The following is a 54,514-nucleotide window of genomic DNA, read 5'->3' as shown; positions in this document are numbered from 1 at the left end:
GAATAGACGAGCCGTTTTTTTTATGGAAGTCATCAAGGCAGCAAGGTGTCGACGGCTAACGATTTGGGTCGGCTGCTGGACCGTTCTCTCGCAGATAATAAGTGTCGAACTCGCCGCTTTCGACGAGTTGGAAACCGTGGTGGATATAAAAGCGATTCGACGCGCTTTCTTTGAGAGCGTCCACCCGTACAGGCAGCGCAGCGGCATCCGCCTCGTTGAGTATTTCTTATATCATCCTGGGACGATCCGTATAGATAACCTGGCTATTTCGGATTGACAGCTGCATTGACGCTGATCACCCGGAGCAAGCACTCAAGATGGAAGCCCACATTCGTCTCGCAACACCTGAGGATGCCGAAGCGATAAGCAACGTTGTAATCAGCGCCTTGCGTCAATCCAACGCCAACGATTACCCACCCGAGGTCATCGCCCAGGTGGAGCGCAGCTTCTCTGCTCAGGCGGTTCAGCAATTGATGGAGCAGCGTCGGGTTTATGTGGCGTCTGTCGATCAATGTGTCGTCGCCACGGCCAGCCTCGATGGGGGTGTTGTCAGAAGTGTTTTTGTCGAGCCGCGGTGCCAGGGAGAAGGCATCGGCAAGCAACTAATGTCTGTCATTTGTTCAGATGCTCTCGACAGGGACCTGGACGTTTTGCACGTGCCTTCCTCAATTACGGCAGAGGGCTTTTACACAGCGCTGGGATTTCAAAAAGTACGTGACGAACTCCACGGCGCCGAGCGCACGATTATCATGCGCAAAGTGTTGTTGAAGTAGTGCCTGCTCAATCCCTGCCTCGCTGGGGCACACCGCTTTTGGTTCAGGGCAGGCATTGCAGCGGGCCTGTGAACCCTCTATAAAACCCACGCTGACATCGCGACCCTTTCGGTGGTCGTTGACCTCTGGATAGTTGACCCGCATGGAGCATCATCGTGAGCGAATCTTCTCGCCCCCTCAAATCCCTGACTCGCACCGTTTCGAATACCCCATCGTTCAGCCTGCCGAGTATCGGACTGCTGCAACATGCCTGGGGCATCAGCCTCCTGGCCTTGCTCAGCGGATGCGGAGCATTGACGGATGTCCGCTCGTTCTCCACGCCCTACTCGACACCTGACGGTGGTGAGACAGCACGATTGCGGGTGATCAGCGACGGTATGATCCGGGGCGTGCCCAAGTCCGACTGCGTCGACTTTCGTCTGCCGGGCGCCGGTGTGATGGTGGCGTACCGGGATGGCTACGCCAATCGCAACGGTGAAAGCCTGGGCATGCCGGCTGTCAGCGAGCGCTCATCCGCGACTGTCATGACCGAGCTGCTGGTGCCTGCAGGGCAGCCCATCGCTTTTCATTACATTGGTGATCAGTGCTACAACATGTTCAGCTTTGTCCCTAAGGCAGGGGCGGATTACCAACTGGACGCCATGGGGTTCTACCGGTGTGGGGTCACACTCAAGCAAATGGCCGGCGCAACAGTGCGGTATTCCTCGGTCCCGCTGAAGGAAAGCAAATTGTGCAGAGTGACGGATAACTTTTAGAGTGGACATTTCCAGGGTGCGATAACGTTTGAAAAGGACTTCACTATGGAAACCATCCCCACGCTCCAGACCCGCCGTCTCATCCTCACGCCTCTGCAACTGACCGATGCGCCAGCTATTCAACAGCTGTTTCCCCATTGGGAAGTGGTGTGTTATCTCGACAGTCGCGTGCCATGGCCTTACCCGGCTGACGGCGCACTGACTTACGTTCGCGACCACGCACTCCCTGCCATTGCAGCAGGGCGCGAATGGCATTGGATGATTCGTATCGCTGAAGACGCGGCACAGTGCATTGGCAGCATCAGCCTGTACGATCAGCCGGGCAACAACCGAGGCTTTTGGCTGGCACCTCAGTGGCAGGGAAAGGGCTACATGCGCGAAGCCTGTGAAGTTATCAACGCCTATTGGTTTGAAACCCTGGGGCGTCCTGCCATGCAAGTGCCCAAGGCGATGGGCAATCATGCTTCGCGCAAGGTTTCGGAGCATGAAGGGATGCGTATGATTGCAACGCAGCAGGGGGAATTTGTCTGTGGTTCGTTGCTTAAGGAAGTTTGGGAAATGACGCGGGAAGCGTGGCTCGAGAAAAAAGCTGCTTCTAGGACGAATTGAGTAGGGCAAATGAACTAGGCCGTCTTTAACGACCATCAACTACAGTCGCCAGACCTGAGTATGTCTACAGGGTCAAGGAGTGTGAAATGGATATTCCACAGGGTTTCAAACCGTTATTTAGGAGCAGTCCTTTTCTTGATCTACTAGGCCCTTTCTACTATCGGGAAAACTCTGAAGGTTTTACCGTTGGGATTTGGGTCGAGGAGAAACACACCAATGCGCGTGGACTCGCTCACGGCGGGTTATTCATGGCGCTGGCTGATATTGCTTTGGGCTACAGCGCGGCCTTTTCGAAAGATCCTCCTCTCAAGCTCGTAACAACCACAATGACCACTGATTTTGCCGGCTCCGCTAAGGTCGGCGATTGGTTGGAGGCTGCCGTTGATATTCAAAAAACCGGTAGTCGACTGGTTTTCGCTAATACCTATATAAGCGCTGGAGGGGAGCGCGTGGTGCGAGCCAGCGCCTCTTTTCTTGTGGTGGGTTGAAAGCATCTGGAGACGCACTACCAACGTCGAGTCTTACATCCGAGCTCCCACTGCGATGATCCGCGGGGCGCTTGGTTTCTCCGTCAGCAGTGATCAAGGAAGAACCCATGGAACCGCTACTTAATCGAATAATGCTGTATGTACGGGACGTCCAGGCGACCTGCGTTTTTTATGAGCGTCATTTCGGCTTTGTCAGTGAAAAACATGCTGATGATCGCGTCACGCAATTGAGGTCTGTAAACGGGGGCGCGATTCTGATGGTTCATCCGGCAGGGAAGGCCGTTAAAACGGGACAAGTCACGGTCAAGCTTGTTTTTGATACCCGGGATGTTGAGGGCTTCAAGGAGAAGTGCATGGCCCAAGGCTTGAAGTTTGGCGCCATCCACCAGGCCGACGGTTATTCATTCGCCAATGCCAAAGACCCTGATGGCAACGCCATTTCTATCTCCAGTAGAGCGTTTGCATGCCACTGAGCTTTCATAAGATGCACGCCAATGGCGATGACTTCATCCTCGTGGATTCGCGAAACTCAAAAAATCCTCTAACCAGTGCCATGGCCCGGCGGATGGGTGATCGCCATCGAGGCATCGGTTTCAATCAATTGCAGTGATGCTGTTAGCGACTACATCGTAATAGCGGGCGTCGCGAAACTGAGGCTGCGAAGAGTCGCTGCCGAGAGGGATAGCGGCGCCGTGCCTTTTGTCAGCAAATCTCCACCTGATAACGGAAAGTATCGGCAGCACCCCGCGACAGTCGGTATTCCAGTGGTTGCCGGTCGTAGCCCAGCGCCACCCGTTCGACCATCACCACTGGGCTGCCGACGGTGACTCCCAGCGTGGCGGCCAGTGGTTCATCGGCCGAGGCGACGGTCAGGGTTTCTCGCGCAGACGCAACCCGCATGCCGCAGCGTTCTTCATAGAAAGGGTAGAGCAGGGTGCCGAAGTCGCTCAGATCGGTGTCGAGCAGGGCGCCGAAGCGAGCGGTTGGCAGCCAGATTTGCTCGTGGAACAACGGCCTGCCATCCATGAGGCGCAGGCGCTCCAGGCGGATGGTGGAGTCGTGCTCGGTCAGATTCAGCGCCTGGCGCACGTGGGCGTCCGGGATTTCCTGGGTGCGGCTCAGGATGCGGCTTTGCGGCACTTGCGATTGACCGCTGGCATTGACCTGTCGAAAGAACCGAAACAGTGAACCGTCGAAGTTGGGCCGACGCACGAACGTGCCACGGCCCTGGACGCGCAGCAGCAACCCTTCCCCGACCAGCGTTTCCACCGCTTTGCGCACCGTGCCCACGGCAACGCCGTAGTGGCGGGTCAGTTCTGCCTCGGTGGGAATGGCTTCACCGGGCAGCCATTCACCTGCGGCGATTTTCGCCAGCATCTCTTCGCGCAGTCGTTGATAGAGCGGCAGTCGCTCGTCATGTCCAAGGTGTGTAAGGGCCATACCGTCAATCCGAATCCAAGCAATGCGCCACTTTACCTCACTGGGCGCGTTGACAGGGATGGTTGTTTATAGATATGGTCATCCAGTCATCTATATGAATTTCAGGTCTGTAATAGCCTTACATGCCTGGCGGGCTCCCACAAAAATCAACAAAGGCAGCTTCATGATGTCCCTGTCGTTCGAAGGCATAGATACTCACGCCCACATATTCCGGCATGACTTGCCCATGGCGAGTGATCGTCGCTACAGCCCTGATTACGACGCCTTGGTCGAGCACTATCTGGGGCACCTGGATCGCAGCAACCTTGCCCATGGCGTGCTCATCCAGCCGAGCTTTCTGGGCACCGACAACCATTTTATGGTCGAGGCCCTGCAACGTTACCCGCAACGTTTGCGCGGCATCGCGGTGGTCGAACCGGACATCGAGGATGCGCAACTCCAAGCATTGGCCAAGGCTGGCGTGGTAGGCGTTCGCTTGAATCTGATCGGCAAGGCGCCGCAGGACTACACCGATGTGCGCTGGCAGACTTTTTACCAGCGACTGGCCCGGCTTGGCTGGCAGGTTGAAATCCAGTGTGGCTTCGACGCCTTGGTCCTGGTTGTACCTTTCGTTCTGGCGACCGGCGTCACGGTGGTCGTGGACCACTTCGGTCTTCCCTCCCAGGGTATCGACCCGAATAACCCAGCCCATCACGGCTTCCTGGCCTTGCTCGGCGAGGACAGGCTGTGGGTCAAGTTGTCTGCCGCCTATCGCAGTCAGTCAGACCTGCCCCGCGCGGTTGGCGTGTTGGCGCAATTGCGCCAGGCGTGTGGCGGTATCGATCGTTTTGTCTGGGGCAGCGATTGGCCCCATACCCAGTTCGAATCGCGCACCGGCTACGACGCGCAGTTGGCCTTTGTGCACGCCTTGTTTCCCGACCCGGTTAAGCGCCGGCAGGTGTTGGTGGATAACCCCACGATCCTGTTCGGCTTTGCTGCGTCGACGCGTTGAACTTCCCATAACAAAATAATACGGAACACACATCATGATGAGCCTGTACGTCGTCGCCGCGATCGTTCTTGCTGTCGCGCTGGGATACACCACCAAAATCAACATCGGCCTGTTCGCCATCGCTTTTGCCTATTTGCTGGGCTGTTTCGGCATGGGCTTGAGTCCTTCCGAAATCATCGGCATGTGGCCGTTGAAGATTTTCTTCATCATCTTCTCGGTCTGCCTGTTCTACAGCTTCGCCATCGTCAACGGTACGCTGGAGAAGCTCGCCGAACACCTGCTTTATCTTTGTCGTAACGTGCCGCACCTGCTGCCTTATGCGGTGTTCCTGACCGCTTGCCTGATTGCCGGGCTCGGCGCGGGTTACTACACGGTGCTGGCTTTCATGGCGCCGTTGACGCTGCTGCTGTGCCAGCGCACGGGCATGAGCTTGATACTCGGCGGCATGGCGGTGAACTACGGGGCCCTGGGCGGTGCCAACTTTGTTTCCAGCCAGAGCGGCATCATCTTCCGTGGCCTGATGACCGGCCTGGGTGTTCCCGAAAGTGAAGCCTTCATCAATGGCCTGGCCATCTTCGCCAGCACCATGGTCATTCCACTGGTGGTCATCACCGCGTTCGTATTTTTCGCCGGTCACGGCCGTGCGCTGAAGAATGCGGCGGTCGCGATCGAGGCGCCGAGCCCGCTCAACCGTGAGCAGAGAATCACTTTGTGGCTGACCTTATTGATGATGCTGATCGTGTTGGCCGGGCCCATCGCGCACATCCTGTTCCCCGACAACGCGACGGTGACGTTCGTCAATTCCAAAGTGGACATCGGCCTGATCGCCAGCGTGTTCTCGGTGATCGCGCTGATGCTCAAGCTGGGCGACGAGCGCAAAGCCATCGCCTCGCTGCCTTGGGGCACGCTGATTATGATCTGCGGTGTGGGCATGCTGATTTCGGTGGCGATCAAGGCCGGTGCCATCGACGCGTTGGCATCGTGGATCGGCGGCAATATCCCACCCGTGCTGGTAGCCCTGGTGTTCGGTGTCGTCGCTGCGCTGATGTCGATCTTCGCCAGCACCTTGGGCGTGGTCACGCCGGCGTTGTTCCCCATGGTGCCGCCGCTGGCCGCGGCCATGTCAATCGACCCCATGGTGCTGTTCATCAGCATCGTGGTTGGCGCCCAAGCCACCTCTATCTCGCCGTTCTCCTCCGGCGGCAGCCTGATCCTGAGCTCCTGCGCCGATGAGCAAAGCCGAACCCGGCTGTTTCCCCAATTGCTGCTGCGTGCCGCGCCCATCGGCTTCGTTGTGGCGATGCTGTTCAACCTTGCGCTGACTTTTGTCTGAAGAGTTTTCGCTTTGGCAGGTCTGGGAGGTGCCATTTACTCAAGGCCTGCCTTAACCACTGTGGCGAGGGAGCTTGCTCCCGCTGGGCTGCGCAGCAGCCCCCACTTCTACCGCCATTGCTGGTTTGGCTGGCGCTCAAGATTCAGGGGTAATGAGTGCCTCAGGAGCGGGTTCAGCAGCCAGCTTTAACCGGTCAGCCTTGCTGATGTATTTGGATTTCTTTGGCGGGGCCAGTTTGGCACTCGCCTTTTTTGCGTGAGCTTTCAATAACTGATTTATTTTTTTACGGCGATTCATACTTTTTACTCGGTTTGTAAAGTCTTGGATGCTGGCAGAGGGTTTCCGCGCGAAGTCGAGGTCGTGAGATAGGGCTTCACTGCGTCTTCGGCTCTATCCACCCACTCAGGATCCATGTAGTGAAAGTGGTCGGGAATACCCAGAGAATAAATCCGCAGTTGGTGCGGATGGTAAGCGTGAATCGACGCAGTGGATAGACCATTGGATTCCCCGCTACCATGGAAAGAACGGAGGACAAAGGAAAGGAAATGGGAATTCTCGATCGCTTGTTCGGTGGCCGCTTCACTCTGCCACCCCCGCAGGAGACAACTGTTAGCGACGCCGCGATCATGAGGGAATTGCATCCCTATCGTCCCGGGCTCAAAGCGTTTGCTCAGGCAATACTAGCCGGCACGCCAGAAGATGAACGTGCCAGGTTGATCAGGCGGGTGCTGCGCAAGTACGGCTCAGGGGAGGACCCGACCACCGCGCTTGTGGAGGGGGTGCTGGACGTCGACAGGGGCCAGAAGCTTGAGCATCTGGCTTTGCTGGGGGTCGACTGGAAAGGCTTCGATGGCTTCGAGTACCTGGCACCCTGTTTGGTCAGAGCTTGCGGGGTGCAGGAGACTTACGCCTATCAGCATGAAGGCGAGCTATCAATGCCGCAGGTGCTGGCCAGATTCGATCAATGGCTGGCTGCGTTCGGCAAGCGCTACCTGCACCTGAACACCGGCGGCGATGAGTATGTGGGGTTCATCGTCGATTCTGATCGGGTTGAAACTACGATCGAGCTCGCGCAGCAAGCAGGTGTTGAAGTGAGCCTCGATAGTTTCTGATCCATGAGGGGTATCCGTTTTTGGCCGGAGTAGCCGGGAATGGGCTCACCGGGGGAGCAGTCAATCCGCTGCTTTGAAGGGGAGATAGCGCTGGCGCAGACCGATGCCTACCCCCATCCCTCAAGCCGCATGGTCGCACGTACCAGGCGTTGCTCCTCCTGTTCGATCTCCTTGAGGTTGTCGCGGATGCTGTGGATGTGTTCACGCGCAGCGCGCTGAGCCTGTTCCGGCAGGCGCTCGATGACGGCGTGATAGAGCCGGGTGTGCTGGCGGTCGATCTGGCGTTTTTGCATAGGGCGATGGTAGAGGTTGTTGACCGAGGCGAACACCGTACTGAGCATCAAATCGGTCAACGACTGCAGGGTGTGCAGCAACACCGGATTGTGCGAGGCCTCGCAGATCGCCAGGTGGAAGGCGTGGTCAAGGCGGGCATGTTCGCGCGGCTCGGCAGGTACGGGTTGGCTGTGGGCGGCGAGCATTTCTTCGTAGCGTCGGGTGAGCAGGACAAAGTCCGCGTCTGTGCCGCGCAAGGCGGCCAGGCGCGCTGATTCGGCTTCCAGCAGTGCGCGCACTTCCAGAAGATCAAACAAGGTGCGCGGCTGCGAATTGAACAGGTGCATCAGCGGGCTGGCATCGCGGCTCCCGTTCAGGGTCGCCACCCGTGAGTCACGGCCTTGGGCGGTCTCGATAATGCCGCGCCCACGTAGCACTTTCAGCCCTTCACGCAGGGCCGAGCGGGATATTCCCAGTTTTTCGCATAGGCGGCGCTCCGAGGGCAGCGCCTGGCCCACCTTGAGCACGCCATCGACGATCAATCGTTCGATCCGCTCGGCGACCACATCACTGACCTGACGGCGAACGGCGGATGTTTCTTCGAGCATGTCAGGGGCCTCGGCTAACTGGTAGTACCAGTTCTAAATGGTTATTCACGCTGCGCCTAATATAGCCACCAAGCCCTTTATATGTAAGGCCATTGGCAAAGACGGGTTAGAGGTTGGCTTGAAAAAACTGGTCATACCAGTTCATTCACTCATAGACGACCCTCCTGCAAGGCTCTACATATAGCGCATAACAAGCGGCCGGCTCGCTACCGACGCCGCACAAAAGAACAATAAAGCGAGAACGCCTGCCATGAGTATTTTGTACGACGAGCGCGTTGATGGGGCGCTGCCCGAGGTGGATAAGTCTGCGCTGCTGGCGGAACTGCGCCAGCAGCTTCCAGACCTGGAAGTGCTGCACACCCAGGAAGACCTCAAACCCTACGAGTGCGACGGGCTCTCTGCCTACACCACCACCCCGATGCTGGTGGTATTGCCTGAACGCATCGAACACGTCGAACGCCTGCTCAAACTCTGCTATCAACGCCGTGTGCCTGTGGTGGCTCGCGGGGCAGGGACGGGCTTGTCCGGTGGTGCGTTGCCGTTGGTCCAGGGGATTTTGCTGGTGATGGCGCGCTTCAAGCACATCCTCGAAGTCAATCCAGAAGGGCGTTTCGCTCGTGTTCAGCCGGGCGTTCGTAACCTGGCGATCTCCCAGGCTGCCGCCCCTTACGACCTGTATTACGCACCGGACCCCTCTTCGCAGATCGCCTGTTCGATTGGCGGTAACGTCGCCGAGAACGCCGGAGGCGTGCACTGCCTCAAATATGGCCTGACCGTGCACAACCTGCTCAAGGTGGAAATCCTCACGGTTGAAGGCGAGCGCATGACCCTGGGCAGCGATGCCCTGGATTCGCCCGGCTTCGACCTGCTCGCCTTGTTTACTGGCTCCGAAGGCATGCTGGGGATCATCACTGAAGTCACGGTCAAGCTGCTGCCCAAGCCACAGGTGGCCAAGGTGTTGCTGGCCAGCTTTGACTCGGTGGAGAAAGCCGGGCGCGCAGTCGGTGAAATCATCGCGGCCGGGATCATCCCTGGCGGCCTGGAGATGATGGACAACCTGGCCATTCGCGCCGCCGAGGACTTTATTCACGCCGGTTATCCGGTGGACGCCGAGGCTATCCTGCTGTGCGAATTGGACGGCGTGGAGGCCGACGTGCACGACGATTGCGAGCGTGTTCGCGCGGTGCTGGGCGAGGCCGGCGCCACCGAAGTGCGCATGGCTCGCGATGAGGTTGAACGGGTCAAGTTTTGGGCGGGGCGCAAGAACGCCTTCCCGGCCGTCGGGCGCATCTCGCCGGACTATTACTGCATGGATGGGACCATTCCACGGCGTGCACTGCCCGGGGTGCTCAAGGGCATCAGCGAGCTGTCCGAGACGTTCGGCCTGCGTGTGGCCAACGTGTTCCATGCCGGTGACGGCAACATGCACCCCTTGATTCTGTTTGATGCCAACCAACCCGGCGAGCTGGAGCGGGCCGAGTCCCTGGGCGGCAAGATTCTCGAACTCTGCGTCAAGGTGGGCGGCAGCATTACCGGCGAACACGGGGTGGGGCGCGAGAAGATCAATCAAATGTGTGTGCAGTTCAACAGTGATGAATTGACCCTGTTCCACGCGGTGAAAGCCGCCTTCGATCCGCGTGGCCTGCTCAACCCCGGCAAGAACATTCCGACCCTGCACCGCTGTGCCGAATTCGGTGCCATGCACGTGCACCACGGCCAACTGCCTTTTCCTGAACTGGAGCGTTTCTAATGGTGATGCAGCATGACTGCGACGCCAGCGAGGCGTTGCTGGAACAAGTCAATCACGCCCTCAATAGCGCTACGCCGTTGCGCATTCAGGGGGGTAACAGCAAGGCGTTTCTCGGTCGCAAGGTTGAAGGCGAAGTGCTCGATACTCGGGCCCACCGCGGCATCGTCAGCTACGACCCGACCGAGTTGGTGATCACCGCCCGCGCCGGCACGCCGCTGGCTGAGCTGGAGGCGGCGCTGGACGCGGCCGGGCAGATGCTCACCTGCGAGCCTGCACAATTTGCCGGCGCCGCGACCCTCGGCGGAATGGTTGCGGCAGGCCTGTCGGGCCCGCGCCGGCCCTGGTCCGGCGCGGTTCGCGACCTGGTCCTGGGCACCCGCTTGATCACCGGCACGGGCAAGCACCTGCGTTTTGGCGGCGAGGTGATGAAAAACGTGGCTGGCTACGACCTCTCGAGGCTGCTGGCCGGTAGCTTTGGCTGCCTGGGGGTGATGACCGAGGTGTCACTCAAAGTGCTGCCCAAGCCGCGCCAGTGCCTGAGTCTTCGGCTTGAGATGGACGCGGCCCTGGCCTTGCGCAAACTGGCCGAGTGGGGCCAGCAACCCCTTTCCTTGAGCGCCGCCAGCCATGATGGTCAGGCGCTGCACCTGCGCCTGGAAGGCGGCGAAGGCTCGGTCGCGGCGGCCCGAGAGCGCCTCGGTGGTGAGCTGCTTGACAGCTCGTACTGGGCTGACCTGCGCGAGCAGCGCCTGGATTTCTTCGCGGACCCGCGCCCGCTGTGGCGTTTGTCGGTGCCGATTCATACCGGCGTGCTGGCGCTGCCCGGTGAGCAACTGATCGACTGGGGAGGCGCCCAGCGCTGGCTCAAGTCCGATGCCGATGTCGCGCTGATCCGCCAGGCCACCGCCGAAGTTGGTGGCCACGCCACCTGTTTCACCGCCGGCCACTGCGACAGTCCGTTCCATCCGCTGGCCGCCCCGTTGCTGCGCTACCACCGACAGCTCAAAACCCAGCTTGACCCCCAGGGCATCTTCAACCCTGGCCGTATGTATCGCGAGGTGTAGCTGTGCAGACCCATCTGAGTGAGCAGGCCAAGCACCTACCGCGCGCCGAGGAAGCCGAACGCGTCCTGCGCAGTTGTGTGCATTGTGGCTTTTGCAACGCCACCTGCCCGACCTACCAGCTCCTTGGTGACGAGTTGGACGGCCCGCGCGGGCGTATTTACCTGATCAAGCAAGTGCTGGAAGGCAACGAAGTCACTGCCAAGACCCAACTGCACCTGGATCGCTGTCTGAGCTGTCGCAACTGTGAGACCACCTGTCCGTCGGGCGTGCAGTACCACAATCTGCTGGATATCGGCCGCGCGGTAGTCGATGCCGCCGTGCCGCGCCCGCTGGCTCAGCGCGCATTGCGTCAAAGCTTGCGGGCCGTGGTGCCCCATGCGCGGTTGTTCAAAGGGTTGATTGAGGTCGGCCAGGTTTTTCGTCCGCTGTTGCCGGCCAGCCTCAAGGCCAAATTGCCGCGCACTGCCCGAGCCGCCAAGCCCCGCCCCGAGCCACGCCATGCACGCCGTGTGCTGATGCTTGAGGGCTGTGTGCAGCCAGGCTTGGCACCGAACACCAATGCCGCCACGGCGCGGGTGCTCGATCGCCTCGGCATCAGCGTTACGCCGATCAGTGAAGCCGGTTGCTGCGGCGCGGTGGACTACCACCTCGACGCCCAGGCGCAAGGCTTGCAGCGTGCACGGCAGAACATCGACGCCTGGTGGCCCGCCATCGAGCAGGGCGCCGAGGCCATTGTGCAAACCGCCAGCGGTTGCGGCGCCTTCGTCAAGGATTACGGCCATCTGCTGGCGCAGGACCCGGCCTATGCCGAGAAAGCCCGGCGCGTCAGTACGCTGGCCAAAGACTTGGTTGAGGTGCTCAGCGTCGAACCCCTGGAGCAACTGGGTGTGCATGCCGACAAGCGCGTGGCGTTCCATTGCCCTTGCACTCTGCAGCATGCGCAGAAACTGGGTGGCGCCGTGGAGAGCGTGCTTGCTCGCCTGGGTTTCGGTTTGACGGTTGTGCCCGACAGTCACCTGTGTTGCGGCTCGGCCGGAACCTATTCGCTCACCCAGCCACAGCTGTCCAGGCAGTTGCGCGACAACCGACTCAATGCCCTGGAAAGCGGTAAGCCGCAGGTGATCGTTACCGCCAACATCGGCTGCCAGACCCACCTCGACGGCGCCGGTCGCACCCCTGTGCGGCACTGGATCGAACTGGTCGAAGACGCCCTGAATTAACCGGAGAACAGCATGCTTAGCAAAGCCGTATTGAGCCAGACCGAAGTCAGCAAAATTCTCGCCGCCGCCCGCAGCGAAGCCGAGACAAACCACTGGGCCGTGAGCATCAGCGTGGTCGACGACGGCGGTCACCCGTTGGCCCTGGAGCGTCTGGATGGCTGCTCCCCGATCGCCGCCTACATCGCCGCCGAGAAGGCCCGCAGCGCCGCCCTTGGCCGTCGTGAAACCAAGGGTTATGAAGACATGGTCAATGGCGGGCGTAGCGCGTTCCTGTCCGCGCCGCTGCTGACTTCGCTGGAAGGTGGCGTGCCGGTGATTGTCGACGGCCAAGTGATTGGCGCGGTGGGGGTTTCCGGGGTCAAGGCCGATCAGGACGCCCAAGTGGCCAAAGCCGGTATCGCCGCACTGGGCTGATTGCAAGGTAGGCGTTTGCTCAGTGATCCGCACGGGTATCTGACGCCGGCCATCGACTGTTTTTTGGAGAGTGAAAATGACTGAACGCGTGAACTGCCAGCGCCTGCAAGTGGCCGTCGACCTGCAACGGTTTGTCGACGAGCAAGTGCTGCCCGGCACCGGGATTGAACGCGAGGCGTTCTGGGCCGGCTTCGACGCCTTGGTGCATGACCTAGCGCCGCACAATCGCGCGCTGCTGGCCGAGCGTGATGCGCTGCAGGCAAAGCTGGACAGTTGGCACCGCGCGCACCCGGGGCCGATCAGCGACATGCCGGCCTATCGCGATTTTCTAGAGTCCATCGGCTACCTGTTGCCGCAGCCAGACACGGTGCGGGTCAGCACCGCCAACGTCGACAGCGAGATCACCCATCAGGCCGGTCCACAGCTGGTGGTGCCGATGATGAATGCCCGCTACGCGTTGAATGCCGCCAATGCGCGCTGGGGCTCTTTGTACGATGCGTTGTACGGCACCGATGCCATCGCTGAAGACGGTGGTGCTCAAAAGGGCCCGGGCTACAACCCGGTGCGTGGTGACAAAGTCGTCGCGTTCGCCCGCGCGTTTCTCGATCAGGCCGCGCCGCTGGGCATGGGCTCTCATGCCGACTCGGTCAATTATCGGGTCAGTGAGGGGCAACTGCAGGTGACCCTGGCTGACGGCACCCAGACCGGTTTGGCCCAGGCCGACCAGTTCGTCGGTTATCAGGGCCTGGCCAGCGCCCCGACAGCGGTGTTGCTGAAAAACAACGGCCTGCACGTGGAAATCCAGATCGATGCCGGCAGCCCGATTGGCGCCAGCGATGGCGCAGGGGTCAAGGATCTGCTGGTGGAGTCCGCGCTGTCGACCATCCTCGACTGCGAAGACTCCGTCGCGGCGGTCGATGCGGCCGATAAGGTGCTGATCTACCGCAACTGGCTCGGCCTGATGAAGGGCGACCTCAGCGAGGCGCTGGAAAAGGGCGGAAAATCCATCGTGCGCCGTCTCAACCCGGACCGCGAGTACACCGCTGCCGCTGGCGGCGCGTTGACGCTGCACGGCCGCTCGTTGCTGTTTGTGCGTAACGTCGGGCACCTGATGAGCAACCCGGCGATCCTCGACGGCGAAGGCCACGAGATCCCCGAAGGCATCCTCGACGGTGTGATGACCAGCCTGATCGCCCTGCATGACCTAAAGCGCCACGGTAACTCGCGGACCGGCAGCGTCTATATCGTCAAGCCGAAGATGCATGGCCCGGCTGAAGTGGCCTTTGCCGATCAGTTGTTCACGCGCATCGAGGACTTACTGCACTTGCCTCGGCACACCCTGAAGATGGGGATCATGGACGAAGAGCGCCGCACCAGTATCAACCTCAAGGCATGTATCGCCAGCGCGGCGGCGCGGGTCGCCTTCATCAACACCGGCTTCCTCGACCGCACCGGTGATGAGATGCACACCGCCATGGAGGCCGGGCCGATGCTGCGCAAGGGTGACATGAAGAGCAGCGCCTGGATCCAGGCCTACGAGCGCAACAACGTGCTGGTTGGCTTGAGCTGCGGTCTGCGTGGCCGGGCGCAGATTGGTAAGGGAATGTGGGCCATGCCGGACCTGATGGCCGCCATGCTCGAGCAGAAGATCGCCCATCCCCAGGCCGGCGCCAACACGGCCTGGGTACCGTCACCGACCGCCGCCACCTTGCATGCCTTGCACTACCACCAGGTGGATGTGCAGGCGGTGCAGCGCGAGTTGGAAGCCATCGACCTCAACGGTCAGCGCGACGACCTGCTCAATGGCCTGCTCAGCGTGCCGGTGGTGGCCGCGCCTGACTGGAGCGCCAGTCAGATCCAGCAAGAGCTGGACAACAACTGCCAGGGCATCCTCGGTTATGTGGTGCGTTGGGTCGAGCAAGGCGTGGGCTGCTCCAAAGTGCCGGATATCCACAACGTCGGCCTGATGGAAGACCGCGCCACCCTGCGTATTTCCAGCCAACACATCGCTAACTGGCTGCACCACAAAATCGTCAGTGAGACTCAGGTGCGCGAGAGCCTGGAACGCATGGCCAAGGTGGTCGATCAGCAGAACGCGGGTGATCCGCTGTATCGCCCCATGGCCGACGACTATGCCGCCTCGATGGCGTTCCAGGCGGCCTGCGACCTGGTGTTCAAGGGCCGCGAACAACCCAGCGGCTACACTGAACCGCTGCTGCACGCCTGGCGTTTACGGTTCAAGCAACAGGCCTGAGGGAGGCTTGTTCTTTAGTCGCCAGCGGTGGCCGTCGTGAGCCCAGCACCGCAAGCCCTTGTCTTAGCAGGGGCGCAATACAACAGGCCCCGACAGCCCATGGCTGCCGGGGCCCTTGAGCATAAGCGCGGCGACGGGTGACCCCTTGTCGACGCGGTTTCGCGGAGCACACGTGCTCTGGATGCGTGGCGCCGGATACCCCCGGCAAACTGTGTGGTTCACAACAATAAAAAGGAACCAAAACCATGAGTCAAACACTGCTGTCCATCCTGGCCTTCGTGCCGCTGGTACTGGCGGGCGTGTTACTGATTGGCTTTCGCTGGCCAGCCAAATACGCCATGCCGGTGGTCTTCGTACTGACGGCGCTGATCGGCCTTGGGGCCTGGGACATGACGTTGAATCGGGTCCTGGCGTCCTCGCTGCAGGGCCTGGTGCTCACGGCGGCGATCCTGTGGATTGTGTTCGGTGCCATTCTATTGCTCAACACCCTCAAGCATTCCGGCGGCATCAGTTCCATTCGCCGCGGCTTTGCCAATATCAGCCCGGACCGTCGGGTCCAGGCGCTGATCGTGGCCTGGCTGTTCGGCTGTTTCATCGAGGGCGCCTCGGGCTTTGGTACACCGGCGGCGGTCGTCGCGCCGTTGATGGTTGCGTTGGGCTTCCCGGCCATGGCCGCCGTGGTGCTCGGCATGCTGGTGCAGTCCACGCCAGTGTCTTTCGGCGCTGTCGGCACACCCATGGTGGTCGGGGTCACGGCTGGTCTTGACCAGACCGGTCTCGGTACGCAACTGGCTGCTGTGGGCAGCAACTGGGAGGTGTTCTTCCAGCTGATCGTCTCGCGGGTGGCGATCATCCATGCCCTTTGCGGGATTCTCATGCCGCTGATCATGATCAGCATCATGACCCGCTTCTTCGGCAAGAACCAATCCTGGCGCGAAGGTCTGGTCATGGCGCCGTTTGCGATCTTCACCGGCCTGGCCTTCGTCATTCCTTACGCGGCTGCCGGCGTGTTCCTCGGTCCGGAATTTCCCTCGATGATCGGTGCCCTGGTGGGCCTGAGCATTGTGATCCCAGCGGCCAAAGCCCGCTTCCTGTTGCCCAAGACCACCTGGGATTTTGCCCCGGCCAGCGAGTGGCCTGTGGAGTGGATGGGCTCCATCGAGATGAAACTCGACGACATGGCCGGCAAGAAAGCGATTTCCGTCCCCCTGGCCTGGGCACCCTATGTGCTGCTGGCCGTGCTGTTGGTGCTGTCGCGCAACATTCCACCACTGAAGGCCTGGCTGCTGTCCTTGAGCTTCGGCGCGAAGGACATTCTGGGTGAAACGGGCGTGTCCGCCAGCCTGGAGTTGCTCTACCTGCCGGGTGGCTTGCTCTGCGTAGTTGCGCTGATGACATTCTTCCTGCACCGCATGCGCGTCAGTGAACTGGTCGCGGCCGTGAGCGAATCGAGCAAAACCTTGCTGGGCGCCGGTTTCGTGTTGATCTTCACCATCCCGATGGTGCGTATCCTGATCAACTCAGGGGTGAACGGATCGGACCTGGTGTCGATGCCGGTGGCAATGGCGCGGCTGGTCGCAGACAGCGTCGGCAGCGTGTACCCGTTCTTCGCCCCGGCAGTGGGCGCACTGGGCGCATTCATTGCCGGTTCCAACACCGTCTCCAACCTGATGCTGGCGCAGTTCCAGTTCAACACCGCGCAACTGTTGGGCATCTCTGGCGCGCTGATGGTGGCGTTGCAATCGGTGGGCGCAGCGGCCGGTAACATGATCGCCATCCATAACGTGGTGGCGGCATCGGCGACAGTCGGCCTGCTGGGTCGCGAAGGCATCACCCTGCGCAAGACCATGCTGCCCACGCTGTACTACATCGTCCTGGCCGGTATCATCGGCATGATTGGCTTTTATTTGCTGGGGATCAGCGATCCGCTGACGAAGTCCTGAAGCCTGCAGGCTGCCCGTCGATGGGGCGGGCAGCCTTGTTGTGGTTTCCGACGCTTTAAAGCGTGGAACCCGCCGGCGCCGCATCCAGCCGCCTTGCAATCACATCCATCACGTCGCAACCGTCACGCAACGGAATGCAGCAAAGCTGTGCCAAATCCTGAAGGGTCACAGGGTCGACGCTCTGTTCATCACGCATCGCAAAGTTCTCAAGGAATTGAGTAGCGGCACGGATTCGGTAGGCGGCTGCATCGAGCAGGATGTGTAGCGGGGCGCAGGTATCGACGTAAAGGGGTTGGTCGTCGGCGTTGCTGGTAAGGCTCATGTATTGGTTCATATCAATTCCTTGTGCTGTTGTAGGAATTGTGTCAGTCGAGTCGCCAAACTCGTTCGCCATTTGGGCGACGCCCAGACTATAGGCGCCACCGCAAAAACTACGCAAGGGATTGATAGCGCGGAGGTTTCCCAATGACATGTGGGATATTTCCGTAGCTCAATCAGCCAGTTTCGCCATTCCACCCCCATTTACAGCCCTACACATCCCACAATCCAATCGCGCATTCCCACCCGGCGCGGGATAATACGGCCCGGCTTGGGGTCACAACCGCTTCCCCCTGATCGTATTGGCGGCTGAGAAGGATCGATCGCAATGACAGACTGGCTGCAAAGCTATGGAGAGATGGCTGAACGGGTCCGCGGCCATGACTGGGAGGCCAGCCCGCTCGGGCCGCCGAAGCAGTGGCCCGATGTGCTGAAGACCACCGTAGCGCTGAGCCTCGCCTCGCATTTTCCCCAAGCCATCATATGGGGGCCGGACCTGATCACGTTGTACAACGATGCCTTCGTGCCCATCCTCGGCAATAAACCCCAAGCCCTGGGCCGGCGCTTTGATGAGGTGTGGAAGGAAGTCTGGAGCGACATTGGCCCGATTGTGCGGGCGGCCTTCGAGGGGCAGGCGACTTACATCGAGAATTTCCCCCTGATCATTGAGCGTGGCGGCGGCCTGGAACAGGCGTATTTCACGTTCTGCTACAGCCCCATCCGTGATCAGTTTGGCAAGGTGGTGGGCATGCTGGACACGGTCACCGAGACCACTTCCACGGTGTTCATGACCCAGCGCCTGGCGGTGCTGGATGCCATCGGTAATGCCGTGGCCAATGCCACCGAGCCGCAGGCCATCATGGCCACCACCACGCGGATTCTGGCGGCGCACCTGAACCTGTCCAACTGCGCCTATGCGGATATGGATGAAGACGAGGATGGCTTCACCATTCGCGGTGATTGGGCCCGGGCGGGGTCACCCAGTATTGTCGGGCATTACCGGCTGGCGGATTTCGGTCGGCTGGCGGTTGCCAACCTGCGGGCCGGCAAGCCACTGGTGGTTAACGATAACCTCAAGGAGCTGGCGCCCGAGGAAGCGGCGACGTTCCAGGCGATCGGTATCGCCGCGACCATTTGCGTTCCGCTGATCAAGAACGGACGTTTGACCGCATTGATGGCCATCCACGATAAAACGCCGCGGGTCTGGTCCAGCAACGATCTGGCGCTGCTGATGGAAGTGACCGAGCGATCCTGGGCGCACATCGAGCGCACCCGGGCGGACGCCGCGGTGCGTCAGGGCCTGGCGGCCCTGGCGGAGCTGAACGCGACGCTGGAAGAGCGGGTCGAGGAACGCACCGCGCGCCTGAAACAGACCGAAGCGGCGCTGCGTCAGTCGCAGAAACTTGAAGCCATCGGCCAGCTCACTGGCGGCGTGGCCCACGACTTCAACAACCTGCTGACGATCATTCGTTCCTCCGTCGACTTTCTGCGCATGCCCAACCTGTCTGATGAGCGTCGCAAACGCTACATGACGGCGGTTTCCGAGACGGTGGAGCGTGCCGCCAAGCTGACCAGCCAGTTGCTCGCCTTCGCCCGGCGTCAGCCGTTGAAACCGCAAGTCATCGATGTGCGCAAGCAGGTGCAAAGCCTCGGTGACATGCTGCAAACCGTTACGGGGGCGCGGATTCAGGTCAAGGTTGAGCTGAGCGACCGACCTTGTTACATCCGCGCTGACTTGAGTCAGTTTGAAACGGCGCTGATCAATATGGCCCTCAATGCCAGGGATGCCATGGACGGGCAAGGCACGCTGTCGCTGCGGCTCATTGGCGGCGCTGGCATGCCGCCGATCCGTGGTCACGCGGGGGCCGGGCAGTCCTTTGCCGCGATTGCCCTGGCGGACACCGGCACCGGTATTACGGCAGAAGTCCTGGAGCATATTTTCGAGCCGTTCTTTACCACCAAGGACGTGGGCAAGGGCACCGGGCTGGGCTTGTCGCAAGTGTTCGGCTTTGCCAAACAGTCTGGCGGCAATGTTGATGTGTCGACCGTGGTTGGGGAGGGTACGGTGTTTACCTTGTACCTGCCGGAAGTCGAGCCTGAAGAAGTTCATGAGCCCATCCGCGAGGAAACCACGCCCTTGCTGCTGGAAAAGGGCAAGCGTCGGGTGTTGATCGTGGAGGACAACCTGGAGGTCGGGCGGTTTGCCAATCAGATCCTGCAGGATCTGGGCTACGAAACGGCCTGGGCCACCAACGCCGAGGAGGCACTGGACATGGTTGGCCCGGATGCGATGGCGTTCGACGCGATATTCTCCGACGTCGTCATGCCCGGCATCAGCGGTATTGCCCTGGCCAAGGCTCTGCGCCGCCGCCGCCCGGATCTGCCGGTGGTTCTGACCTCGGGTTACAGCGAGGAGCTGGCCCACCGTGGCCATGAGGATTTCGAGTTTCTATCCAAGCCCTATTCGGCCGATCAGCTTGCCCGGATTTTAAGTCGCACGATGGCGGGGGCGGATTGAATGAAGCTGGTCGTGCGCAAATCACGCAGCTCCATTCGTCGGCCAATCGCTTTCCTGAATCATCAGTCCGTTGATGACCGACTAGTCTCAAGGTCGTGAAGGCCGATATTTTTCAGGCAACGGGTTGTTGCCGGTGTGGGCCTCGACGAAAAGGGGAAAGGCGATGGGAGCACCGTACAGCGAGGATAACGGAGCTGCATATCCGATCAATGAAGGTTTGCAGTGTGGTCAATCGGCCTATAGAGCAGACTTTGGCGACGAACCGATCAAATCCATCAGGACCAAGGTGTCCAAAGTGCCGCGAGGGGAAAAGGCCAAGTTTTTGCCCAGGGTCCCGGTCAGAAAGTAACGTTACCACCCGACAATGCAGCCCTGTCATCGTGGCGAGGGAGCTTGCTCCCGCTGGGCTGCGTAGCAGCCCCCCACCCTTGAATAATACCCCTGGCAGTACTAGCGCCTGCTGCTCAGCCGAGCGGGAGCAAGCCCTCTCGCCACGACACCCTTCCAGCCTCTGGCATAAATATTTTCCATCTTTTTTCCAGCAACGGTTTCTTTCACGTTTCTTTCACAAGCGGGCGCGTAATCTTGGCTCATCCGTTAGAAAGCAGTACCGCAATACCTGCCCGTTTCCCCAGCGGGCTTTTTTTTGCCTGTCATAAAACTACCCCTCCGTTTGTTGTCCAACTGACATGGCCCGACGCTATCTGGCGTAGACTGACGCCCGCGCGTACCGGCCATCTTTCCCCGATGCGGCATTCTTGAGGTTTCTATCATGCGTTTGACTTTATCCACCTTGGTGCTTGGGCTTGTGGTTGCTCAAGGCGCGATGGCCGCTGGAGACGGTACGGCTGCGGTTGGCGGTGGTCTGGGCGGTGCGTTGGGTAATGTGGTGGGTCAGCAGATGGGCGGCAGCACAGGCGCGGCGATCGGTGCCGGTGTCGGGGGGGCGGCCGGCAGTGCGGTGGGGGCGCGTAAGGGCAGCCGTACGGAAGCGGCCATTGGTGGTGGCTTGGGTTCGGCCGGCGGTTCGATTGTGGGTAATAGTCTGGGCGGTTCCACCGGTTCCACCATCGGCGCGGGCATTGGCGGCGCGGCCGGTGGCGCGCTGGGTAGCAACTTGTCCAATGATAACGATGGTCACTCTGGCGGCAAGAAGCACAAACACAAGAACAAGCATAAGAACAAGCATCGCTAAGCTGATGTTTGGATGAGAAAGACCCGGCCTTGAGCCGGGTTTTTTGTTCTCCGGGGTTTGCGGCTGGTCTGCTCACAGTTTTTGGGGCGGCTGCGCCACCCAGCGGGAGCAAGCTCCCTCGCCACGAGGTGTCGGGCGTTTTCTTTGCGTGGTTATTTATCCGGAACGTTTCCCCCCGCTGCACCTCGAATTCATACATCCATCAGCAATTGCGAGGTGCGTCATGACGCCGGAAACCGAAGGTACGGAAGAAAAAGGCCCGTCGGGCGTTCCTTTCGTCAATGATCCGGGCAATGAAGATCCAGGCTCGCTGATGGACGACGCCCAGGTGCCCTTGATCGAGGGTGAAGAGGTTGAAGACGCTGAGATCGAGGACGAGTCCTACGATTGAAGTCGCTCAAGCTGACCGCCAGTATTCTCAAAACTGCATGACGTGTTGTCCCGTCATCAGGAGGTTGCCATGACTGCCGATTCGCCTGTCCCTGACGACGATGAAACCCCGGAATACCCGCTGCCCTCGCCAACCGACTCCCTGAGCCGGGATCAGCGGCCGCCTGACGACGAAGCCGGGGTAGAGCAGGTGCCGAGTGAGGATGAGGATATTGAGGCGAGCCCGGACGATCCGGACATTGCCGGTAAAGACGCCTCCGGCGAGCCGAGCTGATTGCCGGTTCCGCCCGTCGATTCATCGGCACCATTGGCAAGGCGCGATTGCCACACATCAGGTAGGTAACCTTAAAAAGGGAGACTCACCATGATGAAATCAAATGTGACCGCGCTGACCCTGGCCGGGATTCTGTCGATCAGTTCCGTGGCAGTTTTTGCACAGTCTACAGACGGCAATCCCCCCGTAGATAAGGGCGGGATGCCACCTTCCACCGAGATGGAGGCCGGCTCCAATACGGGTGATAACGCCAATGCCTTGCCGCCTGGCTCGGTGCAAGGGGGTAATGGCGACGATGCCACCGGCAGCAGCACCAGCCCGGGTACCGGCAGCGGCTCAATGAGCGGTGGCAGTTCCATGGGCGGCGATGCCTCCAGCAGTGGAACCGGATCCGGAACCCTCGACGGCGGTGGGAGCTCCGGTGACGGCGGCTCGAGTGGTTCCAGTGGTTCCAGTGGTTCGAGCCAATAACGCATCGCCCATCAATGTAACCTGATCCTTGTGATGGCGAGGGAGCAAGCTCCCTCGCTGCACCCGTCGTTCACCCAGATTTACCGTTGCCTCTGCCAAGCCTCTCTCGTTATCCTGCTGAATCCTTTAAGGCGAACACATTGCCCTGGCCAAACCTGAGCCATCTCTGGAACCTTGTGATAACGGATCAGATGCCATGAAAGCACCGCTGCAAGAGTTTGGCCCGATCAAGGCTGTGATATTCGACATGGATGGGCTGTTGCTGGACACCGAGGGCATTTACACCGAGGTGACGTCCATCATCGCCGAGCGTTACGGGCGCACGTTTGACTGGAGCGTCAAGCAGAACATCATCGGACGCGGGGCCGGGGATCTGGCCCGTTATGTCGTTCAGGCGCTGGAATTGCCGATCACCCCGGAAGAATTCCTGGTGATCCGCGAGCCCTTGATGCGCGAACGCTTTCCTCACGCCCTGGCGATGCCTGGCGCTGAAGAACTGGTGCGGCATTTGAAAGCCCATGATGTTCCGATTGCGGTGGGCACCAGTTCGTCGAGCCAGTCGTTTGCGCTCAAAACCACGCTGCACCGGGACTGGTTCGCGCTGTTCGATTTCATCGTCACCGCCGATGACCCGGAGGTCGGCGCGGCGAAACCGGCACCGGATATCTTCCTCACCGCAGCCCGTCGCCTGGGCGTTGCACCTCGCGATTGCCTGGTGTTCGAAGACTCACCGTTCGGCGTGACCGCGGCGAAAGCGGCGGGGATGACCGCCATTGCCATTCCGGACTCGGCCATGGCCGACGAAAAATACGCGCATGCCGACGCGATCATCCGCTCCCTGAAGATCTTCCAGCCGAGCCTGTGCGGTTTGCCAGAGCTGGAGTGGGCCTGACGACGCACGTAACACAACAGAACGCCGGTCATGGTTTTACCCATGACCGGCGTTTTTTTATGGCCTGAATCAGGCGCCGAACCCCCCATCGATGGTCAGGCTGGCGCCAGTGATGTAAGCCGCTTGCGGGCCTGCCAGGTAGGCGACGAAACTGGCGATTTCGTCGACGGTGCCATAGCGACCGACCGCCATCAACGCCATCAGGCTCGCGGCGAAATCGCCGTCGGCCGGGTTCATGTCGGTGTCCACCGGGCCGGGCTGCACGTTGTTGACGGTGATGCCGCGCGGGCCGAGGTCGCGAGCCAGGCCTTTGGTCAGGCCCACCAGCGCGGACTTGCTCATGGCATAGGCGGCGCCGCCGGTGAAGGGCATGCGGTCGGCGTTGGTGCTGCCGATATTGATGATTCGTCCACCTTCACCCATGTGCCGAGCCGCTGCCTGGGTGGCGATGAATACGCTGCGCACGTTGATGGCCAGGGTCTGGTCAAAATCCTCGAGCTTGAATTCGTCCAGCGGCGCCATCGCCAGTACACCAGCGTTGTTGACCAGGATGTCCAGCCGGCCAAAGGCGTCGACGGTGGCATTGACGGCGTTGCGGATGGCCTCTGCGTCGGCGCTGTCGGCCTTGATCGCCAGGGCCTTGCCGCCGGCTGCGATAATACTGTTCTGCAGTTCTTCGGACTTGGCCGCGGAGCTGACGTAGGTGAAGGCTACGGCGGCGCCTTCGGCTGCCAGGCGCTTGACGATGGCGGCGCCGATACCGCGGGAACCGCCCTGGATCAAGGCGACTTTACCGCTCAGTGTTTGAGTGCTCATGATGTTCTCCAAACGTGCCGGGGCGGAATGCCCGCGGTTGATGGCGCGAGTATCGGGATTTGGTGTTGGGTTGAGTAGAGGCTTACAGATACAGTCTGTGTAAACCAAAAGTTTAGAGTGGCCCTTATGGAAACCTTCAGCAGTATCGAATGCTTTGTGCGCAGCGCCGAAGTCGGCAGTTTTGCCGAGGCTGCACGGCGCTTGAGCGTGACCCCTGCGGCAGTAGGTAAAAGCGTGGCCAAGCTCGAAGCGCGGTTGGGGGTACGCCTGTTCCAGCGCAGTACCCGCAGCCTGACGCTGACCGAAGCCGGTCAGCTATTCCTCACAGAAGTCGGCACCAGCTTCAATACGATCCAGAACGCGGTCGCCAACCTGGCCAGTGCCGGCGGGCAACCGGCTGGCACCTTGAAAGTGAGCATGGGCAAGGCGTTCGGTCGACTGTATGTGGTGCCGTTGCTGGGGGCGTTCTTGCAGCGCTATCCGGCGATCAATCCGGACTGGCATTTCGATAACCGCCAGGTGGACCTGATCGGCCAAGGTTTCGATGCGGCCATTGGCGGCGGTTTCGAACTGCCCCAGGGGGTGGTGGCGCGCAAACTGGCCGTGGCTCATCGCGTATTGGTTGCCTCGAAGGGCTATGTACAAAGCCATGCGCCGGTGATTGAACCGGAAGATCTGGCGCACCATCAGGGCATCCTGATCCGTTCACCCCAGACCGGACGTATCCGTTCATGGCAACTGACCAGCCGCACACGACAGCACAGCCCGCTCATGCTCAAGGCCCGCATGACCATGAGTGACTCTGAAGCCGACTGCGCCGCCGCCATCCAAGGGCTGGGCATCGGCCTGGTGAGCATGCCGGTGGCGGTTCCTTATCTGCAATCGGGGGCGTTGCAGCGGGTGCTGCCGGATTGGTACGTCGACGATGGCAACATTTCCATCTACTACGCCGAGCACAAACTGCTGCCGGGCAAGACCCGGGCGTTTGTGGACTTCATCATCGAACAGTTTGCCGAGCAGGGGTTGGGGGAGCGGTTCAGTGCGGTTTGAGTTTGGCTTTGGACCGAGTTGGTCCCATCGCGAGCAGGCTCGCTCCCACAAGGTTTTTGGCTGTCGCAAAATATGTGGTCGCCGTAAAAACCAGTGTGGGAGCGAGCCTGCTCGCGATGGGGGCGATGCGCTCTAGTGCTGTGAACTCACCGCCCAAACCGCCCCGGCCAACCGATGATGGTCTTGGGCCGAGGCGTGGCATAGGTGCGCACTTTCGAGGTGGTCAAGCCCAACCGCACCAGGGATTCGGCAATGGTCACCGCCGCCGTCACACCATCGACCACCGGCACCCCAGTGCGCTGGCGGATCTGCTCATCGAGCCCGGCCATGCCACCGCAACCCAGGCAGATCACTTCGGCCTTGTCCTGACTGACCGCCAGTTCTGCCTGTTGCACGATGGCCTCGACCGCCCGTTGCGGGTCTTGCTCAAGCTCCAGCACTGCCAGGCCACTGGCGCGTACCGAGGCGCAGCGAGCGAACAGGCCGGAGAGCTTGAGGCGGTCTTCGATCAGCGGCACGGTGCGGTCCAGGGTGGTGACCACCGAATAGGCGTGGCCCAGGAACATCGCGGTGCTGGCGCCAGCGTCGGTGATGTCCACCACCGGTACATTGAGCAGTTCCTGCAAGCCTTCGCGGCCATGTTCGCCGTAACCGGCCTGGATCACCGCATCAAACGGTTGATCGTAGGCCATCACCCGGTCCATCACCGCGATGGCGGCCAGGTAGCTTTCGAAATTGCCTTCGATGGAGTCGGCACCGAAGTACGGCGTGAGTCCGACGATCTCGGTGCCCGGTGCGGCCACGGCCTGGGCCTGCCGGGCGATGGCCTGGGTGATGGAGTCGGTGGTGTTGACGTTGACTACAAGAATTCGCACGAGCTGTCCTTCCTCATCATTAAGTGCAGGAGCTGCGGTTCTCAGGCCTTGGATTTACTGATGATATTGCCGGCGTGCAGCCCGCATTCCTTCTGCGTGGCTTCTTCCCACCACCAGCGGCCTTCGCGTTCGTGTTGGTTCGGCAGCACCGGGCGGGTGCAGGGCTCGCAGCCGATGCTGATGAATCCGCGTTCATGCAGGCTGTTGTAGGGCAACTCCAGCATGCGGATGTAGCCCCAGACTTCTTCGCTGGTCATCTGCGACAACGGGTTGAATTTGTACAGGGTGCGTTCCGGAGTGGAAAACGCTGTGTCGATTTCCAGCACGGCCACCTGGCTGCGGGTGCCGGGGCTCTGGTCGCGACGCTGGCCGGTGGCCCAGGCGCGGACATCGGACAGCTTGCGCCGCAGCGGTTCGATCTTGCGAATGCCGCAGCACTCACCGTGACCGTCCTTGTAGAAACTGAACAGGCCTTTTTCCTTCACGAAAGGCTCGAGTTTCGCAGGGTCCGGCGAGATCAGTTCGATATCGATCTTGTAGTGCTCGCGCACCTGCTCGATGAACCGATAGGTTTCCGGGTGCAGGCGACCGGTGTCGAGGCTGAACACCTTGACGTTCTTGTTCAGCTTCCAGGCCATGTCCACCAGCACCACGTCTTCGGCGCCGCTGAACGATATCCACAGGTCATCGCCGAATTCGGCGAAGGCCAGTTTGAGGATGTCCTGTGGGGACTTGTTGGCATAGGTCGTGGCGAGTTCCACGACGTCAAACGATGGGCTCATCAGGGCGGCTTCCTACAGGTCGGTGGCGCTGGGCGCTCTATATGGGGCTGATGGTACCAAAAGCTGTCGGGGCTGGCGCGCTCCTGTGCGTTGCGCAGGCATCGGCGAATGGCTAGTGTCCTGTATCATAAATACTGTTCCTTTTTGACGGCGTCTGTTGTCGTCATGCTGCGTTGCCGCTCCTCGCCATAGCGGGCTATGACTCGTCGCGGCGCCTTGCTTGACGAAAACAGCCACTCGTCAAAAAAGGAACGTATTTGCGAAACAGGACACTAGAGTCGGCAGTCCTTTTGTTCGCTCAACCGATAAACATCAAAAAAAATGGGAGTGTCTTGTGGAAATTGCCTGTCTCGACCTGGAAGGTGTGCTGGTCCCGGAAATCTGGATCGCCTTCGCTGAAAAAACCGGTATTCAATCCCTCAGGGCGACCACGCGGGACATTCCCGACTACGACGTGTTGATGAAGCAACGGTTGCGCATCCTTGATGAGCATGGCCTCAAGCTCGCCGATATCCAAGAAGTCATCGCCACCCTCAAGCCGCTGGACGGCGCCATTGAGTTTGTCGACTGGCTGCGCGAGCGCTTCCAGGTGGTGATTCTTTCCGACACCTTCTACGAATTCTCCCAGCCGTTGATGCGTCAGTTGGGTTTCCCGACGTTGCTCTGCCATCGTCTGATTACCGATGACAGCGGGCGGGTAACCGGCTACCAACTGCGTCAGAAAGATCCCAAGCGCCAGTCGGTATTGGCCTTCAAGAGCCTGTACTACCGGGTGATTGCGGCGGGGGATTCCTACAATGACACCACGATGCTGGGTGAAGCCGATGCCGGGATTCTGTTCCATGCGCCGGACAATGTGATTCAAGAGTTCCCGCAATTCCCGGCAGTGCACAGTTTTGCCGAGCTCAAGCAGGAGTTCCTCAAGGCTTCGAACCGCAACTTAAGCCTGTAAACACCGCCCCCTGTAGGAGCTGCCGAAGGCTGCGATCTTTTGATCTTTTGGCCTTTTCCCAGACACTTGAGTCTTGAGCGAAAGATCAAAAGATCGCAGCCTTCGGCAGCTCCTACACAGGGGTTACAGCTTCTGTAGGGTGTCGAGCAACACCCGAACCTTGGTAATCGACTCCTGGTACTCAGCCTGCCAATCCGAATCTGCGACAATCCCGCCGCCGCCCCAGCAACACACTTGCCCATCCTTGACCAGCAAGCTGCGGATGGCGATGGAGCTGTCCATCTCTCCGCGTACGTCCAGGTACAGCAACGAGCCGCAATACAGTCCGCGGCGGGTCGGTTCGAGTTCGTCGATGATCTGCATGGCGCGGATTTTCGGTGCGCCGGTGATCGAGCCGCCGGGGAAGCTGCCTGCGATCAAGTCCAGGGCATCCTTGGCGTCGGCCAGCTCGCCCGTCACGCTGCTGACCAGATGGTGGACGTTGGGATAGCTTTCCAGGCTGAACAACTCCGGCACGCGCACCGAGCCGACGCGGCAGGTGCGGCCCAGGTCGTTGCGCAACAGATCGACGATCATCAGGTTTTCCGCCCGGTCCTTGGGGCTGGCCAGCAGCTCAGCGGCATGGGCGGCGTCTTCGTCAGGGGTTGCCCCGCGTGGGCGGGTGCCCTTGATCGGTCGGGTCTCCACATGACCTTCGCTGACCTTGACGAAACGCTCGGGTGACAGACTCAGCACCGCGCCGCCGTCTGGCAAGCTCTGGAAGCCGGAAAACGGCGTCGGGCAAGCCGCCCGCAGCGCCTGGTAGGCGGCCCAGGCATCGCCTTGGCACGGGGCGCGGAAGCGCTGGGCAAAGTTGACCTGGTAGCAGTCGCCGGCCTGGATATACGCCTGGATCCGTTCGAAGGCCTGTCGATAGGCATCGCTATGGAGGTCGGGCGCCATGGGCGCTTCAAGGCTGAAGGCGGTCACAGGTGCTGAGGTCGGCTGGCTGAAGAGCACCATCAGGCGCTGGCGTTCGCTGTCGGTGCAGTGAGGGTGAAACACCAACTGGCTGGTCCCGGCCTGATGGTCGGTGACCAGTGCCCAGTCGTACACACCGAACCGCGCGTCGGGCAGGTGCAGATCGTCTTTGGCGTGGGACGGCAGGGTTTCCAGATGTCGGCCAAAGTCGTAGCTCAGGTAGCCGATCAGGCCGCCAGCGAAAGGCAATTGCACCGAGGCCGGCAGTACAGCTCGGCCCAACTGCGTCAGATGAATACGCAAGCGTTGCAGGAAATCGGCACCGCTCTCACCTGACAACACCGCTAGCTGCTCCAGCGGCCAGGCACTGAGCAAATCATAGCGCCCGCGTTCGGCACTCGGCCGGCCGCTGTCGAGCAGTACACTGCCCGGGGCATGACGGATCACCGCGAAATACTCGGCGGGGTTGGCGCGGTAAGGCAGCGGGTGTACAGAGCAGGTTGGCATGGGCGGGGTGGGTCAGCCGTTCAGGCGGGGTGGCGATTGTAATCCCTCTGTAGGATTTGCTCCTAGGGGGATGTCGGAGATGGGCAAGTTGGGGGCTATTGAAGATCTCCATGGCGAGCTAGCTCCCTGCCGCTGGTAGCGAAGCGACCCTGTAGGAGCTGTCGAGTGCAACGAGGCTGCGATCTTTCCCCAGACACTTGAGTCTTAAGCGAAAGATCAAGATCAAAAGATCGCAGCCTCGTTGAACTCGGCAGCTCCTACAGGGGGTATTTCAACCCTCGACGGGTGGAATATGCCCAAACAACTCCTGGGCAAACGCCACGCGCTCCTCGACGGTCTCAACTACACCACGGGCCTTGAGTTCTTCCAGGCGGGCTTCCACTGCATGGGTGCGCAAGGTCAGGCCGCAGTCGTTGGCGATCTGGATGTTCAGACCCGGTCGGGCGTTGAGTTCCAGGATCAACGGGCCTTTCTCCTGATCCAGCACCATGTCCACGCCGATGTACCCCAGCCCACACAGTTCGTAGCAACCGGCGGCCAGTTTCATGAAACCGTCCCAGTAGGGCAGTTGCACGCCGTCCACCGCGTTGGTGGTGTCAGGGTGTTTGGTGATGATGTTGTTCAGCCAGGTGCCGCGCAGGGTCAGGCCGGTGGCAAGGTCGACACCCACGCCGATGGCGCCTTGGTGCAGGTTGGCCTTGCCGCCGGACTGGCGGGTCGGCAAGCGCAGCATGGCCATCACCGGATAGCCCATCAGTACGATGATGCGAATGTCCGGTACGCCTTCATAGCTGATGCTCTTGAAGATCTGGTCCGGCGTCACGCGATATTCGATCAGTGCCCGGTCCCGATGCCCACCCAGAGAGTACAGACCGGTAAGGATGCTGGACACATGGTGTTCGATTTCTTCATGGCTGATGATCTTGCCGGACACCGTGCGATAGCGGCCCTCGAAGCGGTCGGCAATGACGATGATGCCGTCGCCACCCGCGCCCTGGGCCGGCTTGATCACGAAGTCGGTTCGCCCGCCGATGATCTCGTCGAGCTTCTCGATTTCCTTCTCGGTGGAGATCACCCCGTACAGCTCTGGCACATGGATACCGGCAGCGATGGCCCGTTCCTTGGTGATGATCTTGTCATCGACGATCGGGTACAGGCTGCGCTTGTTGTATTTGAGCACATAGTCGGCGTTACGCCGGTTGATGCCCATGATGCCCCGGGCCTCCAGGGCCTTCCAGGTCTTCCACAGGCCGAACATTATGAGTCAGCCTTGAGGAAGGCCTTGAACCGCACCAGCTCGGTCAGGCGGTAGCCGCGGTAGCGCCCCATGGCCAGCATGAAACCTACCAGAATCAGCAGGATGGCCGGGAAGGTGAACACGAAGTAGATCAGTTCCGGCACGCTCATGATCAGGTGCGCTAGGGCGGCGGCGAACAGGGTGCCGATGGCCACCTTCATGGCGTGGCTGGCGCCGCGTTCTTCCCAGGTAATGGACAGGCGTTCGATGGTCATGGTCAGAATCACCATCGGGAACAGCGCGACCGACAGCCCGCGTTCCAGGCCCAGCTTGTGGCTGAACAGGCTGATGGCGGCGATCAGCACCACCACGAATGTCAGTACCACCGACAGCCTTGGCAGCATTTGCAGCTTGAGGTGTTCCAGATAGGAGCGCAGTGACAGGCCCAGCGTCGTGATGATAGTGAACAGGATGATGCCGAAGCCCAGTTGGGTTTCGCGGAAGGCCAGGGCGATCAACACCGGTGTGAACGTGCCCAGGGTCTGCAGGCCGATCAAGTTGCGCAGCACCAGAATCACCAGCACGCCGATCGGGATCATCACCATGATCATGAACGTCTGCTGGGTTTGCAGCGGCAGGCCGTAGAGCGAGTATTCGAGGAAGCTGGCGTCGGTGTTTTCGTCCGTCAGCTTGGCCAGGCGAATGGCGTTCATTTCGCTGTTGTTCATGGTGAAGGTGACGGTGGCTTTTTTGCCGCCATCGACGGTGATCAGGTTTTCATCACCGGTCCACCACAGCAGGCGGTCGCTGGGCAGGCCCCGCTCAGCAGTATCCGGGTTGAAATACAGCCAGTCGGTGCCGTTGAAACTGCGCAGCCACAGTTCAGGCGACTGCGGTTGGTCGGCGACCAGGCGGATGGTATGGACCTTCTCCACGGGCACGTGGGCGATAGACAGCACCAGTTCGACGACTCTGGCCTTACTGGCTATGGACGGATCGCCAGCCAGCAGCAGCTTGACGTTGTCATCGTTGGGGTTGTTGACCCGTTTGATCGCTTCGCTGATGAAGGTCTCGACGTCGGCCGAGTGCTGGCGGATCGGCGCGAGCAGGGCTTCGGCGGCCAGCTTCTCGGGGCCCTCGACGGCGATGCTGTCGCGGAAGGTCGGGCCCTTGATCTTGGATTTTTCCGAGGTGTAGCGCTTGGTCAGCACCAGGCGGTAATACAGCGTCTGGTTGCCCTTGGCCCGACGAGCCGACCACGTGACCTTGCGGTTACCGTCCACCCGGTTCACCGCCACACCGTAGTTATTGGAAATGAAGCTCTCGTTGAGGCTGACATAGTCCATGCTCAGTGGCGGCACGAACATCTGGATCTTCACCGGATCCTTGGCATTGGGGACGAACTCGATCTTGGCGTCGATGTTCCACAAGTCGTCGGTGGCGTCTTCGGTCACCGGGATGCCGAGCACGAAAATCTGATAGGCCGTCACCGACAGGCCCAGCACCACCAGGATGGCGATCAGCATTTTCAAATGGAGGGTAAGAGAGCGCATTGGAATTACTCTGCGGTTTGAGCGGCATTGGCGCAGGCGGGTTTGCCGGCAGCGTATTTGAGACTGGGGTCGACCAGCGCGTCGAAGCGTTTGAGGGCTTCGGAGCCGATCAGTAGCGGGTATTGGAAAGCACTGCGGTCGGTGAGGTTTACTTCGATGCTGCGCAGGGCCGAGCCCATGCAGATGTCCAGTTCGATGACCGGCCGAGCCGTGTAGTTCTTGCCTTCTTCGGGGTCATAGTCACCGGCGCGGCGTTTGATCTTGCTGACCCGTGCCAGCGGACGTTCGATGGGATGCGAATGCGCCGCGTCGATGGCCAGGTAAAAGCGCACCCAGGATTCGCCATCGCGTTTGAAGCGCTTGATGTCCCGGGCGCTGAGCGAAGCGGTTTTGGCGCCGGTGTCCAGCTTGGCGGCCACTTCCAGGTCGATGCCCTGCAGGGCGGCGTATTCATTGAGGCCGTACACGGTTTTTTCACCCGCCAGGGCAAGCCCCGGCAGGCACATGAAGCAAAGGACAGCAGATAAGGGCTTGAGTGTCATAAATCCTGATGCACAGTGTTCCGTTCGTCGGTTCAGGCCCTGGCATTACTGCACAAGCTCCCTGGGGTGCCTTCTCTAATAGAAGCAGAGCGGCAAATGGCGGCGGCATTCTAGCACGGTGTTTTTCTGACGCCACCGCCGTCCGGACGCTACCGATTATCCGACGTACCCGGTTAGGTCAGGGGCGCTCATTAGACGATTGTCGACAATATCGAATTTGTCTTTGACGTATTGGTGTTGATTGGTTAGTTTTTGCCTCATAGATTTGGAAGGTGTCGACAATATGCTCGATCAGCTGGAATCCCCAGTCCTGCCCCAGGAAGAATCGGAAACTCTTTCCGAGAACGTCTTCCGGCGTATCCAGGCCGCCATCGTGCGGGGCGATATTGCCCCTGGCAGCAAGATTTCCGAGCCCGAACTGGCACGCACCTATGGCATCAGTCGCGGCCCGCTACGCGAGGCCATCCATCGCCTGGAAGGCCAGCGCCTGCTGGTGCGGGTGCCTCATGTGGGCGCCAGGGTGGTGTCCTTGAGCCATGCCGAATTGCTGGAGCTCTACGAAATCCGCGAGTCCCTGGAGGGTATGGCCTGCCGTCTGGCGGCCGAGCGAATGACCCTGGAGGAAATCGATGAGTTGCGGAGGGTCCTGGAAACCCATGAGCGTGACGCGGCGTTCCAGGCGGGTGTCGGCTATTACCAGCAGGAAGGCGACTTCGACTTCCATTACCGGATCATCCAGGGCAGCGGCAACCGTACCCTGACGCAGATGCTCTGCGGCGAGCTGTATCAATTGGTGCGCATGTACCGCATCCAGTTTTCCACTACGCCCAACCGTCCGCGCCAGGCCTTTGCCGAGCACCACAGAATTCTTGATGCCATCGCCGACCGTGACGGTGAACTGGCTGAATTATTGATGCGCCGACACATCGGCGCTTCCAAACGCAACATCGCGCGTCATTTCCAGGACAGCGCCGCCACTGAACGAGGTGAGTCATGAGCAACAGCACTCCAGGCCAGCGTTTTCGCGATGCGGTCGCCAACGAGCATCCGCTGCAAGTGGTGGGCACGATCAACGCCAACCACGCGCTGCTGGCCAAACGCGCCGGTTTCAAGGCGATCTACCTGTCGGGCGGCGGCGTGGCGGCCGGCTCCCTCGGCGTGCCGGACCTGGGCATCACCGGCCTGGATGACGTGCTGACCGATGTGCGCCGTATCACCGACGTCTGCGACCTGCCGTTGCTGGTGGACGTGGACACCGGGTTTGGCTCCTCGGCGTTCAACGTGGCTCGCACGGTCAAGTCGATGATCAAGTTCGGCGCGGCGGCCATTCATATTGAAGACCAGGTCGGCGCCAAGCGCTGCGGCCACCGTCCGAACAAAGAGATCGTCTCGCAACAGGAAATGGTCGACCGCATCAAAGCCGCCGTCGACGCGCGCACCGATGACAGCTTCGTGATCATGGCCCGTACCGATGCCCTGGCCGTGGAGGGCTTGGAATCGGCCCTGGACCGCGCCGCCGCATGCATCGAGGCCGGCGCCGACATGATCTTCCCGGAAGCCATTACCGAACTTGAGATGTACAAGCTGTTCGCCAGCCGCGTGAAAGCGCCGATCCTGGCCAACATCACGGAATTTGGCGCGACACCGCTGTACACCACCGAACAACTGGCGGGCGCCGACGTATCCCTGGTGCTGTACCCGCTGTCGGCGTTCCGCGCCATGAACAAAGCGGCCGAGAACGTCTACACGGCGATCCGCCGCGACGGCACGCAACAGAACGTCATCGACACCATGCAGACTCGCATGGAGCTTTACGATCGCATCGACTACCACACCTTCGAGCAGAAGCTCGATGCGTTGTTCGCGGCGAAAAAATGAAACCATCGCAGCCTCGCTTCGCTCGACAGCTCCTACATTGCCGAGCAACGCCCTGTAGGAGCTGCCGAGTGCAACGAGGCTGCGATCTTTCCCCCCATTCTCTACAAATCTAAAAACGGGAGACAGCAAATGGCCGAAGCAAAAGTACTCAGTGGCGCCGGGCTCCGTGGCCAGGTAGCCGGGCAAACCGCACTGTCCACCGTAGGCCAGTCGGGTGCCGGCCTGACCTATCGCGGCTACGACGTTCGCGAGTTGGCGGCTGACGCGCAATTTGAAGAAGTGGCTTACCTGCTGCTGTACGGCGAGTTGCCGACCCAGGCGCAACTGGACGCCTACACCCGCAAACTGAGCCAATTGCGGGACCTTCCCCAGGCCTTGAAAGAGGTGCTGGAGCGCATTCCGGCCGGCGCCCACCCGATGGATGTGATGCGCACCGGCTGCTCGTTCCTGGGCAACCTGGAACCGGAGCAGAATTTCTCCGAGCAGCACGACAAGACCGACCGCCTGTTGGCCGCGTTCCCGGCGATCATGTGTTACTGGTATCGCTTCAGCCACGAAGGCCTGCGCATCGAGTGTGTGACCGATGAAACCTCCATCGGCGGCCATTTCCTGCACCTGCTGCATGGCAAGAAGCCCAGCGAGCTGCACGTCAAGGTGATGAACGTCTCGCTGATTCTGTATGCCGAGCACGAGTTCAACGCCTCAACCTTCACCGCGCGGGTGTGTGCCTCGACCCTGTCTGACCTGTTTTCCTGCATCACGGCTGCCATCGGTTCGCTACGTGGCCCGTTGCATGGTGGGGCCAACGAAGCGGCGATGGAGATGATCGAGCGCTTCAAGTCGCCGGACGAGGCGATCAAGGGCACCCTGGGAATGCTCGAGCGCAAGGACAAGATCATGGGCTTCGGCCACGCGATCTATAAGGACAACGACCCGCGCAACGAGGTGATCAAGGGCTGGTCGAAAAAACTTGCCGACGAGGTGGGTGACACAGTGCTGTTCCCGGTTTCCGAGGCCATCGACAAGACCATGTGGGAGCAGAAGAAACTGTTTCCCAACGCCGATTTCTACCATGCCTCGGCGTACCACTTCATGGGCATCCCGACCAAGCTGTTCACGCCGATCTTCGTTTGTTCGCGCCTGACCGGCTGGGCCGCCCACGTCTACGAACAACGTGCTAACAACCGCATCATCCGACCGAGCGCCGAATACACCGGCGTCGAACAGCGCAAGTTCGTGCCAATCGAACAACGCTGAACTGGAGGGCGCTGACGCTGCAACTGAAGGAACCGACCCTCCATGTGGGAGCGGGCTTGCTCGCGAAGACGGACTGACATTCAACATCGATGTCGACTGATGCACCGCCTTCGCGAGCAAGCCCGCTCCCACAGTTGATCGAGTTCACTTCAGCGGCTGCGCCAGCCCCTTCTGAAACCACCGTGACCCGAGTGCTGACGATGAACACAGAATTTCGCAAACCGCTGCCCGGCACTTCGCTGGACTATTTCGACGTTCGTGAGGCCGTGGATGCCATCCGGCCGGGCGCTTACGATGGCCTGCCATACACCTCCCGCGTGCTGGCGGAAAACCTGGTGCGTCGCTGCGACCCGGCCACGCTGGGCGAATCGCTGACGCAACTGATCGAGCGCAAGCGCGATCTGGATTTCCCGTGGTTTCCGGCCCGGGTGGTGTGCCATGACATCCTCGGCCAGACCGCCCTGGTGGACCTGGCCGGCCTGCGCGACGCCATTGCCCTGCAGGGTGGCGATCCGGCGCAGGTCAATCCGGTGGTGCCGACCCAACTGATCGTCGACCACTCCCTGGCGGTGGAAAGCGGTGGGGCCGATCCCCAGGCGTTCGCCAAGAACCGCGCCATCGAAGATCGGCGCAACGAAGACCGCTTTCACTTCATCAACTGGACCAAGAAAGCCTTCAAGAACGTCGACGTGATTCCGCCGGGTAACGGGATCATGCACCAGATCAACCTGGAAAAAATGTCGCCGGTGATTCAGCAGCGTGACGGCGTGGCGTTCCCCGATACCTGCGTGGGCACTGACAGCCACACCCCTCACGTCGATGCCTTGGGCGTGATCGCCATCGGCGTCGGCGGCCTGGAAGCTGAAAGCGTCATGCTCGGTCGCGCCTCGTGGATGCGCCTGCCGGAAATCATTGGCGTTGAGCTGACCGGCAAGCTGCAACCGGGCATCACCGCCACCGACATGGTGCTGGCGCTGACCGAATTTTTGCGCAAGCAAAAAGTCGTCGGTGCCTGGCTGGAGTTTTTTGGCGAAGGCGCCAGTGCCCTGACGTTGGGTGACCGTGCGACCATCTCCAACATGGCCCCGGAATACGGTGCCACGGCGGCGATGTTCTACATTGACCAACAGACTATCGACTACCTGAAACTCACGGGTCGCGAAGACGCGCAGGTGCAACTGGTCGAGACCTACGCCAAACAGACTGGCCTGTGGGCCGACACGCTCAAGGGCGCGCAATACGAGCGTGGCCTGACGTTCGATCTGTCGTCGGTGGTGCGCAACATGGCGGGTCCCAGCAACCCCCACGCCCGTGTCGCGGTTTCGGATCTGGCCGCCAAAGGTATCTCCGGTCAGTGGGACGATGTGCCCGGGCAAATGCCCGACGGCGCCGTGATCATCGCCGCCATCACCAGTTGCACCAACACCAGCAACCCGCGCAACGTGATCGCTGCCGGCCTGCTGGCGCGCAATGCCAATCGCCTGGGCCTGGCCCGCAAGCCGTGGGTCAAGTCGTCCCTGGCGCCCGGTTCGAAAACCGTGGCGCTGTACCTGGATGAAGCCGGCCTGACCTCCGAACTTGAGAAGCTGGGTTTCGGCGTGGTGGCCTTCGCCTGCACCACCTGCAACGGCATGTCCGGTGCGCTGGACCCGGTGATCCAGCAGGAAATCATCGATCGCGACCTGTACGCCACCGCTGTGCTGTCGGGCAACCGCAACTTCGACGGGCGTATCCATCCGTACGCCAAGCAGGCGTTCCTTGCCTCGCCGCCGCTGGTGGTCGCGTATGCCATCGCCGGGACCATCCGCTTCGACATCGAGAAGGATGTGCTGGGCGTGGTGGACGGTCGCGAGATTCGCCTCAAGGACATCTGGCCGAGCGACGAAGAAATCGATGCGGTGGTCAAGGCCTCGGTGAAGCCGGAGCAGTTCCGCCAGGTGTACATCCCGATGTTCGCCATCCAGGAAGACACCGGTCCGAAAGTGACGCCGCTGTACGACTGGCGCCCACAAAGCACCTACATCCGTCGTCCGCCGTATTGGGAAGGTGCGTTGGCCGGCGCGCGGCCACTCAAGGGCATGCGCCCGCTGGCGGTGCTGCCGGACAACATCACCACCGATCACCTGTCGCCGTCCAACGCCATCATGCTCGACAGCGCCGCCGGCGAATACCTGGCGAAAATGGGCCTGCCGGAGGAGGACTTCAACTCCTACGCAACCCACCGTGGCGACCACCTGACCGCCCAGCGCGCGACCTTCGCCAACCCGAAACTGTTCAATGAGATGGTCCAGGAAAACGGCAAGGTCAAGCAGGGCTCCCTGGCCCGGGTCGAGCCGGAAGGTAAGATCATGCGCATGTGGGAAGCCATCGAAACCTACATGGAGCGCAAGCAGCCGCTGATTATCATCGCCGGTGCCGACTATGGCCAGGGTTCGTCCCGGGACTGGGCGGCCAAGGGCGTGCGTCTGGCCGGTGTCGAGGCGATTGCCGCGGAAGGTTTCGAACGTATCCATCGCACCAATCTGGTGGGGATGGGGGTGTTGCCGCTGGAGTTCCAGCCGGGCACCGATCGCAAGACCCTGGGCATCGACGGCAGCGAGGTCTATGACGTGATCGGCGAGCGCACCCCGCGTGCGACGCTGACCCTGGTCATCACCCGCAAGAACGGCGAGCGCGTTGAGGTCCCGGTGACCTGCCGTCTCGATACCGCTGAGGAAGTGTCGATCTACGAAGCCGGCGGCGTATTGCAACGCTTCGCCCAGGATTTCCTCGAATCGGCGGTTGCCGTTTAAAAATCACTGCTGCGCACACCAACGGGTGTCCGCTTAAGGAGCATCATGGCTCACGCACCGCAAATCAGAATCCCGGCCACTTATATGCGTGGCGGCACCAGCAAAGGCGTGTTTTTCAGTCTGCAAGACCTGCCGCAAGCGGCCCGCGTCCCCGGCCCGGCCCGGGATGCGCTGTTGCTGCGGGTGATCGGCAGTCCCGATCCGTACGAGAAGCAGATCGACGGTATGGGCGGTGCGACGTCCAGCACCAGCAAGACCGTGATCCTGTCCAAGAGCACTCGGGCGGACCACGACGTCGATTACCTGTTCGGTCAGGTGTCCATCGACAAGCCATTCGTGGACTGGAGCGGCAATTGCGGCAACCTGTCGGCGGCGGTCGGTTCGTTTGCCATCAGCAGCGGTCTGGTGGAAGCCGGCCGTATCCCGCAAAACGGCGTGGCGGTGGTGCGGATCTGGCAGGCCAACATCGGCAAGACCATCATCGCCCATGTGCCGATCACCGACGGTGCGGTGCAGGAAACCGGTGACTTCGAGCTCGACGGTGTGACCTTTCCGGCGGCTGAAGTGCAACTGGAATTCATGGACCCGGCGGCCGAGGAAGAGGGCGGTGGTGGCTCGATGTTCCCCACCGGCAACCTGGTGGACGACCTTGAGGTGCCTGGTGTTGGTACCTTCAAGGCGACCCTGATCAACGCCGGCATCCCGACGATCTTCATCAATGCCCGGGACGTCGGTTACACCGGCACTGAACTGCAGGGCGCGATCAATGGCGATCCGAAGGCCCTGGCGATGTTCGAAACCATCCGCGCCCACGGCGCCTTGCGCATGGGCCTGATTCAGCACCTGGACGAAGCCGCCCAGCGCCAGCACACACCCAAAGTGGCGTTTGTCGCACCGCCGGCGGACTACATCTCGTCCAGCGGCAAGGCGGTGAAGGCGCGGGACGTCGACTTGCTGGTGCGAGCACTGTCCATGGGCAAACTGCACCACGCGATGATGGGCACCGCGGCGGTCGCCATCGGCACGGCGGCGGCGATCAGCGGCACGCTGGTGAACCTGGCGGCCGGCGGCATCGACCGCAACGCTGTGCGCTTCGGCCATCCCTCCGGCACCTTGCGCGTCGGCGCCGAGGCCAGCCAGGTCAATGGCGAATGGACCGTGAAAAAAGCCATCATGAGCCGCAGCGCGCGGGTCTTGATGGAAGGCTTTGTACGGGTACCCGGGGATGTCCTGAGCTGACATAAAACCTGTGGGAGCGGGCTTGCTCGCGAAAGCGGTCAGACATTCAACATTGATACAGCTGATCCACCGCAATCGCGAGCAAGCTCGGCTCCCACAAATCTGTGATGGATTTGAATTCTGGGTCCGCTGCAAATCCCTTGTGGGAGCGAGCCTGCTCGCGATGAGGCCGGCACAGTCAGCATTGATGTCGCCTGTTCCACCGCCATCGCGAGCAAGCCCGCTCCCACAATTGACCGCATTGCTACGATTAACTACCCGCCAGCGCCGCGACCACCAGTCCCACATTGCTCTCCAGCTCCGCCACGGGGTCGTCGGCGTCGGTGCTGAGCACCAGCATTTGGCTGCCCCCCTCGGTAATGGCGGTTTTCAGCGCCTCCGACGGTTGGCGATGATGCAGCACCAAGGCCACGTCGTTGTCTTTCAGCATCGCGGTCAACTGTTTGAGGGCTTCAGGTGTCCAGTCGGCGTCAGGCCGGGCATCGGTATTGATCCCGTCCAGATTCAAGCCACTGATCAAGTAGCCGAAATGCTCGCTCAGGCTGACCACGCTCAGGTTGTCGGCACTGGCCAGACGCTTTTCACTGTCGGCACTGAGCTTGAGCAGGCGTTGCTTGAGCGCCGCCAGGTTGGCGTCGATCTTCGGTTTGGCCGTCGGAGCCAGACGCACCAGGTCGGCGGCGATGACATCGGCCATCCGTCCCAGGTTATGGCTGGCCATCCACGGTTGGCTCGCCAGGCCATCGGCCGATCCCGATTGCACGGCAATGCCCGGCAGGGCGCCGTCCACCGGGCGGGCGGCATCGACTTCGACGATGCGGATGTTGCTGCGTCGGGCCATGGGGTACAGCGGATCATCCGGCCACAACGAGCGCAGACCGATCACGGCGTCGGCATCGCGGGCCAGTTTACTCAGTGCCGGCGCGCCACGGCCGCTGAAGTAGGCATTCTGGCGCGTACCGGGAAGATTGGCCGGTGCGGCGCGCTCCAGGCTGACATCGGTGCCCTTGAGCAACGCCTCGCCCAGCCCATAGGTGACCGGCAACGAAGCCAGCAGGCGCACCGGAGTGCCTTCGGCGGCGAAAGAAGGGCTGCTTACCAGACCGCACAGGGCCACGGCCAATGCCAGTTGTCGCAATGAAAAAAACATTTATCCAAGATTCCCTTTGAGGCTGGGGACAACACCCCGGGCAATGGCGGCCAGGGCGAATGCGATGCCGGCCACCAGAATGATCGCGGCTCCGGATGGGATCGGCAGGTCGAAGACAATCGGCGCGAGAATCCCGCACAGGGTGCTGACGGTTGCGATCAGTACGGAGCACCAGAAAAACCCCTTCAACGACTGGCTGAGCAGGCGTGCCGCCGCTGCCGGAATCACCAGCAAGGCTCCCACCAGAATCGCGCCGATGACTTTTACCGCCGCCACGGTAATCAGCGTCACCAACACCACGAACAGGTAATCCAGGGTCTTGACCGCCACCCCGCGCACCGCTGCCAGTTGCGGGTTGAAACTGGCGAGCATGATGCGGTTGTACAGCGGCAACGCCAGCGCCATCACCAGTGAGCCAACCACCGCCAGCACCAGCAGGTCATTGCCATTGACCGTCAGTACCGAGCCGAACAGCACGTTCTCCAGGATGTGTACGTTGATCTTGCCCGCCAGGATCAGCAGCAGGCTGGCGCCCAGGGCCAGGGACACCGAGAGGAACACGCCGATCAGCGTGTCCGGTGCCAGGCCGGTGCGGTTGCGCAGGTAATTGAGCAGGATGCCGAACAGCAGGCAATAGCCGAACAGGCTGCCGTAAGGCCCGGTGTAGGGTTCGCCGAGCAGGATGCCCACCGCCACCCCGGTCAGCGCCGCGTGGCCCACCGCTTCGGAGAAAAACGCAAAGCGCTTGACCACCACCAGGGTGCCGAGGCCCCCCAGGACTGGACCGATCAACAGCCCGGCGAGCAACGCATTGACCACAAAACCGTAGGCCAGCGCCTCGGGCAGATAACCGGACGAGGCCCAACCCTGGACCATCAAACGAAAGGCTTCGTAACTCATCAGGCGGCGCTCCCGTTTGTGCGTGGATGAGTGGAGAACAGCGTCAGCAGACGCTCCGGCGTCAGGGTCTGGCGCGGCGGGCCATCGAACAGCACGCGGCGGTTCAGCCCGGTGACGCGGTCAGCCAGGCGCCCGACGGCTTCCAGGTCGTGTTCGATCCACAGCACCGTGATGCCGGCCTGGCGCCAGTCTCGCAGCAGTTGTTCAAACACCTGGATACCGGCCTCGTCCAGCGCAGACATCGGTTCATCCAGCACCAGCAGTTGCGGTGCAGGAATCAGCCCCTGGGCCAGCAACACCCGCTGGCGTTCACCGCCGGACAGTGCGCCCATGCGCCGCTTGCGCTTGTCCTGCATGCCGACCCGTTCCAGGGCCTGGCCGATGGCGCCGACGTAGTGCTTGCTCAGACCAAGAAAAGCCGGTCGGCGTTGGCACATCGCTGCCATGAAATCATCCACGGTCATAGGCAGGCCGCGGTCGAATTCCAAGGCCTGGGGCACATACCCGATGACGCCGGGCTCACCCGGCCATTGCAGGCTCAAACGTCCCTGGTGGGGCATCTGCCCCAGCAAGGTCTTGATCAGCGAACTTTTGCCTCCACCGTTCGGACCCACCAGCGCATGAATGCTACCGGGCTGCACCTGGAAGGCCACCGCGTCGAGAATCGTGGTGCGGCCCAGGTTCAGGCTGACATCGTTGAACTCGATCAAGGGACCGACGTGTTGCAAGGTGAGCGTTTCCTGGACAGTCATGCGCCGGACTCCTGAATGGCCCGGACCACGGTGTCGAGGTTGCCGGTCATTTCCTTTTCATACTTCTCGGCGCTGTAGTCGCCGTAGGAAATGTGCGAGAGCGGGTACAGTTTTACCCCCGACTCCCGCTGGATGGTGTCGACGTAGGTGGACGGAAAGTCCATCTCCGAGAAGATCACTTTCACGTCCAGCTCACGCAGTTGGTCGATGGTTTTTTTCAGCTGGCTCGGGCTTGGCTCGATACCATGGGCCGGCTCGACCACGGCGGTGACCTCCAGGCCGAACTCGCGCAGCAGGTAATCGTAGGCGGCGTGGACCGTGGCGACCCGCAACTCGGCATTGGGGGCCTGGGTCAGCTTTGCCAGGGCCGCGGCCCGCATTTGCCGCAGGCGCTTGCCATAGGCGCGGGCGTTCTGGGTGTAGGCGCGGGCGTTGTCCGGATCAAGCTTGCCCAGTTCCCGGGCGATGTTATTGACCTGGGCAATGGAGGCGCTGATGGACAGGAAGGTATGCGGGTTCACGACCTTGCCGGCGCCCCGGGCGGCGATACCGGTGGCGGCGAGCAACGGTACATTTTCGTTGGCTTCGATCACCTTCACGTTCGGGGTTTCGCTGGCGGCGATCATCCGGTCGGCGAAGTCGTCATGGCCCACGCCGTTGAGCACGATCACATCGAGACCACTGATGCGCTTGATGTCCTCGGCACGAGGCTCATAGGCATGCGGGTTGAAGCCGGCCGGGATCAGCGGCACCACTTCGGCCTTGTCGCCGACGATGTTGGCCACGTAGCTGTAATAAGGATGCAGGGTGATGCCGATACGCAGGCGCTTGGCCGCTTCGGCGCTGGCCAGTGGGGTGAACAGACAGGCGAGCAGGCCGATCAGCAGCAGGCCCAGCAAAGGGCGGCGTTGAAATGCAATAGACATGGGCAAACGGTCTTCTCTCGAATGAGGGCGTGGGGTCAGTGCCGGTGCTGGCGGGTTACGCCGGCGTCGAACTGCGCGACGATCTGTTTCCAGCCGGCGGCGGACAAAGCGCTATCGTCCAGATCGCTGGAGACGGCGACGCTGTTGCCGCGATTGAGCCAGATGTCCGGGGCGGCGTCGGATGCTTCGCCGATGCGCATCAGAAATGAACCGGCGACGGATGGATTTGCACTGGCGCCGAAGTAGGCCCGGTTCTCAACCTGCCGCCAGACATGTCCGCCTCGACTGACGGAGCTGGCGTCCTGAGCGAACGGGGCAAAGCCCTCTTCGGCCAGGATTTGCGGGGTGGGCAGGGACTGTTGGTCTTCGCGTAGCAGACGGATCTCATCCAGGGTCACCCGCAGGTCGGCATAGATGCCTTGCTCGGCAGCGCTGAGATCGCGGCGGGCGTCAACTTGATGGGCAGGCACATCGCTGACGTCCTGGGTTTCACCGTGCCAGGCCACTACCGACCCGGCCACCAGAATGATGATCAGACACAGCAGCAACACATACAGGGTTTCATGGCCGGCGCCGGCGGGGCGGATCACTTGGGTGGTGGGATTGCTCATGGGGCCTCGATATCGGCTTGGTCGATTTCCACCACGTGGCCGGGGCCGGCGTCGAAGAGTACGTAGAACTCGGCGTTGGGCTTCTTGAATGTCAGCGTCGAATCGGCGCCAAGCTTGCCCGGCACCAGGATGGTTTCGTCGTAGCCGATCACATCCAGGGTCACCCCGGGCGCGCCACTGCCGTCGGAAAAACCGCCGGTGCACTGGATCTGCTCAGCGTCGATGGCCTTGCATTCACACATCGGGTTATGGGCCAGGGCGTTGCTGCTGGCACCTGCGCAGAGCAGCAGCGCCAGGCCGTTGAGGTAAGTGCGCAGGGTCATGGTCGGTTTCCTTGGGACTTCAGCCAGGCGACAGTGGCCGGGGAGGCCTGGCTCAGGGGAATGGAGGCCTGGTGCATCGAACCGTCCCAGCCTTCTAGGGTGATCCACAGTTCGGCGTCAGGCCGAGTCTTTTGCGGCACCGGCAACAAGGCGCCCATGCGATAGGGCGAGCCGAAGAAAATCACCCCGGCGGCCCGCAGGCTGCGAGGTTTGCCGATGCGTAGATAAGTGGCCTTGACCTGGCTGATGCAGCTTTGGCACAGCGCGGCGTTGAAATGCTTCATGTGCCCGACCGGGCCGTTGAGGCGAGGGGCTTCGTCGCGAAATTCGGCCAGGCGCAGGCTCCACGGTCCGACCTGGACTTCGCCGATTTCCCGTTCACCCAGCCCGGCATCGCCGCGGAACAACGCGGCCTCGGAAAAATACTTGGGCATGAAACCCAGAGGAATCAGCAACAACAGCACGTTGATGTGGAATCGCCATTTGTGCCAGAACAGACTCAGGCGTGACGGGGGCGTGGCGGTGGTGGATGAGCTCACAGGTTGCCCTCCGGTGATTCACGATGAATGGACGGCTGCAAGAGCGACGAAGTCCGCGCCTCCCGTGAGGGTTTTTGGTTGCGCTTGAAGGCGTTTGCGGTGGCCAAGGCGGTGCGCTTGGTCCAGATCAGCAGTCCGCTGAGCACCATCATGCTCAGGACCAGACCGAAGAAGAACCAGATAAGCTTGATCCAGATGCCGCCGAAGTCCCCGGTGTGCAACGGACGCATGGATTCGGTGACGAACTCCAGCGCCGTGCGGTCCGACAACAATCGCGAAGCGGCGATCTCACCGTTATAGGGATTGATGGTGGCGGTCTGGAACATCAACGGATACCAACCGCGTCCACCGATTTCCAAATGGCTATAAGCGTTGCCGGGGAGGCTGACAAAACTCGTTTCCAGGCCAGGGATTTGCTGGCGGGCGATTTCAATCGCGCGGTCCAGGTTCAGTTGTGGTGGCGCGGTACCGTCGGCTGACAGCGGGACACTTTCACGTGATACCACCGGAATGACCGGTGCGCTGGAAATGGAAATCTGGTTGTCCGACAGCAACGCCTCGATCAGGAACCAGGTGCCGGTAATGGAAATGACCGCGATGAACCAGATCGACCAGATGCCGCTGAGCCTGTGGAAATCGCCCCAGAAAATGCGTGCGCCGTGGCGGATCCGCAGGGTCGGACGGAAAAACCCCTTCCAGAAACGCTTGTAGACCACCAGCCCGGTCACCAGGGATGCCAGCAGCGGCAAGCCGAGGAGTGACACCAGATACCATCCCCAGCTGTAACCATTGGTGAATGGCACTAGCCACCAGCCATGCAAGGCACGGGTAAAGCCTCTGAAATTGAACGTCGGCGCCGAACCCTGGACGATGCCGCTGTATGGGTTGACGTAGATCTTGTCGGGGCGCCCGTCGGGGTAGGTCACGCTGACCTCCAGGGCAAAATGCGACTCATCCGGGCGTACGATGCTCTGCACCTGGGTTTGCGGCTGGGCTTGCTTGATGGCGGCGACGACTTGGTCGTAGCTCAGCAGCGCTGCGTCGTCCGAGGGTTTGCTGGCGCGCATCTCAGGATTGACCAGCCAGACGATTTCCTGGCTGACCACCGCCAGCGTGCCGGTGACGCAAACGATGAGGACGAAAAACCAGATGGGCAGTGCCAGCCAGCTATGAACCAGGAACCAGAGTTTGGAGCGGGATTTCTTCGACATGGTTTGAACGTCTTGATTCGATGAAAGGCTCGGTATTACGGGCTTCGTAATCCCTTGAACCCTGAAAAAACCGGCCGTGGCTTTTGCCGACGCGGCCTGCTGCATCTAATTAAGACGAACGAGCAACGGAAATCCCGAAGCGAAAGATGAAAGAAAATGTTTCGCGTTTACTGATCGCAGCTATTTCCACCCATTCTGAAGCCAGCCGAATAGGCGAAACACGCAAAAAACTCTGGCCAGGGGGGTAGATCCCCTGGCCACAAGAGCAGGTGAGCCGTCAGCCCTGCTGTTGAAACATCTCCCTGGCCCGCTGTTCAATCTGTTCCTGAGTCAGATCCTCCTTGTGCGTAGCCAGAAACCACACATGCCCAAAAGGGTCTTTCAAGGTGCCGCTGCGATCACCATAGAATTGATCCTTGACCTCGGAAATCACCGTGCCACCAGCGGCAATCGCTTGGGCGAACGCATTGTCCACATCTTCGACATAGAGATGCAGACCTACCGGTACTGATTGCTCGGGGCTACGCAGTGGCCCTTGGTCACAAGGCGTGCCGAGCATGATCGGGCAATCGCCAATCCGCAGCTCGGCATGACCGACGTCCCCGTTCGGCATGTCCAGGCGCATGACCTCGGTGGCATTGAAGGCTTTTTTGTAGAACTCGATGGCTTCGGCGGCTTTTTGGATGCCCAGGTAGGGCGTGATGCTGTGGAAACCTTCAGGAATGGCTTTGACACCCATGACGATTCTCCTTTTTGTGATGGGGAGGCGCAGAGGCCTTGGCCGATTTGCGCCCATCCACTATAGGACAGTGACTTGGATGCGGCGCATGACCCGACGAGCGTTTCACGGCGGGTCCAGCAGATGCGCTCCCGGCCCGCGCTTGCCCAACACATCGCCCTGATTGCGCAGCGGGCAACCTTCCATCGACAGGCAACCGCAACCGATGCAGCCGTTGAGTCGATCGCGCAGCGCCATCAAGTGGTTGATGCGCTGATCCAGCTCGCGGCTCCACTGGGCTGAAAGGATCTTCCAGTCGTTCGCCGTTGGGGCGCGGTCGTCCGGCAAGGTTTTCAAGGCGTTGCCGATTTCGGCCAACGGAATGCCCAGGCCTTGGGCGACCTTGATCAGCGCCACGCGCCGCAATACTTCCCGTGGATAGCGGCGTTGGTTGCCCTGGTTACGATTACTTTTGATCAGCCCCTTGGATTCGTAGAAGTGCAGGGCAGTCACGGCCACACCACTGCGGGCGGCCACTTGGCCGACGGTGAGTTCTTTGTGGGCGTTTATCTGTGTCATCGCCTACATTCTCTGCTTGACCTTGAGTTAACTAGAGGTTTTACCCTGCACGCCATCGGACCGCAAGATCCGCCCTACGTACAGCGAGGACCTTCCATGCAATCACCAAGGAACAATCAGAGTTTTACTCAGTTGATGGAGTTCGACATCGAACCTCAATGGCAACAGGCGCTGGTGACGGCCCTGTCAGAACAGACCGAGCGCCTGGCCCGGGGGCATACGGGATTTCTGAGCGCCAGTATCCAGGTCAGCGAGGACGGACGACGGGTTCTCAACTATTTGCATTGGCAAAACCGCGAGGCGGGCGAAGCGGCGTTTCAGAGTTTCGAGCGCGGTGAGCAGGATTTCTGGCGGCTGATCCAGGCCCATAGGGCCAAGGCCGTGACATTCGGCTCGTTCCAGGTGTTGCGCAACATCGAACGCAGTGCCGACAACGCGCTGCATTGCCGGTTGGTCGGTTAAGTGCAACGGACGATCCGCGTCAGCGATACCCACTATCAAAAGGGGTGATTTCTGCCGCGCAGAGCCGGCGGGTAGCCTTTGTTCATCGCCCCACTTCAGAACATTGGATACTTGCCATGAATCGGACTTTTGCTGTTTTGCTGCTGTTAACGGCCACTGTGTTGAGCGGCTGCGCCTCTTCGTCGCCGGAGTTGCGCCCCTACACCGCCGAAGAAACCCGTGAACTGGCCCTTGAAGCCTTGAATCGCCGGGGTCTGTCGTTCGAGGAATATCACGCGAAAAAAGCCGAGTTGCTCGGTCCTTCGCAGAAAAACGTGGGTTTCGACGACCAGGGGCAAATGAGCGCCGAGCGAGCCATCAAGCTGCCGGGGCGGCCGAGCTGAGAGACTGTACCGCTCGAAGTTTTGCCTAACTGTCCATGGGTTTGGCTCAGGACGTGGGGTAGGGTCATGACTTGACTGACCGTCCCAATGGATACGCCTGCCATGACTCTTTCGCTAGACCTGTTGCTGGGCTTCGCCCTGTTTGCCCTGGTGACTTCGATCACCCCCGGACCCAACAACACCATGTTGCTGGCCTCGGGCGTCAATTTCGGTTTCAACCGCACGATTCCTCACATGCTGGGCATCACCTGCGGTTTCTTTTCTTTGGTGCTGGCGGTGGGCCTTGGCCTGGGCGCGGTGTTCCAGACCTACCCTCTGCTCTACACCGTACTGCGCTACGTAGGTGCGACCTACCTGTTGTACCTGGCGTGGAAAATCGCCCACTCCGGGCCGGTCTCTGAAAACCGTCCAGGGGACAGCACGCCCATCAGCTATTGGGGGGCGGCGGCGTTTCAGTGGGTCAATCCCAAGGCCTGGATCATGGCCATCGGCGCCATCAGCACCTACACGCCGCTTCAAGGTTATTTCTTCAATGTGGTGGTTATCGCCGCGGTGTTTGCCCTGATCAACCTGCCGAGCGTAAGCCTGTGGGTGGTGTGCGGCAGCCTGTTACGCAATCTTTTGCGTGATCGTCGTTGGCTGCGCCTGTTCAACTGGGGGATGGCGCTGTTGTTGGTCGCCTCGTTGTATCCGTTGCTGCTCGAAAGCATCGGCTGAGGGCTGAGCTTGGGGCGGATGCCTGTTAAGCTCGCTGATCAGTCGCTGTGGTTGATATCCAGAGCCCTTGGTGCCAGCGAACAACACTATTTACGATCAGGAGAAATGATGAGTACCGAGCCTTTGACCCATGGACTGGTTCCCCAGCGCCTGGCCCGAATCCGCCAATTGATGAATCGCGAAGGCATTCACGCATTGCTGGTGCCATCGGCCGACCCGCATCTGTCGGAATACCTGCCGGGCTATTGGCAAGGACGGCAATGGCTGTCGGGGTTTCATGGCTCGGTTGGGACACTGATCGTCACGGCGGACTTCGCGGGCGTCTGGGCCGACAGCCGTTATTGGGAGCAGGCCACCAAGGAGCTTGAAGGCAGCGGTATTGAATTGGTCAAGCTCATTCCCGGTCAGGCTGGCCCGCTGGATTGGCTGGCCGAACAGACGCCTGAAGGCGCAACGGTGGCGGTTGATGGCGCGGTCATGGCTGTGGCGTCGGCCCGGACCCTGAGCGACAAGCTTGAGGCCCGCGGGGCGCGGTTGCGCACCGACATGGATCTGCTCAAGGAGGCCTGGAGCGACCGCCCAAGCCTGCCGAACCAACCGGTTTATGCCCATCTGCCGCCGCAGGCGACCGTCAGCCGGGTCGAGAAACTCGCCAAGCTGCGCGAAACCCTCAAGGAGCGCAGCGCCGACTGGCATTTCATCGCCACGCTGGATGACATCGCCTGGCTGTTCAACCTGCGCGGCGCGGATGTGTCGTTCAACCCCGTATTCGTTTCCTTTGCCTTGATCAGCCAGCAACAGGCAACGCTGTTCGTGGCCCTGGATAAGGTCGATGCACCACTGCGTGCCGTTCTTGAACAGGACGGCGTGACCTTGCGTGATTACAGTGAGGCCGCTGCCGCATTGCGGGAAGTGCCCAATGGCGCGAGCCTGCAAATCGATCCGGCGCGCGTCACGGTCGGTTTGCTGGATAATCTGGACAGTGGCGTGAAGCTGGTCGAGGGACTCAATCCCACGTCGCTGGCCAAGTCCCGCAAAAGCCTGGCCGACGCCGAGCACATTCGTCGGGCCATGGAGCAGGACGGCGCGGCGCTCTGCGAGTTCTTTGCCTGGCTGGAAAGCGCCTGGGGTCGCGAGCGCATCACCGAACTGACCATCGATGAGCACCTGACCGCGGCCCGCACTCGTCGGCCGGAGTTTGTCTCCCTGAGCTTCAATACCATCGCCGCGTTCAACGCCAACGGCGCGATGCCCCATTACCACGCCACGGAGCAAGCCCACGCGGTCATCGAGGGCGATGGCTTGCTGCTGATCGATTCTGGCGGCCAATACCTGGGTGGCACCACCGATATCACCCGTATGGTGCCGGTCGGAACGCCTACCGTGGAGCAGAAGCGTGATTGCACTCGCGTGCTCAAGGGCGTGATTGCCTTGTCTCGCGCCAAATTCCCACGGGGCATTCTGTCGCCCTTGCTGGACGCCATCGCCCGCGCGCCGATCTGGGCCGAGCAGGTGGATTACGGTCACGGCACCGGCCACGGCGTCGGTTACTTTCTCAACGTTCATGAAGGCCCGCAGGTGATTGCCTATCAGGCCGCCGCCGCGCCGCAAACGGCGATGCAGGCGGGCATGATCACCTCTATCGAACCGGGTACTTATCGCCCGGGCCGTTGGGGGGTACGCATCGAGAACCTGGTGTTGAACCGCGAGGCGGGGAGCAGCGAGTTCGGCGAGTTCCTCGAGTTCGAAACCCTGACCCTGTGCCCGATCGACACGCGCTGCTTGGAGCCATCCTTGCTGACCCAGGACGAAAAAGACTGGTTCAACGCCTACCACGCCGAGGTTCAGCGTCGATTGAGTCCGTTGCTGGAGGGCGACGCGCTGCAATGGCTGAACACGCGGACTTTGGCGATCTGACGTAAGGCATCAGCCCAGGGCTTCACGGACGAAGTCCAGTCGGTCCTGGCCGAAGAACAGCTCGTCGCCGACGAACATGCTCGGGGCGCCGAACACGCCCCGTTTAATCGCTTCTTCGGTGGTGATCTTGAGTGCTTCCTTGACCTGCTCGTTGCTCGTCAGGGCCAGCACACGATCGGGATCAAAATTGCTTTGGTTCAAAACCTGCGCGACTGTTGCCGGGTCGTTGAGATTGCGGCCGTCCACCCACAGGGCGCGAAACAGGCAATCGATGAAGGCCTCGAATCGTTCGGGATGATGCAGTTGCATGCCGGTCACGGCGCGCATCAGTAACAGCGTATTGATCGGGAAGTACGGATTGAGCTTGAAGTCAACGCCGTAGCGGTTGGCGAAGCGATTCAAATCCTTGAATAGATAAGGCCCCTTGGCCGGCACGGTAACCGGTGACGCATTGCCGGTCGCTTTGAAGACGCCGCCAAGCAGCATCGGACGGTAGATCAACTGGCTGTTGGTTTGCGCGCACAGGCTCGGTAGTTGGGTATAGGCCAGGTAGGTGGTCGGGCTGCCGAGGTCGAAGAAAAACTCCACGGATTTGCTCATGGTATCTGCTCTCTTGTTATTGTGAGGGGGGTTACCAGCGTTCGCTCCAGGGACGCAGGTCCAGCTCGAAGGTCCAGGCGTCGCGGGGTTGGGTGTGCAGATACCAATAGTTGTCGGCGATGTGTTCGGGATTGAGAATGCCGTCCGCATCCTTGGTTGCATATTTTTCCGGAAAGTTATCGCGGATGAAGTCGGTGTCGATGGCGCCGTCCACCACCACATGGGCCACATGAATATTCATCGGGCCCAGTTCACGGGCCATGCTTTGAGCCAATGCGCGGATGCCATGTTTGGCCCCTGCAAAGGCGGCGAACCCTGAAGCCCCACGCAGTCCCGCCGTGGCCCCGGTGAACAGAATCGTTCCACGCTGGCGCGAGGCCATGCGTTTGGCTACTTCCCGGGCATTGAGAAAACCGGAAAAACAGGCCATCTCCCAAATCTTGAAATATTTGCGCGCGGTCTCTTCAAGGATGCTGCAGGGCACGTTGGCGCCGATGTTGAATACAAAGGCTTCAATCGGACCGATCTGGCTTTCGATTTGCTCGATCAGCGCGATCACCTCGTCTTCCTTGCGCGCGTCACAGGCAAAACCATGGGCATCACCGCCCTGAGCCCGAATTGAATCGACCAATGGCGCGAGTTTTTCAGCGCTGCGGCGGGTAACACAGGCCACGAAACCTTCCTGCGCAAAACGTTTGGCTATTGCGCCTCCGGTTGCATCGCCTGCGCCAACAACCAGTACGACCTTCTTGTTATTCATGATGAGCCTCATTGGTAAACGATCGTTAGCTAAACGGACGTTATGCTAAGATCCGACGAGCGTCAAGGTGGGCAATCAGAGGCCAGATACATGCGTTATTCAGCCAATCACAAACTGGAGACCCGAGAGAAACTGCTCGCCAGCAGTGCCATGTCTGCCAAGAAATCGGGGTTTTCCACCGTCGGTGTCGATGGCCTGATGAAGGCGATCGGCTTGAGCGGTGGGGCGTTCTACAGTCACTTCTCATCCAAGGATGAGCTTTTCAAAACGATCGTCGAGCGGGAGTTGGCTCAAAGCCTGGAGCGCTTGAGTGGTGAGAAGGTTCTGGACTCACGGAAACTGGAGCGATGTCTCAAGCAGTACCTGAGCATGAGTCACGTCGAACAGCCCGAGGCAGGTTGTGCGCTGCCGGTGCTGGGGGCCGAGATCGCACGATCGGATGTGCAGGTGAGGGAGGCGGCGCAAACATGGATCTGTCGTTTGCATGAAAGCTGGGCGCGGATACTGGGAAGCGAAAGCCTGGCCTGGGCCATTCTGTCGCAATGCGTGGGCGCGTTGGTGGTCGCGCGCATGCTGGCCACGCCAGAGGTCCAGCGTGATGTCCTCAGGTCCAGCCATGATGAGATCAGTCGTCGAATGGCCGAACGGCGGCCCGACTGACCCGCCGGCTATTTACAGATGACGATCATGCTGCGGCTGGTATAGCCGGCGGGGTTGAGTCCGAAAGGATAATCCCCCGGCTCCTCGACGGCGTCGCCCGACTTTGCGATCACCCTGTAACCTTTGGGGGCGCATGAATGGGCGGCGCTGGCGGCGCATTGTTCCCAGGACGAGGACAGGCCGGAGCAGTTGATGTGCAAACCCTTTTTACCGCGTTTGACTTCAGTTCTGGTGGTCGCTGCGCAGCCCGCAATTGCAAGCACAACGATCAATATCAAAATTCGTTTCATTCCCGTCCTTATCACCGCCGCGGATCTTATGTCTGCGTGCGATTGTGTTCGCTTTTGTTTTAAGCGTTCGTGACGTCCTGTATGAAAATTCCATGTCTGACATTAGGTTACGGGCTAAACATGGCCTAAATGTGCGGTAAATACCAGAGCTTCGTTAAATCCTGCCTCAATCAACCGCGATGGCGGGCTTCGCGGCGCTACCCATTGTCAGCGTTGCGCCGACTGACGCCAGGATGATGCAGCCAATGGCGGCCCACTGAGCCAGGGATAAGTACTCCTGGAGAAACACCAGTCCTGACAGCGCACCGAAGGCAGGTTCTATGCTCATGAGTGTGCCGAAAGTACGGGCTGGCATTCGTGTGAGGGAGATCATCTCCAGCGTGTAGGGCAGGGCAGTGGACAGAATGGCGACGCCAATGGCAATCGGAATCAGGCTCGGCGTCAGTAATGCGGCCCCTGCGTGGACGATACCGATAGGCGCGACGAAGAGGGCCGCGATCATTACCCCCAGTGCGGCGGTTTGCACGCCGTTGTCCGCGCCGGCCTTCTGGCCAAATAGGATGTACAGCGCCCAGCAGAATCCTGCACCCAGGGCATAACCAGCGCCGACCAAGTCAATACCGCTGCTGGTGGCTCCAGTGGGTATCAATAGAAGCAGGCCGGTGATCGCCAGGGCAATCCAGAGAAAATCGATGGCCCGACGCGAAGCGTAAATGGCAACCGCCAGAGGGCCGGTGAATTCCAGTGCCACGGCAATTCCTAGCGGAACCGTTTGCAGCGACATATAGAAAAGAAAGTTCATGCCGCCCAACGCCATCCCGTAGACGATCACGGTGCGCAGGGATTGAGCTGAGAGTTTGGCGCGCCATGGCCGCAGCAACAGCAGCATGATGAGGCTGGCAAAGATGAGTCGCAGCGTCGTGGTGCCTTGTGCGCCCACAATCGGGAACATGCTTTTGGCAAGTGAAGCTCCCGACTGGATGGATGCCATGGCAATCAATAGAAGGGCGACCGGGTAAAGGGTGGTTGCCAGGCTGCGATGTGGGAGAGTCATTACTAAGCGTCGTCCAAGATAAAAGCGGGGGAAGGCTGGTTTGCGCAATATACTGCGCAATCGCAGCGATTCCGTCTATATATAAGGCGGATTTCAGCGAGGTGTGTCTGGCTGGGTAGAAAAACGAAATTAAGGGTTGACGGCAAATTCTGGACGTCTATAATTCGCCCCACTTCCGGCGCAGTCGAAACGGAAAACTCCTTGAGTTTCAATGAGTTAAGTAGGTTTCGAAAGTGTTGGGCTTCAGGTCATCGAAGCTCGGGAAGCAGTTGGTGGGGCGGTTTTCCTGGCTCCGTTAACGATTCGATCTTCTCGATCGAAAGCGGTCAAAAAGAGGTGTTGACAGCAGCGAGTAACGCTGTAGAATTCGCCTCCCGCTAACGAGAGATCGGAAGCGCAAGTGGTTGAAGTTGTTGATGTTTCTTAAGCGAAACTTT

The 54,514-nt window shown here is 60.6% G+C and carries 57 protein-coding genes and 2 pseudogenes; 33 read left to right on the top strand and 26 right to left on the bottom strand.

The annotated features are described in order from the left end of the window. Positions 1-55: 55 nt before the first annotated feature. Positions 56-226 (bottom strand): annotated as a pseudogene (locus BMY45_RS28450) (GNAT family N-acetyltransferase); the annotation flags it as partial. Positions 227-317: 91 nt separating this feature from the next. On the opposite strand from BMY45_RS28450, the gene BMY45_RS18135 reads away from it, so the two are divergent. The 6 genes and pseudogenes from BMY45_RS18135 to BMY45_RS28445 all read left to right on the top strand — a co-directional run. Then, positions 318-773, top strand: a complete 456-nt coding sequence (locus BMY45_RS18135; protein WP_092399957.1) for a GNAT family N-acetyltransferase — start codon at positions 318-320, stop codon at positions 771-773. A 155-nt stretch (positions 774-928) separates the two neighbouring features. After that, positions 929-1,528, top strand: coding sequence for a hypothetical protein (locus BMY45_RS18130; protein WP_256573671.1), 600 nt, complete (start codon positions 929-931; stop codon positions 1,526-1,528). Positions 1,529-1,573: 45 nt separating this feature from the next. After that, positions 1,574-2,137, top strand: coding sequence for a GNAT family N-acetyltransferase (locus BMY45_RS18125; protein WP_092399955.1), 564 nt, complete (start codon positions 1,574-1,576; stop codon positions 2,135-2,137). 86 nt (positions 2,138-2,223) lie between these two features. Continuing rightward, positions 2,224-2,625, top strand: a complete 402-nt coding sequence (locus tag BMY45_RS18120) for a PaaI family thioesterase (RefSeq protein ID WP_092399953.1) — start codon at positions 2,224-2,226, stop codon at positions 2,623-2,625. Positions 2,626-2,732: 107 nt separating this feature from the next. Continuing rightward, the gene (locus BMY45_RS18115) at positions 2,733-3,098 is read left to right on the top strand and encodes a VOC family protein (RefSeq protein ID WP_092399951.1); all 366 of its coding nucleotides are present in this window, start codon (positions 2,733-2,735) and stop codon (positions 3,096-3,098) included. After that, positions 3,089-3,229 (top strand): annotated as a pseudogene (locus BMY45_RS28445) (diaminopimelate epimerase); the annotation flags it as partial. The gene BMY45_RS18115 and the pseudogene BMY45_RS28445, both read left to right, overlap by 10 nt. A gap of 98 nt (positions 3,230-3,327) precedes the next feature. On the opposite strand, the gene BMY45_RS18105 reads toward BMY45_RS28445, so the two are convergent. Then, a complete protein-coding gene (locus BMY45_RS18105; RefSeq protein ID WP_092399949.1) occupies positions 3,328-4,065 on the bottom strand; it encodes a GntR family transcriptional regulator in 738 nt (245 codons plus the stop codon). A gap of 163 nt (positions 4,066-4,228) precedes the next feature. Here BMY45_RS18105 and BMY45_RS18100 point away from each other — a divergent pair, with 163 nt between their 5' ends. Further along, complete coding sequence (locus BMY45_RS18100; RefSeq protein WP_092399947.1) at positions 4,229-5,056, top strand: amidohydrolase family protein; 828 nt, start codon at positions 4,229-4,231, stop codon at positions 5,054-5,056. A gap of 34 nt (positions 5,057-5,090) precedes the next feature. Further along, a complete protein-coding gene (locus tag BMY45_RS18095; RefSeq protein ID WP_092399945.1) occupies positions 5,091-6,389 on the top strand; it encodes an SLC13 family permease in 1,299 nt (432 codons plus the stop codon). A gap of 135 nt (positions 6,390-6,524) precedes the next feature. Here the strand turns inward: BMY45_RS18095 and BMY45_RS18090 are convergent, their stop codons facing one another. Next, positions 6,525-6,686, bottom strand: coding sequence for a DUF2986 domain-containing protein (locus BMY45_RS18090; protein WP_092399943.1), 162 nt, complete (start codon positions 6,684-6,686; stop codon positions 6,525-6,527). A 248-nt stretch (positions 6,687-6,934) separates the two neighbouring features. On the opposite strand from BMY45_RS18090, the gene BMY45_RS18080 reads away from it, so the two are divergent. Continuing rightward, on the top strand, positions 6,935-7,501 hold the full coding sequence (locus BMY45_RS18080; protein ID WP_092399939.1) for a DUF6630 family protein: 567 nt from the start codon (positions 6,935-6,937) through the stop codon (positions 7,499-7,501). Positions 7,502-7,608: 107 nt separating this feature from the next. On the opposite strand, the gene glcC is transcribed toward BMY45_RS18080, so the two are convergent. Continuing rightward, complete coding sequence (gene glcC, locus BMY45_RS18075; RefSeq protein WP_092399937.1) at positions 7,609-8,382, bottom strand: transcriptional regulator GlcC; 774 nt, start codon at positions 8,380-8,382, stop codon at positions 7,609-7,611. Between the two features lie 250 nt (positions 8,383-8,632). On the opposite strand from glcC, the gene glcD reads away from it, so the two are divergent. From glcD to BMY45_RS18045, 6 genes are all read left to right on the top strand, one after another. Beyond that, positions 8,633-10,132, top strand: coding sequence for a glycolate oxidase subunit GlcD (gene glcD, locus BMY45_RS18070; protein ID WP_092399935.1), 1,500 nt, complete (start codon positions 8,633-8,635; stop codon positions 10,130-10,132). 5 nt (positions 10,133-10,137) lie between these two features. Continuing rightward, positions 10,138-11,196, top strand: a complete 1,059-nt coding sequence (glcE, locus tag BMY45_RS18065; protein WP_177193367.1) for a glycolate oxidase subunit GlcE — start codon at positions 10,138-10,140, stop codon at positions 11,194-11,196. A 2-nt stretch (positions 11,197-11,198) separates the two neighbouring features. Then, positions 11,199-12,416: a glycolate oxidase subunit GlcF gene (gene glcF, locus BMY45_RS18060; protein ID WP_092399933.1), complete on the top strand. Its 1,218-nt coding sequence runs from the start codon at positions 11,199-11,201 to the stop codon at positions 12,414-12,416. Between the two features lie 12 nt (positions 12,417-12,428). Then, entirely contained in the window at positions 12,429-12,830 is a 402-nt protein-coding gene (locus tag BMY45_RS18055; protein ID WP_092399931.1) for a heme-binding protein, read from the top strand. 76 nt (positions 12,831-12,906) lie between these two features. Next, positions 12,907-15,084: a malate synthase G gene (locus BMY45_RS18050; RefSeq protein ID WP_092399929.1), complete on the top strand. Its 2,178-nt coding sequence runs from the start codon at positions 12,907-12,909 to the stop codon at positions 15,082-15,084. A gap of 245 nt (positions 15,085-15,329) precedes the next feature. After that, the gene (locus BMY45_RS18045; RefSeq protein WP_092399927.1) at positions 15,330-17,027 is read left to right on the top strand and encodes an L-lactate permease; all 1,698 of its coding nucleotides are present in this window, start codon (positions 15,330-15,332) and stop codon (positions 17,025-17,027) included. A 55-nt stretch (positions 17,028-17,082) separates the two neighbouring features. On the opposite strand, the gene BMY45_RS18040 is transcribed toward BMY45_RS18045, so the two are convergent. Next, positions 17,083-17,361 (bottom strand): short-chain dehydrogenase, encoded by a 279-nt coding sequence (locus tag BMY45_RS18040; RefSeq protein ID WP_092399925.1) that lies wholly within the window; start codon positions 17,359-17,361, stop codon positions 17,083-17,085. A gap of 312 nt (positions 17,362-17,673) precedes the next feature. On the opposite strand from BMY45_RS18040, the gene BMY45_RS18035 reads away from it, so the two are divergent. The 6 genes from BMY45_RS18035 (at position 17,674) to BMY45_RS18010 (ending at position 23,085) form a co-directional block, all read left to right on the top strand. Next, a complete protein-coding gene (locus BMY45_RS18035) occupies positions 17,674-19,863 on the top strand; it encodes a response regulator (protein WP_092399923.1) in 2,190 nt (729 codons plus the stop codon). 772 nt (positions 19,864-20,635) lie between these two features. Further along, entirely contained in the window at positions 20,636-21,058 is a 423-nt protein-coding gene (locus BMY45_RS18025; protein ID WP_092399921.1) for a glycine zipper domain-containing protein, read from the top strand. Positions 21,059-21,281: 223 nt separating this feature from the next. Continuing rightward, on the top strand, positions 21,282-21,449 hold the full coding sequence (locus BMY45_RS28195) for a hypothetical protein (RefSeq protein WP_171061338.1): 168 nt from the start codon (positions 21,282-21,284) through the stop codon (positions 21,447-21,449). 69 nt (positions 21,450-21,518) lie between these two features. Beyond that, positions 21,519-21,722, top strand: a complete 204-nt coding sequence (locus BMY45_RS18020) for a hypothetical protein (RefSeq protein ID WP_092399919.1) — start codon at positions 21,519-21,521, stop codon at positions 21,720-21,722. Positions 21,723-21,812: 90 nt separating this feature from the next. Continuing rightward, positions 21,813-22,193, top strand: coding sequence for a hypothetical protein (locus BMY45_RS18015; protein WP_092399917.1), 381 nt, complete (start codon positions 21,813-21,815; stop codon positions 22,191-22,193). A 196-nt stretch (positions 22,194-22,389) separates the two neighbouring features. Further along, positions 22,390-23,085 carry an HAD-IA family hydrolase gene (locus BMY45_RS18010; protein WP_092399915.1) on the top strand — a complete coding sequence of 232 codons (696 nt, stop codon included), beginning with the start codon at positions 22,390-22,392 and terminating at the stop codon, positions 23,083-23,085. Positions 23,086-23,154: 69 nt separating this feature from the next. Here the strand turns inward: BMY45_RS18010 and BMY45_RS18005 are convergent, their stop codons facing one another. Further along, positions 23,155-23,901 carry a 3-oxoacyl-ACP reductase family protein gene (locus BMY45_RS18005; RefSeq protein WP_092399913.1) on the bottom strand — a complete coding sequence of 249 codons (747 nt, stop codon included), beginning with the start codon at positions 23,899-23,901 and terminating at the stop codon, positions 23,155-23,157. 126 nt (positions 23,902-24,027) lie between these two features. On the opposite strand from BMY45_RS18005, the gene BMY45_RS18000 reads away from it, so the two are divergent. Beyond that, positions 24,028-24,951, top strand: coding sequence for a LysR family transcriptional regulator (locus BMY45_RS18000; protein ID WP_092399911.1), 924 nt, complete (start codon positions 24,028-24,030; stop codon positions 24,949-24,951). A gap of 146 nt (positions 24,952-25,097) precedes the next feature. Here BMY45_RS18000 and BMY45_RS17995 read toward each other — a convergent pair whose 3' ends face one another. Both BMY45_RS17995 and BMY45_RS17990 read right to left on the bottom strand, forming a co-directional pair. Then, positions 25,098-25,826: an aspartate/glutamate racemase family protein gene (locus tag BMY45_RS17995; RefSeq protein WP_092399909.1), complete on the bottom strand. Its 729-nt coding sequence runs from the start codon at positions 25,824-25,826 to the stop codon at positions 25,098-25,100. A gap of 41 nt (positions 25,827-25,867) precedes the next feature. Beyond that, positions 25,868-26,608 (bottom strand): phosphoadenylyl-sulfate reductase, encoded by a 741-nt coding sequence (locus BMY45_RS17990; protein WP_092399907.1) that lies wholly within the window; start codon positions 26,606-26,608, stop codon positions 25,868-25,870. 334 nt (positions 26,609-26,942) lie between these two features. On the opposite strand from BMY45_RS17990, the gene thrH reads away from it, so the two are divergent. Further along, entirely contained in the window at positions 26,943-27,560 is a 618-nt protein-coding gene (gene thrH, locus BMY45_RS17985) for a bifunctional phosphoserine phosphatase/homoserine phosphotransferase ThrH (RefSeq protein WP_092399905.1), read from the top strand. A 123-nt stretch (positions 27,561-27,683) separates the two neighbouring features. On the opposite strand, the gene pabB is transcribed toward thrH, so the two are convergent. The 4 genes from pabB to BMY45_RS17965 all read right to left on the bottom strand — a co-directional run bounded on the left by pabB (position 27,684) and on the right by BMY45_RS17965 (position 32,359). After that, positions 27,684-29,027 (bottom strand): aminodeoxychorismate synthase component I, encoded by a 1,344-nt coding sequence (gene pabB / locus BMY45_RS17980; protein WP_092399903.1) that lies wholly within the window; start codon positions 29,025-29,027, stop codon positions 27,684-27,686. 271 nt (positions 29,028-29,298) lie between these two features. Then, on the bottom strand, positions 29,299-30,285 hold the full coding sequence (locus tag BMY45_RS17975) for an alpha-L-glutamate ligase-like protein (RefSeq protein ID WP_092399901.1): 987 nt from the start codon (positions 30,283-30,285) through the stop codon (positions 29,299-29,301). Then, positions 30,285-31,817 (bottom strand): osmotic stress tolerance membrane protein RloB, encoded by a 1,533-nt coding sequence (locus BMY45_RS17970; RefSeq protein ID WP_092399899.1) that lies wholly within the window; start codon positions 31,815-31,817, stop codon positions 30,285-30,287. The genes BMY45_RS17975 and BMY45_RS17970 overlap by 1 nt, the downstream gene beginning before the upstream one ends. A 5-nt stretch (positions 31,818-31,822) precedes the next feature. Continuing rightward, a complete protein-coding gene (locus tag BMY45_RS17965; RefSeq protein ID WP_092399897.1) occupies positions 31,823-32,359 on the bottom strand; it encodes a retropepsin-like aspartic peptidase RloA in 537 nt (178 codons plus the stop codon). 283 nt (positions 32,360-32,642) lie between these two features. On the opposite strand from BMY45_RS17965, the gene BMY45_RS17960 reads away from it, so the two are divergent. From BMY45_RS17960 to prpF, 5 genes are all read left to right on the top strand, one after another. Further along, positions 32,643-33,356, top strand: coding sequence for a GntR family transcriptional regulator (locus BMY45_RS17960; RefSeq protein ID WP_092399895.1), 714 nt, complete (start codon positions 32,643-32,645; stop codon positions 33,354-33,356). Beyond that, positions 33,353-34,237 (top strand): methylisocitrate lyase, encoded by an 885-nt coding sequence (gene prpB / locus BMY45_RS17955; protein WP_047228278.1) that lies wholly within the window; start codon positions 33,353-33,355, stop codon positions 34,235-34,237. The genes BMY45_RS17960 and prpB overlap by 4 nt, the downstream gene beginning before the upstream one ends. Before the next feature lie 129 nt (positions 34,238-34,366). Then, positions 34,367-35,494, top strand: a complete 1,128-nt coding sequence (prpC, locus tag BMY45_RS17950) for a bifunctional 2-methylcitrate synthase/citrate synthase (RefSeq protein WP_092399893.1) — start codon at positions 34,367-34,369, stop codon at positions 35,492-35,494. Between the two features lie 200 nt (positions 35,495-35,694). Then, positions 35,695-38,286: a Fe/S-dependent 2-methylisocitrate dehydratase AcnD gene (acnD, locus tag BMY45_RS17940; protein WP_092399889.1), complete on the top strand. Its 2,592-nt coding sequence runs from the start codon at positions 35,695-35,697 to the stop codon at positions 38,284-38,286. A gap of 45 nt (positions 38,287-38,331) precedes the next feature. Beyond that, complete coding sequence (gene prpF / locus BMY45_RS17935) at positions 38,332-39,525, top strand: 2-methylaconitate cis-trans isomerase PrpF (RefSeq protein WP_092399887.1); 1,194 nt, start codon at positions 38,332-38,334, stop codon at positions 39,523-39,525. 250 nt (positions 39,526-39,775) lie between these two features. On the opposite strand, the gene BMY45_RS17930 is transcribed toward prpF, so the two are convergent. The 10 genes from BMY45_RS17930 to soxR form a co-directional block, all read right to left on the bottom strand. Then, positions 39,776-40,675: a metal ABC transporter solute-binding protein, Zn/Mn family gene (locus BMY45_RS17930; RefSeq protein WP_092399885.1), complete on the bottom strand. Its 900-nt coding sequence runs from the start codon at positions 40,673-40,675 to the stop codon at positions 39,776-39,778. Further along, positions 40,676-41,575: a metal ABC transporter permease gene (locus tag BMY45_RS17925; RefSeq protein WP_047228283.1), complete on the bottom strand. Its 900-nt coding sequence runs from the start codon at positions 41,573-41,575 to the stop codon at positions 40,676-40,678. Next, positions 41,575-42,327, bottom strand: a complete 753-nt coding sequence (locus tag BMY45_RS17920) for a metal ABC transporter ATP-binding protein (RefSeq protein WP_092399883.1) — start codon at positions 42,325-42,327, stop codon at positions 41,575-41,577. The genes BMY45_RS17925 and BMY45_RS17920 overlap by 1 nt, the downstream gene beginning before the upstream one ends. Beyond that, positions 42,324-43,253 carry a metal ABC transporter substrate-binding protein gene (locus BMY45_RS17915; RefSeq protein WP_092399881.1) on the bottom strand — a complete coding sequence of 310 codons (930 nt, stop codon included), beginning with the start codon at positions 43,251-43,253 and terminating at the stop codon, positions 42,324-42,326. The genes BMY45_RS17920 and BMY45_RS17915 overlap by 4 nt, the downstream gene beginning before the upstream one ends. A gap of 35 nt (positions 43,254-43,288) precedes the next feature. Next, on the bottom strand, positions 43,289-43,864 hold the full coding sequence (locus tag BMY45_RS17910; RefSeq protein WP_092399879.1) for a DUF6162 family protein: 576 nt from the start codon (positions 43,862-43,864) through the stop codon (positions 43,289-43,291). Then, on the bottom strand, positions 43,861-44,187 hold the full coding sequence (locus BMY45_RS17905) for a hypothetical protein (RefSeq protein ID WP_092399877.1): 327 nt from the start codon (positions 44,185-44,187) through the stop codon (positions 43,861-43,863). The genes BMY45_RS17910 and BMY45_RS17905 overlap by 4 nt, the downstream gene beginning before the upstream one ends. Beyond that, complete coding sequence (locus BMY45_RS17900; protein ID WP_092399875.1) at positions 44,184-44,726, bottom strand: thiamine pyrophosphate-binding protein; 543 nt, start codon at positions 44,724-44,726, stop codon at positions 44,184-44,186. The genes BMY45_RS17905 and BMY45_RS17900 overlap by 4 nt, the downstream gene beginning before the upstream one ends. After that, a complete protein-coding gene (locus BMY45_RS17895) occupies positions 44,723-45,937 on the bottom strand; it encodes a PepSY-associated TM helix domain-containing protein (RefSeq protein WP_092399873.1) in 1,215 nt (404 codons plus the stop codon). The genes BMY45_RS17900 and BMY45_RS17895 overlap by 4 nt, the downstream gene beginning before the upstream one ends. A 277-nt stretch (positions 45,938-46,214) precedes the next feature. Then, positions 46,215-46,676 carry a VOC family protein gene (locus BMY45_RS17890; protein ID WP_092399871.1) on the bottom strand — a complete coding sequence of 154 codons (462 nt, stop codon included), beginning with the start codon at positions 46,674-46,676 and terminating at the stop codon, positions 46,215-46,217. Between the two features lie 105 nt (positions 46,677-46,781). Next, positions 46,782-47,234, bottom strand: coding sequence for a redox-sensitive transcriptional activator SoxR (gene soxR / locus BMY45_RS17885; protein WP_092399869.1), 453 nt, complete (start codon positions 47,232-47,234; stop codon positions 46,782-46,784). A 96-nt stretch (positions 47,235-47,330) separates the two neighbouring features. On the opposite strand from soxR, the gene BMY45_RS17880 reads away from it, so the two are divergent. The 4 genes from BMY45_RS17880 to BMY45_RS17865 all read left to right on the top strand — a co-directional run bounded on the left by BMY45_RS17880 (position 47,331) and on the right by BMY45_RS17865 (position 50,713). After that, the gene (locus BMY45_RS17880) at positions 47,331-47,696 is read left to right on the top strand and encodes an antibiotic biosynthesis monooxygenase (RefSeq protein ID WP_092399867.1); all 366 of its coding nucleotides are present in this window, start codon (positions 47,331-47,333) and stop codon (positions 47,694-47,696) included. A 116-nt stretch (positions 47,697-47,812) separates the two neighbouring features. Next, a complete protein-coding gene (locus BMY45_RS17875) occupies positions 47,813-48,079 on the top strand; it encodes a hypothetical protein (protein ID WP_092399865.1) in 267 nt (88 codons plus the stop codon). Between the two features lie 102 nt (positions 48,080-48,181). Beyond that, on the top strand, positions 48,182-48,796 hold the full coding sequence (locus BMY45_RS17870; protein WP_047228293.1) for a LysE family translocator: 615 nt from the start codon (positions 48,182-48,184) through the stop codon (positions 48,794-48,796). Between the two features lie 108 nt (positions 48,797-48,904). Beyond that, entirely contained in the window at positions 48,905-50,713 is a 1,809-nt protein-coding gene (locus tag BMY45_RS17865; RefSeq protein ID WP_092399863.1) for an aminopeptidase P family protein, read from the top strand. A 9-nt stretch (positions 50,714-50,722) separates the two neighbouring features. Here the strand turns inward: BMY45_RS17865 and BMY45_RS17860 are convergent, their stop codons facing one another. Continuing rightward, a complete protein-coding gene (locus BMY45_RS17860; protein WP_092399861.1) occupies positions 50,723-51,313 on the bottom strand; it encodes a 2-hydroxychromene-2-carboxylate isomerase in 591 nt (196 codons plus the stop codon). A 31-nt stretch (positions 51,314-51,344) separates the two neighbouring features. Then, positions 51,345-52,073, bottom strand: a complete 729-nt coding sequence (locus BMY45_RS17855) for an SDR family oxidoreductase (protein ID WP_092399859.1) — start codon at positions 52,071-52,073, stop codon at positions 51,345-51,347. 90 nt (positions 52,074-52,163) lie between these two features. Between BMY45_RS17855 and BMY45_RS17850 the strand changes: the two genes are divergently transcribed. Continuing rightward, entirely contained in the window at positions 52,164-52,733 is a 570-nt protein-coding gene (locus BMY45_RS17850) for a TetR/AcrR family transcriptional regulator (protein WP_092399857.1), read from the top strand. Positions 52,734-52,741: 8 nt separating this feature from the next. On the opposite strand, the gene BMY45_RS17845 is transcribed toward BMY45_RS17850, so the two are convergent. Together BMY45_RS17845 and rhtA are read right to left on the bottom strand one after the other, a co-directional pair. Then, positions 52,742-53,023 (bottom strand): hypothetical protein, encoded by a 282-nt coding sequence (locus BMY45_RS17845; protein WP_092399855.1) that lies wholly within the window; start codon positions 53,021-53,023, stop codon positions 52,742-52,744. Between the two features lie 166 nt (positions 53,024-53,189). Beyond that, on the bottom strand, positions 53,190-54,077 hold the full coding sequence (gene rhtA / locus BMY45_RS17840) for a threonine/homoserine exporter RhtA (RefSeq protein ID WP_092399853.1): 888 nt from the start codon (positions 54,075-54,077) through the stop codon (positions 53,190-53,192). Between the last annotated feature and the right edge of the window lie 437 nt (positions 54,078-54,514).

Origin of the sequence: Pseudomonas sp. NFACC39-1 (genome assembly GCF_900110355.1) — a bacterium.
GTDB classification, from domain to species: Bacteria; Pseudomonadota; Gammaproteobacteria; order Pseudomonadales; family Pseudomonadaceae; genus Aquipseudomonas; species Aquipseudomonas tehranensis.
The sequence above is the reverse complement of the archived record's forward strand: the minus strand, read 5'-3'. Positions and strand labels throughout refer to the sequence as shown.

What these genes read in the sequence shown, in the direction of transcription:
- BMY45_RS18010 (WP_092399915.1), top strand. Translation starts at nt 22,390, where the DNA reads ATGAAAGCACCGCTGCAAGAGTTTGGCCCGATCAAGGCTGTGATATTC.
- BMY45_RS28195 (WP_171061338.1), top strand. Translation starts at nt 21,282, where the DNA reads ATGACGCCGGAAACCGAAGGTACGGAAGAAAAAGGCCCGTCGGGCGTT.
- BMY45_RS17990 (WP_092399907.1), bottom strand. Translation starts at nt 26,608, where the DNA reads ATGAGCCCATCGTTTGACGTCGTGGAACTCGCCACGACCTATGCCAAC.
- BMY45_RS17910 (WP_092399879.1), bottom strand. Translation starts at nt 43,864, where the DNA reads ATGAGCAATCCCACCACCCAAGTGATCCGCCCCGCCGGCGCCGGCCAT.
- BMY45_RS18115 (WP_092399951.1), top strand. Translation starts at nt 2,733, where the DNA reads ATGGAACCGCTACTTAATCGAATAATGCTGTATGTACGGGACGTCCAG.
- BMY45_RS18040 (WP_092399925.1), bottom strand. Translation starts at nt 17,361, where the DNA reads ATGAACCAATACATGAGCCTTACCAGCAACGCCGACGACCAACCCCTT.
- BMY45_RS17960 (WP_092399895.1), top strand. Translation starts at nt 32,643, where the DNA reads ATGCTCGATCAGCTGGAATCCCCAGTCCTGCCCCAGGAAGAATCGGAA.
- prpC (WP_092399893.1), top strand. Translation starts at nt 34,367, where the DNA reads ATGGCCGAAGCAAAAGTACTCAGTGGCGCCGGGCTCCGTGGCCAGGTA.
- BMY45_RS18120 (WP_092399953.1), top strand. Translation starts at nt 2,224, where the DNA reads ATGGATATTCCACAGGGTTTCAAACCGTTATTTAGGAGCAGTCCTTTT.
- BMY45_RS18045 (WP_092399927.1), top strand. Translation starts at nt 15,330, where the DNA reads ATGAGTCAAACACTGCTGTCCATCCTGGCCTTCGTGCCGCTGGTACTG.
- glcD (WP_092399935.1), top strand. Translation starts at nt 8,633, where the DNA reads ATGAGTATTTTGTACGACGAGCGCGTTGATGGGGCGCTGCCCGAGGTG.
- glcE (WP_177193367.1), top strand. Translation starts at nt 10,138, where the DNA reads ATGCAGCATGACTGCGACGCCAGCGAGGCGTTGCTGGAACAAGTCAAT.
- prpB (WP_047228278.1), top strand. Translation starts at nt 33,353, where the DNA reads ATGAGCAACAGCACTCCAGGCCAGCGTTTTCGCGATGCGGTCGCCAAC.
- BMY45_RS18020 (WP_092399919.1), top strand. Translation starts at nt 21,519, where the DNA reads ATGACTGCCGATTCGCCTGTCCCTGACGACGATGAAACCCCGGAATAC.
- BMY45_RS17970 (WP_092399899.1), bottom strand. Translation starts at nt 31,817, where the DNA reads ATGCGCTCTCTTACCCTCCATTTGAAAATGCTGATCGCCATCCTGGTG.
- BMY45_RS18135 (WP_092399957.1), top strand. Translation starts at nt 318, where the DNA reads ATGGAAGCCCACATTCGTCTCGCAACACCTGAGGATGCCGAAGCGATA.
- BMY45_RS17975 (WP_092399901.1), bottom strand. Translation starts at nt 30,285, where the DNA reads ATGTTCGGCCTGTGGAAGACCTGGAAGGCCCTGGAGGCCCGGGGCATC.
- BMY45_RS17880 (WP_092399867.1), top strand. Translation starts at nt 47,331, where the DNA reads ATGCAATCACCAAGGAACAATCAGAGTTTTACTCAGTTGATGGAGTTC.
- BMY45_RS18005 (WP_092399913.1), bottom strand. Translation starts at nt 23,901, where the DNA reads ATGAGCACTCAAACACTGAGCGGTAAAGTCGCCTTGATCCAGGGCGGT.
- BMY45_RS18055 (WP_092399931.1), top strand. Translation starts at nt 12,429, where the DNA reads ATGCTTAGCAAAGCCGTATTGAGCCAGACCGAAGTCAGCAAAATTCTC.
- glcC (WP_092399937.1), bottom strand. Translation starts at nt 8,382, where the DNA reads ATGCTCGAAGAAACATCCGCCGTTCGCCGTCAGGTCAGTGATGTGGTC.
- acnD (WP_092399889.1), top strand. Translation starts at nt 35,695, where the DNA reads ATGAACACAGAATTTCGCAAACCGCTGCCCGGCACTTCGCTGGACTAT.
- BMY45_RS18080 (WP_092399939.1), top strand. Translation starts at nt 6,935, where the DNA reads ATGGGAATTCTCGATCGCTTGTTCGGTGGCCGCTTCACTCTGCCACCC.
- BMY45_RS18105 (WP_092399949.1), bottom strand. Translation starts at nt 4,065, where the DNA reads ATGGCCCTTACACACCTTGGACATGACGAGCGACTGCCGCTCTATCAA.
- BMY45_RS18015 (WP_092399917.1), top strand. Translation starts at nt 21,813, where the DNA reads ATGATGAAATCAAATGTGACCGCGCTGACCCTGGCCGGGATTCTGTCG.
- BMY45_RS17865 (WP_092399863.1), top strand. Translation starts at nt 48,905, where the DNA reads ATGAGTACCGAGCCTTTGACCCATGGACTGGTTCCCCAGCGCCTGGCC.
- pabB (WP_092399903.1), bottom strand. Translation starts at nt 29,027, where the DNA reads ATGCCAACCTGCTCTGTACACCCGCTGCCTTACCGCGCCAACCCCGCC.
- BMY45_RS18125 (WP_092399955.1), top strand. Translation starts at nt 1,574, where the DNA reads ATGGAAACCATCCCCACGCTCCAGACCCGCCGTCTCATCCTCACGCCT.
- BMY45_RS18090 (WP_092399943.1), bottom strand. Translation starts at nt 6,686, where the DNA reads ATGAATCGCCGTAAAAAAATAAATCAGTTATTGAAAGCTCACGCAAAA.
- rhtA (WP_092399853.1), bottom strand. Translation starts at nt 54,077, where the DNA reads ATGACTCTCCCACATCGCAGCCTGGCAACCACCCTTTACCCGGTCGCC.
- BMY45_RS17915 (WP_092399881.1), bottom strand. Translation starts at nt 43,253, where the DNA reads ATGTCTATTGCATTTCAACGCCGCCCTTTGCTGGGCCTGCTGCTGATC.
- BMY45_RS17855 (WP_092399859.1), bottom strand. Translation starts at nt 52,073, where the DNA reads ATGAATAACAAGAAGGTCGTACTGGTTGTTGGCGCAGGCGATGCAACC.
- BMY45_RS17925 (WP_047228283.1), bottom strand. Translation starts at nt 41,575, where the DNA reads ATGAGTTACGAAGCCTTTCGTTTGATGGTCCAGGGTTGGGCCTCGTCC.
- BMY45_RS17870 (WP_047228293.1), top strand. Translation starts at nt 48,182, where the DNA reads ATGACTCTTTCGCTAGACCTGTTGCTGGGCTTCGCCCTGTTTGCCCTG.
- BMY45_RS18025 (WP_092399921.1), top strand. Translation starts at nt 20,636, where the DNA reads ATGCGTTTGACTTTATCCACCTTGGTGCTTGGGCTTGTGGTTGCTCAA.
- BMY45_RS18095 (WP_092399945.1), top strand. Translation starts at nt 5,091, where the DNA reads ATGATGAGCCTGTACGTCGTCGCCGCGATCGTTCTTGCTGTCGCGCTG.
- BMY45_RS17905 (WP_092399877.1), bottom strand. Translation starts at nt 44,187, where the DNA reads ATGACCCTGCGCACTTACCTCAACGGCCTGGCGCTGCTGCTCTGCGCA.
- BMY45_RS17890 (WP_092399871.1), bottom strand. Translation starts at nt 46,676, where the DNA reads ATGGGTGTCAAAGCCATTCCTGAAGGTTTCCACAGCATCACGCCCTAC.
- BMY45_RS17860 (WP_092399861.1), bottom strand. Translation starts at nt 51,313, where the DNA reads ATGAGCAAATCCGTGGAGTTTTTCTTCGACCTCGGCAGCCCGACCACC.
- BMY45_RS18000 (WP_092399911.1), top strand. Translation starts at nt 24,028, where the DNA reads ATGGAAACCTTCAGCAGTATCGAATGCTTTGTGCGCAGCGCCGAAGTC.
- BMY45_RS18100 (WP_092399947.1), top strand. Translation starts at nt 4,229, where the DNA reads ATGATGTCCCTGTCGTTCGAAGGCATAGATACTCACGCCCACATATTC.
- BMY45_RS17965 (WP_092399897.1), bottom strand. Translation starts at nt 32,359, where the DNA reads ATGACACTCAAGCCCTTATCTGCTGTCCTTTGCTTCATGTGCCTGCCG.
- prpF (WP_092399887.1), top strand. Translation starts at nt 38,332, where the DNA reads ATGGCTCACGCACCGCAAATCAGAATCCCGGCCACTTATATGCGTGGC.
- BMY45_RS17850 (WP_092399857.1), top strand. Translation starts at nt 52,164, where the DNA reads ATGCGTTATTCAGCCAATCACAAACTGGAGACCCGAGAGAAACTGCTC.
- BMY45_RS17845 (WP_092399855.1), bottom strand. Translation starts at nt 53,023, where the DNA reads ATGAAACGAATTTTGATATTGATCGTTGTGCTTGCAATTGCGGGCTGC.
- BMY45_RS18035 (WP_092399923.1), top strand. Translation starts at nt 17,674, where the DNA reads ATGACAGACTGGCTGCAAAGCTATGGAGAGATGGCTGAACGGGTCCGC.
- BMY45_RS17920 (WP_092399883.1), bottom strand. Translation starts at nt 42,327, where the DNA reads ATGACTGTCCAGGAAACGCTCACCTTGCAACACGTCGGTCCCTTGATC.
- BMY45_RS18050 (WP_092399929.1), top strand. Translation starts at nt 12,907, where the DNA reads ATGACTGAACGCGTGAACTGCCAGCGCCTGCAAGTGGCCGTCGACCTG.
- BMY45_RS17930 (WP_092399885.1), bottom strand. Translation starts at nt 40,675, where the DNA reads ATGTTTTTTTCATTGCGACAACTGGCATTGGCCGTGGCCCTGTGCGGT.
- soxR (WP_092399869.1), bottom strand. Translation starts at nt 47,234, where the DNA reads ATGACACAGATAAACGCCCACAAAGAACTCACCGTCGGCCAAGTGGCC.
- BMY45_RS17895 (WP_092399873.1), bottom strand. Translation starts at nt 45,937, where the DNA reads ATGTCGAAGAAATCCCGCTCCAAACTCTGGTTCCTGGTTCATAGCTGG.
- BMY45_RS17875 (WP_092399865.1), top strand. Translation starts at nt 47,813, where the DNA reads ATGAATCGGACTTTTGCTGTTTTGCTGCTGTTAACGGCCACTGTGTTG.